This is a genomic window from Treponema zioleckii, from assembly GCF_014737315.1.
Lineage (GTDB): Bacteria > Spirochaetota > Spirochaetia > Treponematales > Treponemataceae > Treponema_D > Treponema_D zioleckii.
Genome location: NZ_JPUF01000012.1, coordinates 1 through 57,671, shown reverse-complemented (window position 1 = coordinate 57,671; position 57,671 = coordinate 1). Strand labels below are relative to the sequence as shown.

Genomic DNA, 57,671 nt, shown 5'->3' with positions numbered 1-57,671 from the left:
GGCACCTTCGCCCATGCTTCCGACCAAAGCCACGGCAGGAACTCCTGCACGCTTGCAACGATCGCCTACTCCCTGAACAACTTTTCCGAAGCATGACTGCCAGTCCGTGCGACCTTCGCCAGTCACAACCAAATCCACGCCTTTTAACCGCTCGTCAAAATTCGTCAAATCAAGCACGGTCTCGATTCCGCTTTTGAGTTTAGCGTTCAAGAATACGAGCAACGCAGCTCCAAGCCCACCTGCAGCTCCGCTACCCGCAATCTCGTCCGGATTTATGCCGAATTTTTTTATGATCACATCACGATAATTCTGCATTCCTTTTTCGAGACGGTTCTGAATTTCAGGAGTCGCACCTTTCTGCTTTCCGAATGTGTAAGTCGCACCATCTTTTCCGCAAAGCGGATTCGTCACATCGCACATAACTGTGAAAGTCGCATTTTTCACACGAGAATCAAGACCTGTAGTGTCGATTTCAACCAATTTTTCGAGGTCAGAACCACACCCCAAAAGTTCGTTTCCGTCTTTATCGAGAAAGCGAACACCCAAGGCGCGCATACAGCCCATTCCACCGTCATTTGTTGCAGAACCGCCAATAGCAATCGAAATGTTTGAAAATCCTTTGTCGAGAGCGTCGCGCAAAAGTTCGCCGGTGCCAAAAGTCGTCGTGTTGAGAGGATTTCTCTTTTCGGCAGGAACCATCGGCAATCCCGAAGCAACGGCCATTTCCATTATTGCAGATTTTTTGCCAGTTTCGTCCGTGCCAAGATCTCCGTAGTATGCCTCCACGCTTTCCATTAAAGGCCCGTGAACGCCCACCAAGATTTTCTTTCCGTTGCAGGCAGAAATTACAGCATCGGTCGTGCCTTCACCGCCGTCTGCAACAGGAATGCTGGTACATTCAACATTGCTTTCCCCAAAAATCTCGCGAGCAGCCTTTTCAAGCATCAACGCACTTTCTGCGCTTGTAATCGTACCTTTGAACGAATCAGAAGCAAATAACAGTTTCATGAGTTTTTCCAGCCTTAATTTAATTAGTGCAAAAAGATAGAAAGAATAAAGATTTCAAGCATAGCCGCAACACCAAGAACCAGAGTTCCCACAGTCTGAGTCTTGTATCCGCGGTCAGGCGACATTGCACCGAAATTCGTAACAACCCAGAAATAGCTGTCGTTCGCATGAGAAACCGTCATTGCACCCGCACCGATTGCCATACAAGCAAGAACCATGCGAATCGGTGAGCCAAGTCCCAAAACAGGAAGCAAAGGAGCCACGATTCCGGCAGTAGTCGTGAGCGCAACCGTAGAAGAGCCCTGAGCAGACTTCAAGATTGCTGCAAGCAAGAACGGGAAGAAGATTCCCATTGTGCTCAAAACTGTAGCGTGTTCCTTGATGTAGTTAACCATGTCCGAAGAAGCGATTACTTTACCGAGAACGCCACCGGCAGCAGTTACGAACAAAATCGGGCCGACAGTTTTCAAAGTTTCATTTGTAAGTTCATAGAATTTTTCGATTTTTCCGCTCGTCTTGAGCTGAACGATAGCACAAAGAGTACCAACAGCAAGTGCAACAATAGGAGTTCCCAAGAAAGTCAAAAGACTTGCGAATGTGCCGGTCATCTTTGCCATAGCGACAACAGAAGACGCAGCCATCAAAATAATCGGGACAATAATCGGAGCAAGCGCATTGAATCCGTTCGGAAGTTTACCGAAAGCTGCGACAAGTTCTTCATAAGATTTTGTAACCTCGCCCGCATCAGCCTCATCATCAGCCTTAACCTTCTTTCCGATGTAGTTTGCATACAAAACGCCTGCAATAATCGGAAATACAGAACAGACGATACCAAGCAAAATTACCATCAAAAGATTGTCACCGATTCCCAAAGTTGAGGCAGCAGCAATCGGGCCCGGCGTCGGCGGAATAAAACAGTGAGCAATGAACAAACCACTTGAAAGGCCAACCGTCATTGCAACGGAAGATGCACCTGTGCGATGAACGAGAGCCTTGCGAATTGGATTCAAAATAACGAAGCCAGAATCGCAGAAAACAGGAATAGAAACAACCCAGCCCATGAGTTCCATTGCGAGAACAGGACGTTTTTTTCCGACAAGTTTGATTACAATGTCTGCAAGTTTTAGCGCAGCACCTGTCGCCTCAAGAATCGAGCCAATCAACGCACCAAGAATAATTACGATACCGATACTCGAAAATGTTCCCGAAAAACCTGCACCAATAATTCCAGCGATACCCGAAACCTTTTTGCCGTCAATCATTCGGTCTGTAATCGGAATACCCGCAACCAAGCCCAGCAAGAGAGAAATCGACATGATTGCGATAAACGGATGCAGTTTCCATTTGGAAATGGCGACAATCATCAGAACAATCGCCAAAACAAAGACAAGAATCAATGGTAAACCTGTCATAGCAAAGCCCCCTTTGGCACGTCTTCGTGCCTTCTTTTTTATATGACTTAATGTTAAGGGTGAATTTGCAGACACACCATATTCAAAGAAATCAAAATTGAATGGAAAATTTGTTTCAATGATACAATTTTTAAATTATGGATTATCCCGTCTCAGAAGATAACAATAAAATGCCTCAAGAAAGAACCGATTCCCTGCACTTTCCAAAACGTTCAGTCCGAGCGTGTCACGGATTTTTTTTAGGCGGTAAATCAGCGTATTCTTGTGAACGTTAAGTTTTTGCGAGGCAGTCACAAGATTGTAATTTGAAGAAATCAGACTTTCCGCAACTTCGCACAGTTCCTGCAAGAATTTTGAATCCAGCTGTTTTTCAAACACGTTAAAAACTCGCTGAAGCTCGGACTGTGGCATAATGCTCGCAATGAACGCAGGCATACGGTCATAAAAATAAACAATTTTTTCCTGACGGCGCGCCTGCTCTTCTAGCCACTTGCAATGGCGGTAGCTGTAATAATACTGAGAAAACGCCGTCTGAAAACTTCCCACAAAAAAAGCACAGTCCAATTTTGCCGCAGAAATTCGTGCGAGAGGTTCCTTCAAATATGCCTCAATTTCAGTTCGCCACGAGTCAGAAAAACTTTCCGCCACAATCGTTTTGAACACGAGAAAATGTTTTGAATCAAGCACAAAGCTAATATCCTCGCTCGTATGAAGCCTGTTTGCTTTTATCACGCTCAAAACAGACGAAGCGTTCTGCCCCCGGATTTTGCACAAAATCGGAACACGGCACAAATTCTCTGAATATTGCAACTCGGTGGCAAGTGCCCTAAGTTCCCGAACGTCGGCGTGCTCCACCTGCGTCAAAAGACTAAAAAATCTGTCCTTGCGGCTAAAACGAAGCCTGATTTTTTCTTCCTGCCTCTCGAATTTCAGCATCGCCTCAACCGCCATTTTTGTAATAAGTGCAATCGGCTTAACTTCCTCAGGATTTCCGGTGATTCCAACCACGCCCTCACGCTTTCCATCAAGCATAATCACCTGATTTATGCCTGGAAGAACTCCGGGATAGTCGTCCGCATTCGTCGTAACAACAAGTTCCTCGTTTCCATTAACGATTCTGAACGCGACTTCGTGGAACGTTCCGATTCTTTTTGGATCACGGCTCGCGATTATAATGCCGTTCTCGTTCATTATATTTATGTTGTATTCCGTGTACTGAGTAACTTGGTCGATGAATTTACGGGCGAATTCTGCTTCTATCATTGATTCTGATTTTACCACAAATCAATCTTTCCAGTGAAAAAAAACTTTATCAGTATGTTTTTTCTGTCATTTCAGAATCTCCCAGTGACCGTCTTCTGGGGAGCCTTCTCGTTTTATGAATCCTTTTTCTACAAGTGTGGCTAACAGCTTTTCTACCGCTCGGCTTGTTATTCCGATTTTTTCTGAAAGCTTTTTGGCAGAAAGTTTTGGATTTTCTTTTAAAAGTTCAAGAATTATATCCGAACTTTTTTGATTATCTCCGAACTTTTTCTCCGAACTTTTTTCATTTTTACCGAAGTTTTTCACATACTCATCATAATCTGGGTATATCTGTTTTTGAGATCGTTGTTTTCGCCTAAAATTAAGTTGCGGAAAAGAGTTCCAGATAAATCTGATTTTCTTCACATATCCTCTATGGCTCAGATTTTTCTATAACACATTACCGCAATAAAAATCCCAAAACAGCTCCAACACAAGCCGACTTGCAGAAAATTCTGCTTAAAACAAAAAAAACAGCTGGACAACTCTCCGTCATCCAGCTGCGGGATAAAAATATGAAACTATAAGGAGAAGCCTACTCGGCGCGAGCCATAGCTTCTTCGAAGTCTTTTGTGCCAGTCCAAATCTCGTTCGTGTAAGGATTTTTCTTCTGCTGAACAGAACGTTTGATAATCATGGCAAGAACAACAACGTTGATTGCGAGCGCGAGCATTGCTACAACTCCCTGCGGAACCGGGTTCGCCTTGATTCCCGTCGTGGCGATGTCTGCAACCTGTGTCAAATCGAATGCGTTCAGATTCTGAACGTTGTTCGCATAAAGAGAAGGCAAAACTGCGCAATTCTTAATCTGGAAGAGAGGGAAAACCTGGGCGAACATGCACCAGAGTGCGAGCGTATTCGCGCGGTTCTGAATCCAGCCGCCCTTGTTCCAGAAAGCTGCCGCGAATGTTGGAGCAAGAAGAAGCGCAACACCGCAGTACCAAGAATGAGTCGGAAGGTTCGCGTAAGTGTACTGGAAGTTCCAAACGTCGTAAGCGAGGATGAACCAGATTGTCATGTCCGGCCAGAGCATATCCTGATGATGCTTGTCTTTTGAAGAATAGATTCCCCACCAGCCGGTCATACAAAGAATGTTCAAAATACCTGCGATTCCGTTTGCCCAGTTCCACCAACCGCCGTAAAGCCATACGTTCTCGCTTGATTTCCACCAGCGGTCGCCTGTGGCTGCAAGCGCCTGCGAACCTCGGATTGCGCTCTCAAAATCAGATGCAACTGCAATCAAAATGTTGATTCCGACGATAACAAAAGGCCAAGCCTTGAACCAGTGAGCCTTTCCGAGTTTTCCCCATTTGTATTTTAAAACCATGAAGCCGATACAGCCGATATCTGCCGCGTAGAGTTTTGCGTAGTGGAACCAACCGTTCATGTACAAATAAGTCTGATTCTTCAAAGCCCATTCTGCGCCGCCTGCGGCAGCAACAGCAACAACGATAAAGTAAGCCGTGAGCGCGAGCGGAAGAACTACCAAAAGTGCGATTCCGCCAGCCTTAGTCCTGCGAGCGATTTCGTTCGCAAGAATCAAACCAACAAATACGGCCGTCCAGCCCAAAAGCTGCCACAAAGCCGCGTCTCCATAAATTTGAAACAACATTTTTAAACCTCCAAAGCGTGCCTAAAGCTTGCGGTACCAAGTCCGTCAATGGCATTTCGCGTTATTGCCACGATTTCAAAAAACGCCGTAGCACAAACGAATACAAACCAACTGTCATCCCCAACTCGTTTCGGAATCTTTGTTTTGAGATTCTGAGACAAGTTCAGAATGACCAGACATTTACTATTTGTAATAGCACCATATCAGTATCAATCTTGCCCGACAATCCTCAGCACGCTTCAATTTGCTTTATGTTCATTTCGTTCCCAACCTGCAGAACGGTGTTGTCGCTCTTGCAGTGCGGGCACGTTTTTCCGAATTCGACAGTGCGGTACGTTTTTTTGCAATCATTGCAAATTGTTACCGCCTCAATCGGTTCGATTTTCAGTTCGGACTTCTGCATGATTTCTGTCTTTTTGACAGCCCATTTCCAGCAGTCCTGCAAATATTCAGGAACAACGCCGCTAACCTCACCGATTTCAAGTGTCACGCTCTGAATTTCAGAAAGTTTATTTTCCTCGGCAAGATTTTCAAGACGCTTAATTACATGAAAGACAATTCCTAATTCGTGCATTATTTTTCCAGCGAATTGCGGTTCGGATTCAAAAGAATCTTGATTTCCCGCTTCAAGATATTCGGCAGGATTGCCTTGAGCTTGTCCTCGCTCTTAATCATGCGGCTTGCGTTCGGGTGCTCGCGATGCAGGTGAATTGCGTCGAATGCACATTTTGTCGTACAAACGCCGCAGCCAATACACTTGTTTTCGTCAACAACGCTCTGTCCGCAGCTCAAGCAACGTGCAGTTTCCTTTTTAATCTGCTCTTCTGTAAAGCAGACTTTTGTTTCCTTGAACTTACTTCCAACTTCGCTCGCTGTCTTTTTGCCAGGAACCTGACGAGGCGTGTTGTCGTAGCCCTCAACCTTAATATTTGACTTGTCAAGTTCAATGAACTCACGCTTGTCGCGTCCGATTGTCATGCTTGAATGCGGCTGAACGAATCTGTGGATTGAAACAGCAGCCTTTTTGCCGGCCGCAATCGCATCAATCGCGAATTTCGGGCCGGTGTAAACGTCGCCGCCCGCAAAAATATCAGGCTCGGCAGTCTGATAGGTAAGTCCGTCCGCAACAACGCCGTTTCCGCGCCCAAGCTGAACTTTTGTGTCTTTGAGCATGTCGCCCCAAACAATCGCCTGACCAATCGAAAGGAACACATTTTCGCACTCAATGGTCATCGTGTCGTTTTCATCATATTTCGGGTTGAATCTGCCAGTTTCGTCTTTTACAGAAACGCATTTTTTGAACACGATTCCTTTTACTTTTCCGTTTTCGGTCAAAATCTCTTTCGGGCCCCATCCGCAGTTGATTTTGATTCCTTCTTCTTCGGCTTCCTCAATTTCTTCAAGAGTTGCAGGCATTTCTTTTCGCTGCTCCAGGCAGAATTGCTGAACGTCAGTTCCGCCGCATCGCCATGCAGTACGGCTCACGTCGATGGCAACGTTTCCGCCGCCCACAACCACGGTTCTTCCGTTCACTTTGTAATTCTGGTCATCTGCAACGGTTCGCAGGAAGTCTACCGCAGTCATAACGCCCTCAGCCTCCTCTCCGGAGATTCCGGCCTTGCGTCCGCCCTGGCATCCGATTGCAATGTAGAAAGCCTTGTAGCCCTGTTCCCGGAGCTGGGAAATCGTAACGTCCTTTCCCACTTCAATTCCAGTTTTGATTTCAACGCCCATTTCCTTCATCACGTCGATTTCTGCCTGGACGACATCCTTTTCGAGCTTGAAGCTTGGAATTCCGTAAACGAGCATACCTCCGGCAACCTTGTTTTTCTCGAAAACAGTCGGGCGATAACCTTTTTCCGCCAAGTAAAACGCGCACGAAAGTCCAGCCGGGCCTCCGCCGATAATCGCGATTTTCTGCGCAAACTCGCCCCTGTTCGAAGGAATAACTTTTTTTGGGATAAACCGTGTCGAAGAGTCCAAATCTTTCTGAGCGATGAATTTCTTTACTTCGTCAATGGCAATCGCTTCGTCAATCGTTCCACGGGTACATGCCGACTCGCACCGCTTGTTGCAGATTCGTCCGCAAACCGCCGGGAACGGATTTTCTTTCTTGATGAGGGCAAGGGCTTCCGTGTAGCGGCCTTCGCTCGCCATTTTCAAATAACCCTGAATTCCGATGTGGGCAGGGCAGGCAGTCTTGCACGGTGCAGTTCCGGTTGAATAGCAGTTCGTACGGTTCGTGTTTCTGTAATCAACATCCCAGTTTTTCTCGCTCCATTTGTGGTTGTCCGGCAGAATGTGCTTAGGATATTCAACCTTGCTTCCGTCTTTTTTGCAGAGTTTCTGACCAAGCTTAACAGCCCCGGCCGGGCAATACTCAACGCATCGGCCGCAGGCAACACATTTATCTGCCTCAACGCGGGCAACATAAGCCGAGCGGGAAAGATTCGGGGTGTTGAAAAGCTGACTCGTTCGGAGCGCGTAGCAGACGTTCACGTTGCAGTTACAGATGGCAAAAATCTTGTTCTCGCCGTCAATATTCGTAATCTGGTGAACAAATCCGTTGTCCTCGGCGTGCTTCAGGATTTCCATGACTTTTTCGCGGGTAACGTAATGACCGCGTTTAGTCTCCACGAGATAATCAGCCATATCGCCAACGCCAATACACCAATCTTCCGGGTCATCGGCACAGCCTTCATCAAAAGTGCGTCGGCTCAAACGGCACGAGCAAGGAGAAGCCGCGTATTTTCCGTCGTATTTGTCGAGCCAGTGAGAAATGTGCTCAACTGAAACGCTCTGATTCTCGGCTTCAATCGCCTTTTCCACAGGAATAACGTGCATTCCGATTCCGGCACCGCCCTCCGGAACCATCGGAGTAACTTTTGTAAGCGGCTCAAAACTCATTCGCTCAAAGAATTTTCCGAGCTTCGGGTGCGCTTCAAGCTGCTTCTGATTCATGTTTGTAAATTCCGCGCTTCCAGGAACGAACATCGGCAAAATGTACTGTTTTTCGCGTTTCGGGTTTTCCCAGTTGTATTCAATAAGACCGGCCATCGCCATGTCCATAAGGAGCTTTTCGAGATATTTTTCGTCCTTTCCGGTTCGCTTTGCAATCTGCGGGAGCGTAATTGGCTTTCGCACGTCCATTTTGAGCGCAACTTCTGCCATTTCGTCGGTTACGATTTCGTTCAATCCCCAGTATTCCGGGTCATTTTCGTTTATTTTTCGCCCAAGCCGGTCCGTAATCTTCTGACCAAGCTGCAAAATAAGTGGTCTGACTGTTTCTTTTTCTGCCATTTTTTTTGTACCTCTAAAAATTGTCATTTTGACTTCGCTAAATGACCGTTTTGTTTTACTGATTATGAATGCTCACTTCGCCCAAAAGCCAGTCCGTCCAGTCTTTAACGCCTTCGCCAGTCTTCGCGCTAATCGGGAAGATTTTTACGTTCTTGTTGAGCTTACCAACGTATTCGCGAAGTTTTTCCATATCAAAATCAAAATACGGCATAACGTCAATTTTGTTGATGATGAGAGCGTCAACCTTGCTGAACATGAGCGGATACTTTAACGGCTTGTCGTGTCCTTCCGGAACAGAAAGAATCATAACGTTCTTTGCAGCCCCCGTGTCAAACTCGGCAGGGCAAATAAGATTTCCAACATTTTCCAGAACGACCAAATCCAAATCGTCGTATTTAAGTTCGTTTAAGCCTTGCTCGGTCATTGCCGCATCCAAATGACACATTCCGCCAGTGTGCAGCTGAATCGACTTGACTCCAGCTCTAGCCATCGTTTCAGCATCCACACTTGAATCAATATCAGCTTCCATGATTCCGATTTTAATTCTGTCTTTTAGGGATTCGACTGTGCGCAGCAATGTAGTAGTCTTTCCGCTACCCGGTGACGACATAAGATTCATCAGGAACGTTTTCTTTGACTTGAGTTTGTCGCGCAAAACCTGAGCCTCTTTGTCGTTGTCGGCAAGAATGTTTTCCTTAACTTCGATAACGCGAATATCAGACATATTTTCCGCCTTTTTTATAAAGTCACCCTGAAAGGGCAATTTGCCAACAATTTCAAGGATTTTAAGATTTTCTTTCACATTGATAGTATCACTATCACATAAAAAATGATAGCAGAAATTCTAAAAAAAATGTTACAAGCCGAATGGCGGGCAGGGAAGGGTATGCTTTTTTACAAGTTGACAATTACCTTGAAAACACGCCGCTAAAAGTACTAGAATGCGTTCCATGAAAAAATCTTTTATTTTTAATCTTTTTATTATTTTTGTAGTGTGTCTCACACTGAAATTTGGTTTTACTAAAAAACGAACGTCTCGGCAAATCAAGGAAGCAAATCAATTTTTTGAATTGGACGTAAATTACGAAGACCTTCCAGAAAATGTTGAATCTGCCGCAAAAGACAATAATCCTATCGTTCAACACAATTTGGGCTGTTTGTATTACATAGAAGAGAACTACTCCAAAGCACGAAAGTATTTTACAAAGGCCGCCGAGCATGGACTTGAAGAATCGGCATACAATCTGGGATTAATTTATTGCAGGGGAGACGGCACAAAGCAGAATTATACAAAAGCCTTCAAGTGGTTTGAAAAAGCTCCGAATATTGGAGCCGCCCAACATTTTCTTGGCATGCTGTATGAAGACGGAATAGGCGTAAAGCAAGATTTGAAAAAAGCCGTAACTTGTTACGAAGAGGCCATACAGCTAGGCTGAAGGGAAGCGAAAAACAACCTGGGACTGTGTTATTTTAACGGATGGGGCGTAAAAAAAGATTACAAAACCGCCTTCGAAATATTTTCCGAAGCCGCCGAAGAAAATGACTCAGCCGCCATGCGAAAACTTGCCAGCATGTACGAACAAGGCCTCGGAACTGAAAAAGATAGGGCAAAGGCAAATGAACTTTACAAAAAAGCCGCCTCGATTGGCTACAGCCATTACTAAAAACAAAGCAGAAAACTCCGTCACTCAAAAGTGCAGACAGCATAAAGAGGGATATTCACCATCCATTCCTGTTTTTTGTAAGGAAGAAGAGAGAAGCGTACAGAAAGAGGCGGCTTATATTTGTCATAAAATGCTTTGAGACTTTGCGAGCGCACATTCGTTTCTGCTTTAACCTCAATCGGAACTACATCCGTCTCCTTTTGAATCAAAAAATCCTGCTCAAAAGTCGCGCTTTCGCTTCCATAGTAATATGGAACATACGGGGTCTGCGAACGAAGTTCCTGCTGAACAAACTGCTCGGTAATCGCCCCTTTGAATTCAACAAAAAGCGAATTTCCGTTTATGATTGTCTTCGCCGGAACTTCACTCATCGCGCACAAAAGCCCCACGTCAATCACGAAAAGTTTGTATGCGGAAAAATCCTTATAAGCAGAAAGCGGGATGTGAGGCTCATTAACGCGGCTCACTTTTTGGACAAGCCCGCTGTCACAAAGCCACTGAATCGCCACCTCAAATTCGCTGCTTCTTGCCCCATGCTTGATTTTACCGAAGAAGAATTTTTTATTTTCCTTTGCAAGCTGCATCGGAATGGAATCCCAAACCATGTTGATTCTCGGAAGTTCCCGTTCGCCTGCGTGCTTACCGAAATCCCCCCTGTACTGAGCGATGATTGTATTCTGAATAGAACGGGCTTTATTGTAATCAGAATCTTTCCTGAACGATTCAACAACTTCGGGCATTCCGCCAACAAAATAATAATTCTTCAAATGGAAAATATATTTTTGCGCAAAGTTGTCTATTAAATCAAAATCTTTCGTAAGAAGGGCATCGCTCAAAGGTTTTTCATCAACTGCATACAGATATTCCCTAAAACTCAGCGGATAAAGATTGAGCAAATCGACTTTTCCGACAGGATACGAAATACCTTGATGCAATGCCACGCCCAACAGAGAACCAGCCGCAATTATATGATATTCGCTCGCCTCTTCGCAGAAATATTTTAATGACTCGAATGCTTTCGGTGCGTTCTGAATCTCATCGAAAATAATCAGAGTGTCTTCGCTTGTAATGTTAAAACCGACCTGAATGCTAAGTGCCGGAAGAATCCGTTTCACATCATAATCCGCATCAAAAAGATTCTTCATAGCCGAATTATTATAAAACGAAATGTACGCCGTCTTTTTGTAAAAAAGCCTCCCGAATTCTTTCATCACCCAGGTCTTTCCGACCTGCCTAGCCCCCATAAGAACAAGCGGCTTACGAGATGGGCTTTCTTTCCATTCTTTTAATTTTTCGACTATGAATCTTTGCATATTTACAAGAATACATTTTTTCGGGCCTAAAAACAACGAATTCTTACATTTTTTCAGACCTAAAATGCAGGAAAATTTACATTTTTTAAGGGCTGGGAAATAAAAAAAAATGGCATCCTATATTTCAGGACACCATTTGCAAACAACCGCTATTATCGGCGTGGATTAATACCGAATTACATATGCCCGAATTTTCGAAGCATATTTTCAAATTCCTGCTTTGAAACTTCGTTTTTACCGTTACCGGAATCTTTATAATACTTTACTTTTCCATTTGGACTACTTCCATCATATACCGTAGATTTTCCGTATCTGACAGAACCGCAGTCATAATTGTTATAACTTTATATTTTCTTGAATTTTCTTCCATCCCATTTGTATTTTGTAGAAGTTACGGCAGAGCCCATAGAATTAGAACTTGACGAACTCGTAATGGTTCCATCTCCATGAATTTCTAGATTATAAAACTCTTCAGGGTTTTCAAACTTTTTTTCCTTTGGGTTATATATATAAAGATGATAACAGCTCCCCATAGAACCACTGCCCAATGGGCAATACCCTTTTATATCTAAATACCCATCATTGTTTGCGTCTACTAAAGTGAAACTAGAATCCCCATCAGGATCGAAAATCTGTTTAAACTCCCCGTTCCCAGCAGGAATAGAAAGCGAAATTCCATTGTTTTCGTCTGTAAAAGTTAAGTCGATATCATCCAAATCAATATCATCCGCAAAACCTAGTGACAACACAAAAGTCATGGCCAGCAACATCAATATTTTTTTCATTCAAACTCCTTTAAGCTCCGAGAGCCACAAAAAATAGATAATCCTAAAAAATCAAAACGAGCGAAGCGTAGTTTGATTTTTTTGGGCGGTCTTATCAACCGTCCAAATGGTATACCATTTGGATTTTTACGCAGCAAAAAAATAAAGCCCCCGAAAATCGGGAGCTTTTCGCAAATCTAAGATTTAAGTTTTAGGACTAGTAATCTTTTCTTTCTGCCTTGCGTCTCTTGTTCAACTGTTTGCGCTCAAGAGTTGTTTTCTTCTGGTGAAGAGTAGCAGATGGTTTTACGAAATATTCACGCTTTTTGAATTCGCGGATAATTCCTTCTTTTTCAACCATGCGTTTAAAACGTTTAATTGCTTTTTCGAGATTCTCTGAATCATCAACTACAATAGTTGCCATAGTGTTTTCATCTCCTTGCATTCGGTGATTCCGTAAAAGCCCTATAAGTTTACAGAATTTTCATTTCTTCTTCAATAGAATTTATCTCGAAGTCTGCAAATTTCTTGTCGCCTTAAAACGCGCAACGGCTTCGTTCATTAAAAGCGTTGTGAGAGAAGTAAAATCCAGGCCGAATTTTCCGCACATTTTAGGGAACATGCTTATTGAGGTAAATCCCGGCATCGTGTTGATTTCGTTCAGGTAGATGTAGCCGTCGTCTTTATCGATAAAAAAGTCAACTCGGCTCAATCCGCACAAATCCAACGCCGCAAAAGCTTTCTTTGCAAGCACGCGAACGCCTTCAAGTTTGTCTTCCGGCAAAGCCGCAGGAATCAAAAGATCCGCGCCGTCTGGGTCGTTGTATTTAGCGTCGTAATCGTAGAATTCGTGCTTTGGAGCAATTTCTCCCGGACCATAGGCGGTAAGCTTTTCAAAATCATTTTTGCCGTCGTAAGTCGTAGGATTTCCGGTTACGGAACACTCAATTTCGCGAGCGTTAATCGCCTTCTCAATCAAAATCTTGTCGTCCCATTTGAACGCCTCAATAATCGCACCGTTCAAGTGCCTCAAATCAGCGGCACGAGTCGCACCGTCGCTAGAACCAGCCGAACACGGTTTTACGAACATCGGGAATCCGAGTTTTTCCTGAGCCTCCTCAAGAATCTCGTCGTATCGATTTGAATCTGCCAAATCCGAACGGCGAACGCAAATTCCAGGAACTACAGGAATGCCCGCCTGAGCGAGAGCAGCCTTTGTCTTTTCTTTGTCCATCGTAATTGCGCTTGCAAGGGTAGAGCAGCCAACATAAGGAACATCGACCATCTCAAAAAGTCCCTGAATCGTTCCGTCCTCGCCATAAGTTCCGTGCAGAACCGGAAACACAACGTCAACGCCCAAAGTCTCGTTTCCAACCTTAAAAGTGCGCTCCGTGCCGCCTGCAGGAACCACGCAAACCTCTTTAGACGCATCTTCCTTAATCTCAAAGTGAGCCTTCTCATCATTTTTGATTCTCAAAAGCTCGCCAGAATCCTGAAGATACCATTTTCCGCTTTTTGTAATCGCAATCAAAACAATTTCGTTTGATGAATCAATGTTTCGGGCAACTGCCGCCGCAGAAACCAGCGAAATTTCATGCTCGCCAGATTTTCCGCCGTAAATCAATGCTACTTTCATATTTTTCCTTCTTATGCGGGAACCTCTAAAAACTTCAATTTTTAGAGATGCCCATATTTAAAATCGTCATTCCGAATTTTTAAATTCTTGCAAGTCCCGACCGACGAGCCTCATCCGCAACAGCTTTTGCAACGACTTTCGCAACGCGCTCGTCAAATGCCGAAGGAATAATCATGTCAGGCGAAAGTTCCTCAGCCGAAACGAGAGATGCAAGGCCTTTTGCAGCCGCAATCTTCATTTCCTCAGTGATTTTGCTCGCACGACAGTCCAAAGCGCCTCTAAAAAGTCCAGGGAACGCAAGGATGTTGTTTATCTGGTTCGGATAGTCAGACCGACCGGTGCCAATAATATACGCGCCAGCCGCCTTTGCCTTTTCGTAAGTGATTTCTGGCTCCGGGTTCGCCATTGCAAAAAGAATCGACTTTGGTGCCATTGATTTTACCATTTCCTCGCTAACGAGATTCGGTGCAGAAACGCCAACAAAAATGTCCGCACCCACCATGGCTTCCTTCAAAGTCATTCGCTTGTTGTCAGGATTCGTGATTTCGGTGAGTTCCTTTGTCAAAAAGTCGTATTTTTCATAATCATCTTTTATCACGATTCCGTTGATGTTGAATCCGTAGATTTTTCCGATTCCGAACTTGTGCAGCATACGAATTATCGAAGAACCAGCCGCGCCTGTTCCAGAAACTACCAGCGTACAGTCCTCAGGTCGCTTTCCTGCAACTTTGAGCGCATTAATAATTGCCGCGGTAACAACAATCGCCGTTCCGTGCTGGTCATCATGGAAAACAGGAATGTCCAACTCTTTGATGAGCGTGCGCTCAATTTCCACGCATCTTGGGGCAGAAATGTCTTCCAGATTGATTCCGCCAAAAGTCGGGGCAATCTGCTTGCAGAATTCTATGATTTTCTGAGGATCTTTCGTGTCAATGCATAGAGGAACCGCATCAAGACCTGCGAACCGTTTAAAAAGAACGCACTTTCCTTCCATTACAGGAAGTCCCGCCGCAGGGCCAATGTCTCCAAGCCCCAAAACAGCTGTTCCGTCCGAAACGACCGCAATCGTGTTTCCCTTCCAAGTGTATTTGTAAACATCGTCCGGGTTCTTGTGAATCTGACGGCAAGGTTCAGCAACGCCCGGCGTATAAGCGAGCGAGAGGTCGTCCCGTGTTTCAAGAGGCATTTTCAATTCCGTTGAAATTTTGCCTGTCCATTCAGCATGTTTTTCAAGTGCTTTTTCGTAAATCGTACCCATAATTCAAGAGTATAGCGTAAATCACAACTCGAATGGAATATAAACGGACCAAAATACAAATAGCGAAAATTTGTAAAATTCAGAGCAAAAAGGATTGAATATGTCAAAAAGTGTGCAATTTTTGTTTGTGGACAATACCGAACAAAGTTATATAATGTTGATATTGTTTTTTTCTATTAAGGAGTATTTTTAATGAGCGCACTATCAAATCTAAAAAACAGATCATTCTCACGTATGCTGTTTGCAATCGGTATGGCAGTTGCATTTATTGGATTTGTAATTCCAACTTTTTATGTAACTCCAAAAGCCGAAATAGAATCAACTGAGGACGAAGGAGAATTGGACTTCCTTAGCGGACTCGACCTCGCAGACGACACTGTTTCTGGTGACACACTTTCTTCAGACGCAAACCCTTTTGAAGGAGCAGACGAAGCTAATGCCGATGTAAATCCATTCGCAGCTGCTGACGAGTCAAATGCAGATGCAAATCCGTTCGCAGGTGCCGAAGAACCAAATGCTGATGTAAACCCATTTGCAGCTACAGAGGAATCAACTGCAGAAGCAGCAGGCGGCACAGATGAAGCTCCAGCCGATAGCGCAGCTCAGAAAAGCCAGCTCAAAAACATTTTTACAGCAGCAACTTTCTTCAATAATTATACAATAACATCTGAAGACGGTGATGAAATCAATACTGCTTACAACGCAACTTTCATCGTTCTCATGTGGTTGGCAACACTCGCAGGCCTTATCGTTTTCTTCGTTTGCAACACTTATGTTGTAGATATCATTGTATGGGCACTCGGAACATGTTTCGGAATCGCTTCCGCAATCACAATTCCAATGACGCTCCACGTAACACCAATCTTCGGCTACTTCTCAGTCGGCGGATATTTCGTTCTGATTGGTTGGCTCGTTGCCCTCGCAGGAATCGTACTCGAATCAAAAGAAGCTCACAACAAATAAATAGATTTTAACAAAAAGGCTGCTTTCTTAATTGGAAGCAGCCTTTTTTATTTTAAACTGTCAATTTTCTACATTCGTAAAGAACAATCGAAGCAGCCTGCGCGACATTCAGACTTTCAATTTCCTGTTCTTCGCCTCCAAAAGGAATAATAATAAGTTCATCACAATTCTCTTTTACCTCGCGGGAAATTCCATGTTCCTCGTTTCCGAGAATGATTAAAACAGGCTTTTTGTCGCTGAGTTTTTCGATGTCGCTCACAGGTGTTTTAGCATCAACAGCAGTTCCAAAACGTTTCATTTTGCCTTTCATAGAAGTGAGCAATTTTGTGATTGATTTTATTGAATAAACGTTCACATATTCCATTCCGCCCTGGGCAACGCGGTACGAGCTGGTCGTAATCGAACTCTGAGCCTCGTCCAGCGGAATAATGATATTTTTAAAGCCAAAAAAAGCCGCGCTTCGCACAATCGCCCCCAGATTGTTTGCGTTGCCAACTCTGTCGAGCAAAAGTGCCGACTGATGCGTATGGAGCCATTCATCGGTAATGTCAGTCGTAAGTGGCGGAATTTCAGGCTGTTCTATCATCGCCACAACCCCCTGATGATGCACGGTTCCACTGAGTTTCTCAAGTTCCTCAGATTCAACCATGTTATAAGGCACTTTTCGGCTCGCAAGCTCCTTGAACAATCCCGAAAAAGCTTTCTTCCGTTCGTCAGTATAATAAAATCTGCGGATTTTATTTGAACTTTTCTTTACCAATGCAGATACGGCCGCAATTCCGCACACAGCCAATTCATTTGTGAATTTGTTTTTCATAGCATGTTCCTTCATCAAAACAATGTAATATCAGGCATCTCAAGACACCTTTAAAATCGAACTTTAAAAATAGCAAAAAAAAGGCCTGACGTAAAGTCAGGCCCATATCAGTCAGTTAAAGCAGACTAGCGTACCAAGCGATTTGCTTTTGCAAATGCGATACCGTCTTTCTCCCACTGAGCACCACCCTGTGCATCGAATTCTTTAATGAATTTCTGCCAGTTAGCTTTGTCAAGTTTGCGTGTTCCAGTCATGAACTCTGTTACACCCTGGTTGTACAAACGCTCAACGTCAGTTGTTGGTTTTGGCATTTTGTCCTGTCCAGGAGCATAAGTCCAGTTGTATTTCTGCATCTCGCGAAGAGTTGTAAGAGCAGACATTGTTTTTCCAGATACTGCAGTCTTGTATGTTGGGTAGCGAGCAGCCAACTCAATGTTGCTGTTGTAGTATACCATGTTGCGGAGCTGTGTGAGTGGCTGGTTCTCTGATTTAGAGAATCCCTTTGATGGATCAGCAAGACCTTCTACAGTTGGAACACCCTGTGCGTTCAAAACGTAGTTAACGTTCTTCTGTCCCCATCCGAGGAGGTAGTATCCTTCCTCAGAAGACATCCATTCAAGGAGTTTAGCGATAGCTGCTTTCTTAGAAGCAGATTTTTTAGCTACACAGTAAATACGATAAGCCTGTGAGTATGTACCAGCTGAAGACAATCCTTTTGGTCCCTTCGGTGGTGCAATTACCTGCCAGCTTCCGTTAGGGAAGTTCTTGTCAAATGGAGCATAGTTAGACTCAGAAGCATAAGCTGCATTCTGTTCACGCATAATTCCGAAGCGTCCCTGTTTCCAAGCACCACGGAAGTCATCTTTCTTGTATGAGAGCCAGTTTGGATCGATTACTTTTGCATCAACAATGCTCTTCATATACTGCATTGCTTCAAAGTACTCTGGTTTGTGGATGTTAAGACCAGCAGTCTTAGCAGAAGAGAGGTTCCAAGTTCCAGCTACACCAAATGCACCGAAGATTGGGTCAAAGCGGCGTCCGAGACCTTCGTTTGGAGCAGATGTTTCAAGGTATCCACCGTATCCGTATGTATCAGCCTTTCCGTTTCCGTCTGGGTCATTGTTTGTGAAAGCTTTCATTACATCGAGGAACTCAGCTGTAGTTGTTGGAACCTGTTTTCCAACTTTCTTCAACCAGTCTGTTCGGATAAGAACACCCTCGTTTTTGATTACTGAACCTGGCTGAGCCAAACCGTATGAATGTTTTCCAACTGTTGTGAATGCGATAGCATCTTTTGAGTACAAAGTCTTTGTGCGGTTAGGCATCATTTTGTACATATCATCAACTTCAGCAAGCAACTTCTGTTTTACAAGGTTGTCAAATACAGCTGAAGAAACCATGAAGATATCAGGAAGTTTATTAGCTGCACCTGCGGCGTTGATTTTTGTGTTCTGGTCACCTTCAGCAGAAGGGAGAGCAGTAGCTTTCAAATTTACATCACATTTCTGTTTGATAATGTTGTAACCAACCCAGTTGTCTGGGAGTGGACCAGCTTCTGTTACGGCAGCACCGTACCAAAGCTCTACATCAGTAGCTGCTAAAGCTGGAGCAGCAACAGCGAGAGACAACGCTGCAACTCCAAGAGTTTTAAGCACTTTTTTCATTTTTTTTCCTCCTTAAAATGAAAAATAAGAATGAAAAGTTTCTAATTTATGCTGCCGCAAAAGCGACAGCAGTAAAGTTACTAAAACAACACAGTTCAATTGCCTTAGTAACGAACTTTTTTAATTTAATTTTTAGCCCTTTACAGAACCGAGCATTGTACCCTTTGTAAAGTACTTCTGGATGAACGGATAAGCAAACATCATAGGAATTGCAGACATAAATACAGAAGCAGCTTTGATTGCGGCTACAGATGCATCGCCGAACGCGTTAACATCTACGTTCTCACCCATGTTCGCACCCATAAGGATGTTACGAAGAAGGATTGGAAGAGGATTCAATTTATCGTTTGTTAAGTAGAGCAAAGCGTGCATGAAGTCGTTCCAGAAGTTTACGGCATAGTACAAACCGATTGTCATAATGATTGGCTTAGACAACGGAAGAATGATAGAAAGAAGAACGTACCACTCAGCAGCACCGTCAATTCGTGCAGACTCTTTCAATGATTCAGGAATACCCTCAAAGAATCCACGCATAATCAAACAGTTGTATGTACCAATTGCCCCAGGAATGAAGATAGCGGCAATGTGGTTTGTAAGGTGCAATCCTGTAACAACTAAGTATGTAGGGATTGTACCAATATTGAATACGTAAGGAATCAAAACGAAATAGTTAAGAATCTTTTTTCCTGGCAAATCAGGTACAGACATACAATATGCCATCGGAACCGTCAAAGACAAAGCTGTCAAAACACCGAATACCATAATTTTGATTGAGTTCCAGAAAGCAAGAATAAATCCGTTGTTTCCCAACAAAGCTCTATATGCAGAACCGTCCCATTTCCAAGGAGCAAGAACGAATTTTTCGAATGTGTTTCCCAAGTAACCGTTAGGAGTTACAGACTGAGTAATCGTACTAATCATTGGAATCGCAATAACAACACCAATGAAAATAAGGAATGCATTAACAACAACGTAGAAAGTTCTATCTCCAGCTGTTAATTTGACTGTCTTTGGTTTATCCATATTTTTCCCCTATTTATTACAAAAGCGATGTTTCTGCAATCTTCTTAACAACTGCGTTAGAAATCATTACCAAAAGCATACCGATGATACCTTTGAAAATACCTACAGCTGATGCCAAAGCGAACTTGAATTCAAGAAGACCCTGACGATAAACCCAAGTATCGATAATATCACCGACAGAATATACAGGAACTGAATACAACATGAACATCTGGTTGAAACCTGCATCAAGGATTGTACCGAGCTTAAGAAGAACTACAGTTACGATTACAGGTTTAATAGAAGGAAGCGTGATATACCATACACGCTGAACAGCAGAAGCACCTTCTACCATCGCAGCCTCGAACAACGAAGGGTCAATTCCCATCAAAGCAGCGATAAAGATGATTGCCGCCCAACCCATTTCCTTCCATGCATCAGAAATAATAACGATTGCAGGGAAAGTATCTTTGTTTGTAAGGAAGTCAATCGGCTCGCCACCGCAGAATTTAATCAAATCATTTACGATACCTTCGCCTGGTGAAAGGAGAACAAGCAAAATACCGTACATAATAACCCATGACAAGAAGTGTGGGAGATATGCGAGAGTCTGAACAACTCTTCTCAAAATGTTGTGTGTACACTCGTACAAACAAACAGAAAGAATGATAGAGAGCGGAACAGAAATACAAAGTTTAGCCAAACTGTAACCAATTGTATTTCTTAACAATTCAGCAAAATAGAATGATTTGAAAAAATCTACGAAGTTCGCAAATCCAATCCATTTGCTTCCCCAAACTCCAGCCAATGACTGGTAGTCTTTAAATGCGATCTGACCATTTACGATTGGACCATACTTCAAGATAGCATAGTACACAACAGGAATGATGAGCAGCGCATAAACAGAAAAATGACTTTTAATTTCTTTCCAAAGATCCTTTTTAGGAGCTTTCAGAACAGATGTTTCTTGTGCGTTCATATCTAACCTCAATTTACTTATCTTAGCGTTTTGTGCTAAAAAAATACTTGTATCTTATTGGATAAAACCGTACTTGCAAAAATTACTTACTGCGTATCTTTCCCGGCGGAACACCATAGATTTTCTTAAATACGCGGCAAAAATATGCCTGATCCTGAAAACCTGAGTTTTCGGCAATCTCATAAATAGTATCGTTTGTCTCCAGCAACATTTTTGTCGCAAGATAAATACGATATCGGTTCAGATACTCCCACAAACTCAATCCAATCTCTTTATGGAAGATTCTTGTAAGATAATCCTCGCTCACATGAACTGAATCAGCAAGCTTCCAGCGCACAATCTGCTGAGAGGCATGAGTATTCAGATAAAGAATAGCTCTTTTTACCAAAGTTCCCGTGTGCGGCGGAAGGATTTCCTCGCCAGAAAGAATCTCATGAATTCGCTTGTTGAACTGTTCCGATTCAGCGGCCCCACGATTACAAAGAATTATTCTCGGATGCGAGCACAGCATATCAACTTCTTCGGCAGACGTAATGATATCCGGCAGAACGATAATCGGCACAAGAACAGTTTTTTGATTTTGCCTGATTTTTTTGATTGTTTCCTCGTCAATTTTCTCAAAAACAATCAGCGACGGAGTAATCTCCGTCAAAATCTTCTCGAACTCCTGCATTGACGGAATGCTCACGCTGTTTGAATCCGTAGCCCACGTTCCGTAATGAGTGTGCTTGGCATTAACAAAGAGCACCGGCGCAACTTTTTGCGCACGGATTTTCTGTTCGAGCATCTCCATAAAATTATGCCCAATCATGTTATGGCTGTAGCACAAAAGCGGAGCCTTGAACAATTCGTCATTTCGGCGCATTCCGTAGACTTTTACCCATTCATCAATAGGCGCGTCGTCCGGCATCCAGAAAAGCACGCTCGTAGTCTTCGAGTTTTCCGGAAGAATCTCTGACGAGACAAGAGGCACATTGAACAGGCTGTCATATTTTTCTTTTCCGGACAGAGAATAAATCTGCTTGTCGTCAATCTTGTTTTTTAGCGGCGGCTGGCCCGCAAGATTCGGCCACGGAATCAAAATAGAAACATATTCGTCATTTCGGTTGATTTCGCCGTACTGCAAGAGAATAATTTTTTCCGCAAGAAGCATTTCCGGTTTCTGCCATTCATTCACCGGAATATTAAGATGAATATTGATTCCGTACAGGTCGGCTTTTATTGAAACGTTCTTTCCGCCAAAAGTGAAAATTATCTGCAGAGACTTTTTTATTCGCTCAGAGTCGCCATAAAGGAGCGGAAGTTCCTCCTCAAAATCCGAAGCGATGTTTGCAGGAAGTACCTGGCGGATGTCAAAAAGCTTTTTGTCCATCGGAAGGTCGTCAACCTGCGAGCGGGTAAGGTCAACCAACGTCTCGGTCTTGTTAATCTGAGACTCAATCTGAGAACGGAGGAACAAAAGCTGCTCCGCAAGAATATCCGAATCAAGGATTCCATTCTCAATATTGCTTTCCATTTGAGAGACTTTTGAAGAAAGGTCTTTTAAAGGGTCGCAAAGGTCACTTCCGACGTTTGCAAAGAATTCTGTTTTTTCAAATTCAGCGCGTTCCGCAAGTTTCTTTTCTTTTTCAATCTGCTCAAAAAGAAGAATACTCTGCAATGCGTTTCCGATTGAGTTTCGCAAATCTTCGTAAACGCTTCCCTCGCAGTCGGTATAATTCGCCACGACGTAACCAAGATTCTTGTTTTCGAGGAAGAGAGGCTGAACAACGTAAACGCCCTGCGCGTATTCGTTCATGCAAAAATCAGGAACGAGCATTCCGCGCGGGAAGAGGACTTCCTCGGTATACAAATCGTCAAGAGGATTAAATCCTCCTATATAACGTGATTTATTCTCATCTTCGGTAAGAACGACCGCAACTTTGTTTATGTCAACCTGCGAAAGACGGTTGTGAAGTGTCTTTATCAAATCAACGCGAGTATGAATAGAAAGAAGTTCTGTCTTCAGCGTACTGATGACGGAACCAATCCGCTTGTTTTCGTACTGCTTGTTAGAAGCCACGCGCCCCTGAATCTGCGGAATCAGAATGTTCAGAGTCCGGATTATGCGCTCAACATACTCAACAGGAAGACAGTTTGAAGAGCGGAAAACTTTTATTACATTAAAAAGATTTGAAAGCTCGCCGTCCTGCTCAAAATATTCGGTAAGGAATGCTTTTATGAGTTTGAAAAATTCAGCCTTGTCATTTTCAAAAAGAGCATCAACAATTCCCTCAAAGTTGGCAGTTTTTCGTATACGGCTGTTGAAGAGTTTTTCGATTTCAGAAAGAAACTGAGCCTTATTCTGAATTTTTACTTTTGAAATTAAAGGTGAATTCCATAACTTTATGTTATTGCAACCGCAACTCTCGCGGATTACAGGATAAGTCGCAAGAAAAGAATCAGCCTGCTCGCCTTTTTCATCAGCAGGAGATTCCATGCGTTTTTGAAGAAGCTCGTATGCTTCCAAGCCCATTTCGACCACAGGCATGTGAACCGTCGTGTACGAAGGGGAAGAAATTCGGCTCTCAACCGTGTCGTTGAATCCGCCGAGGAGAAGATGCTTCGGAATTTGATAGCCACGTTTTCGGAGCCACTTTTCACAGGCAAAAGCCATCATGTCGCTCGAAGCGATAAGTGCGTCAAAATCCTTTCCCGGAACAAGCCCCCGTTCCTCGCAAAGCTGAATAATTCCCTGCTCGCCGCAGTACCAGCTTACGCAGCCGCTTATGAGCTTTTGATTTTCTTCCGTATCAAGGCCTTCCTCGCGCATAACGTCCTGATATGCCCTAAAACGCTCTTCGGCCGAAGTATGATTTTCAGGACCGCGCACGAACGCAATTCGCCTTGCCCCATGAACTTTTACGAAGTGCCGCACAAGCTCCTTCATTCCTGAATAAGCATCAAATTTTACGTACGGATGAGTTCCGATTTTTTGTCCGAGCGTAACAAAAGGAAGTTCCGCAAACTGCTCATGAAAAGTCTCCAGCTCTGGCAGGGAAACGTCTCCGCCGCCAATGGAAGAAGCCCAACTGATTACGCCGTCAAGATTACTTTTGTTGGCAAGAGAATAAATATGATTTCGAAGATAATCCGAACCAGTCTGCTTATTCAATTTTCCGCCAGGAAAAATAAAAAGCGTCCCATTTTCTCTATAAACTTTATTCGCGAGACTGCGCCAAAGAGGAAGAGATGAACCTGTGTGAATTGTCGCTAAGACGAAACCTATTTTCTTTCGGGAATCAAACATAAAAAACCACCATATTTATATTATAGTGATGTCGTTTTTTTTACAAGTCCGTCATTTTTTGTACAAATTGAATCAACCTTAAACGCTCTTTTAAAACCATCATAAAGTGATTTCGTTTTTTTGTAAAAAACAGTCCATTTTAATATAGATAAACTTTGAATAAGAGTTTATAAATACTATATAGAAAATCAAATGAACTGTTGGAGGTTCAAAATCATGGCTTTAAAGTCAATAAAAGAAGTAATGAAAACAGTAAAGCGCCCAGAGAAAGTTCTTCAGTTCGGCGAAGGCGGATTCTTGCGCGCATTTGTAGACTGGCAGATTGATATTGCCAACGAAAAAGCAGGTTTTAACGGAAACATCGTTATCGTCCAACCTCTTGAAAAAGGTATGATTGACGCGATGAACGCCCAAGACAATTTGTACACAACCGTCCTTCGCGGTATGAAAGACGGAAAACCAACTGTTGAGACACGCTGCATCAACTCGGTAAGCCGCTCAATCAACCCATACACAAACTACGACGAATACATCGCGCTTGCTTCCAGCCCGGATTTGCGCTTCATCGTTTCTAACACTACAGAGGCAGGAATCCGATTCGACTCAGAAATCGACGGAGTTCCAGTAACACTCGACCAGAAGCCACAGAAAAACTTCCCTGCAAAAGTAACTGCGTTCTTGTACAAAAGATTCCAGGCTTTTAAGGGCGACCTTTCAAAAGGTATGATTCTTATTCCTTGTGAGCTTTCTGACCAGGCTGGCTTGAACCTCCGAATCAACATTCTCCGCTACGCAGAAATGTGGCAGCTCGGCCCAGACTTCATCAACTGGTTTGACGAAGCTTGTGACGTTTGTTCATGTCTCGTTGACCGAATCGTTCCAGGATACTTCCCGCTCCTCGCAAAAGAAGAGAACGGAAAATCACAAGCAGAGAATCTCTGCGAAAAACTCGGCTACGAGGACAAACTCCTCGACAGCGCAGAGCTTTTCCACTTCTGGGTTATCGAGTCTAAAAAGAGCCACGAAGATGAGCTTCCGCTCGTAAAAGCAGGATTGCAGGTAAAATGGGTTCAGAACATGGACTACTACCACACACGCAAAGTCCGCATTTTGAACGGTGCGCACACTTCTAGCGTTCTCGCAGCATTCTTGGCTGGCTCAAACTACGTTCAGGACATCGTTTGCACCGAGAAAGTTGGCTCAGGATTCAACGAACCTAACGCCGCAGCAAACAAATTCATGCACGACGTTATCTTCAACGAAATCGTTCCTTCAATCGACGGCGATCAGGAAGATTTGAAAAAATACGCACAGGACGTTTGGACTCGCTTCCAGAATCCGTTCAACCCACACCGTCTCATCGAAATCTCTTTGAACTCTGTGGCTAAATACTGGACACGCTGTTTGCCGTCTGTAACTCAGTCAATCAAAAAGAACGGCTCGGTTCCAAAATTGCTCGGATTCTCAATCGCAGCCCTCATCGCATTCTACAACGGAACAGAAATCAAGACTGACGAAAAAGGCGCAAAATATCTTGAGTCAAAAAGAGAAGAAGGCGTTTACCCGAACAAGGACACAATGCCAGTTCTCGAATTCTTCGCTAACCTCAACAAAGAAACAAAAGACGCAAAAGTTATTGCGAACCGCGTTTTGAGCAACGTTGAATTCTGGAAAGAAGATTTGACAAAATACGAAGGCCTCGAAGCTGCCGTTGCAGGTCACTTAGCTGACATTCAGTCTAAGGGAATGAAACAGGCACTTGCAGACATCGTAAAATAAAAAGAAACGCCACGAGTTGACTTTACGAATATAAGTTGACCCGTGCGTTTCCCGCAAGTTTTGCTAAAGCAAAACTTGCGCTCTGGTGGGTGCACTTGCAACTGTCTCAACCTCGCCGCGACAAGCACGGCGCCGAGGTTGAGAGGCAGTTTCGTTGCTCGCGCATCGCTCGCAACTTTGGGTCGGGCGGGGCAACTTGCAGTGGGCGTACCGCGCTTAAACCGTGAACACGTCGATTTTTTCGCCGATTGCACGGATTGAGTCGTGAACGTTAACAGAAGTCATTCTCAAAGATTCACCAGCGTCCTGAATTCGGTCAGTTCCGATTGAAACTTCTTCCATGTTGCTGCTGATGCTCTGCGTGCTTTCCTGCAAGCTCTTGATTTCAGAAAGAATAAGATAATTCCCTTCCGTCATCTCTTTTGACGCATTGCGAACTTCGCTCGTGCTGTCGTTCATGTGTTTGAGAGCCTCGCCAATCTGCTTTGAACCTTCGTCCTGCTCATCCATAGCCATTTTAATCTGATAAACAAGGGTATCAGTCTCTTTGATTTTGTTCGAAACAGATGCGAACGCCTCGCTGGATTCATCAGAAGCTTCAACCACATCCTTAATAGAATCCTTGATTTTTGAAAGCTGTTCGCCAATTGTTTTTGACTGAGCCGAAGAAGTTTCCGAAAGTTTTCTAATCTCATCCGCAACAACCGCAAATCCTTTTCCCGCTTCGCCAGCATGGGCGGCCTCAATCGCGGCGTTCATGGCAAGAAGATTTGTCTGAGCGGCAATGTTCAAAATCGCCTGATTTGCTTCCTGGAGCATCTGCGACTGATTCTCAATCAAAAGGATTCTGTCGTTAACATCTTTCTGCGTGCTGAATCCGTGCTCCGCATCAACCTGCAAATTCCTGAATGAATCTGCCATCTGCTCAACAGATTTTTTTACAGAGCTGATGTTTCCAATCATCTCTTCAACAGCGGCAGAAGCCTCCTCTACGCCCGAAGTCTGATTTTCAATCATATTTTCGAGAGTCGTAATGCTGCTTGAAATCTGCTGAACCGCGCCGACGGTCTGAGAAACGCTTGCCGTCTGGCTCAAAATCTGCTTTTTGATAGAACCGATGCTCGAAGCAATCTGCGTGATTGCGCTCGCTGTATTTTCCGTAGTTCCGTTCATCACGTCGCCAGAACTCTTAAGATTGTCACGCGCTTTTTTTACCTCGGAAATCGTCTTGTTAATCTCAGAAGAGAACATATTGAATTCCTTAACGAGCGCTCCAAGTTCATCCTGCGATTTCGACTGAATCTTCTCCGTCAAATTACCTTTTGCCATCTTGCCGAATGACTTTTGAAGGGCGTACATCGGTCTCAACATCTTTCCAATCAAAATCGTAGCCAAAATCAAAATTCCAATAGTGATAATCGTTATAAGCGGAACAAGAATCGAAAGAGCATTGAACATAATCATATTGATGAGAGAAATATCCTTTGCGACAAAAATCATTCCTTTAATTTCGTTGCTAAGTCCTACAATCGGACTGTAAAGCGCAAGATATTTTTTTCCGTGAATTATCGTTTCACCATAAAAGTCATTGCCGTGATACAAAACCTTTTCAACAATTGAACGGTCGTCAAGTTTTGTTCCAGCCAAAGAAGAACCGTTTGAATCAGCAAGAGTTGTGTCAGCACGGACATCTTGATTGAACAATGTGAATTCAGAACCGTAATGTTCTTTTAAAGAATTTGCAGTATTTCTAGAAACCAAATCGTAACCTGCAACAAGTGCCCCAGAAATCATATTCGTGTCGGGATTTCGGATAGGAGAAGCAACCAACAATGAAAGATTTCCTGTGCTCGAAGGAGTTTCAAAATTTACAACAACGCTCCCCTGCAAAGCATACGAAACAATCGGGGTGTTTCCAATATCTTTTCCGCCCTTATTCTTATTTCCAACAGCAATCGTATTTCCGTAAGTACCTACAACAGTAAGATAATCCAATGAATAATAAACGTTTTCTTCTTCAAGAATCTGCTGAACAGAATTATAATCCTGTTCAAGCATAGCAATTTTCATGTAAGTGCCATTTGAAATGCTCTGGGCAATGCCACGTAAAAAAGATTCTTTCTGTGAAATTTCTGTGTTCCAGCCAGAAACAGTATTTTTTAGTCCATCAACGGTTGAAATTTTAATATTATGAGCAAAAAGAAGCATTGCAACAACGAGAGTAGTAACAGTACAAACGAAAATTGATGCGGCGAGTGCAAGCCGAATTTTGCGACGCATAGGAAACTTTACATGCGTGTCCATAAAAACTCCTTTGAGCGAAAATCTACAAGCTCTTCCAAGATTTTCAGAATTAAAATCGAAACCCAATCCAAAATCGGGCCGTAAAATGCAAAAATCGTTAAAGCAGAATTTAGCGAACTATAGCAAAATACAATTGAATCTTTCTGAATAAAATGTCCAAAATCTCCATTTTTATACAATTTTTGTTATATTCGAAGATTGAGAACCATTTTTTTTGCTAAAGAGATGGGTAAAAAGCGTCGACAGGGGTTTTTAATTTTTGATAAAAAAAGGCACGCCTCAAATGAAGCGCGCCCCACATTTTTTTGCCATCAGGCTGAATGTCGAGTTTTTTGTTTTGCACAGACCAAAATTCTACTCTTTTTCAGCCTCGGAAGATGTTTTTACGTTAAGCTCGGTACCGTTTTGGCTTGAAAGATTGATATTTTTTGTCACTTTTGCCTCGTAGGTATTTGCCCGCATGATTTCGGAAAAATCAACTCCAGTCGCCTCGCTCATTGTGTCGAACACCTGCTTCATAATTACAGGAAAACTGCCCGAAACCTGCGAAACACCGCTTCCGCCTTCACCGCCGCTAGTTCCGTAAATATTAATCTTATCGATTTGGCCAAGCGGTTTTGCAATCTCAGCGGCCATCTGCGGCATGATTTTTATCATCATCTCGGCCATTGCGGCACCGTTGTATTTCTTGTACGCCTCAGCCTTTTTGTCCATTGCAAGAGCCTCGGCTTCACCTTTCGCACGGATTGCTTCAGCTTCGGCCTTACCCTTTGCGGCAATACCTTCCGCCTCCGCCTTGAGCTTTGCGGCAATTCCGGCAGCCTCAGCCTCGGCTTTGGCCTTTACGGCAGCCGACTCCTGCTCAGCGGAATATTTATGAGCATCCGCAAGCTTCATCTGCGCAGAAGCCTTCTGTTCCTGCTCATATTTGTCAGCCTCGGCGTTTCTCTGTCTTTTTATGAGGTCGGCTTCGGCGTTCTTTTCGGCCTTATACTTTTCTGCATCTGCAACTTTGTTCGTTGTGGCCTGAAGTTCCTGCTCGCGGATTGTAACTTCCTTGCTCTTCAAGTCCGCCTCGCGCTCGGCCTTGGCAATCTGGGCATTCACGGTGGCAGTCAGAATCGTCTTCTCCTGCTCCTGTTTCTGAATCTCATAAGCTGCATCGGCAACGGCCTTAGCAGTGTCTGACTCACGCTTTAAATTTGCCTTTTTAATCGCAAGTTCGTTCTGCTTTTCGGCAATCTCCGCATCGGCAGCAACACGCGCCTCGTTAGCAGCCTTGTCAGCCTCGGCCTGGGCAATCGCAATCTCTTTCTCGGCAGTCGCTTTTGCAATGGCGGCATTCTTTTTTATCATGGATGTATTGTCCATACCCATGTCGTTTATCAAACCATGCTCGTCAACAACGTTCTGAATATTGCAAGAAAGGATTTCGATGCCGAGAGCCTCCATGTCGCGCGCGGCATTTGCCATAACCTGGTCAGAGAACTTGTCGCGGTCCGTGTTGATTGTCTTTAAATCCAACGTACCGATGATTTCTCGCATATTTCCCTGCAAACTGTCCTGAAGCTCATCGGCAATCATTTCAGGAGATTTGTTCAGAAAGTTCTTCGCGGCCAGCTGGATTCCGTCATGGTCCGACTTTACACGGACTTTTGCAATTGCATCAACCTTTACGTTTATAAAATCCTGCGTAGGAATATAAGTGTCGGTCTTTATGTCAACGGAAATTTGTCCGAGATAGATTTCATCCACACGCTCAAGAAAAGGAATTCTAAGCCCCGCACGTCCAGCCAAAACCCGCGGAACTTTGCGCAAACCAGAAATAATTTTCGCAACATCCGGCGGTGCTTTTGTATAGCCGACAAAAAACAGAATCAAAATAAAAAGAATAAGAATACCGATTCCAACATACAGGTAATCAGTGTTCTGAAAGAAAAAATCCATAATGTCCTCCGAATTTTAAATCTCTATTTTTATAGGACAGAGAAAATCTCTCCATACAGAACAGTTTAGCACAAATAGAACCTATTATCCACACACACAATTACTGGCTATCCACTGACACAATTACGGTCGGTATACAGGGTATGGATAAGCGAGGAAAGAGGCTGCGGAATGTATTAGCACCAAAAAAATCCCCCACACCGCGCACCGCCGACTCCCAGCATTGAAAAGCATTCCGAAAATCCGCTAGACTGTCTTCATCGGGGAAATCCCGGCACAGGGTGGCTTGCCTCTCATTTTCATGAAATGGGAGGACTGCGTAGCATGTAGGGAGCGACGGCGTAGCCGGAAAAACTTGCGAGGCAAGTTTTTAGAGAGTCTCCGAGCAGCTATGCTGCGAAGGCGTGTTAAGTATGAAAAAGCAATGTTGATTGTTGCGATTTTGACTTTGATTGTTACAGCACTGAACCTCTTCAAATAAGCATTTGAAAAGGCAAAAAAATGAGCCTACCCGGTTCGGCAAAACTTTGAGTAGGCTTCTATAACCGAAAGAGGCGAGCCACGGTGCCGTGGATTTCCTCTTTCTTTAATCTACCACAAATCTTCCTTTTGTCAAAGTTTTATCAGAGTTCTCAGAATTCATTCGCACCCACAAAAAAATCCCCCGCAGCGCAAGAACGCGTCGCGGGGGAAAATGCCGTGTTTTTGACTCCGCACGGCGGGGAGAGGTTAGATTGGATTACTTTGTGTAGGTAATTGTAATGCTATACAGATAGTTGTTTGTACTAACAGCTGTCAATGTGATTGTGCAGTCACTAGTTGCAGTGAAACTGTAGCTTGTACCTGTCTGAGTATCAGAAGTTGTTGTTCCGTCGCTCAGCGTGTAGCTTGTATAACCGCTATAGCTTGACACATCAATTACAGCACCAGATTTTACTTTGAAACTAAGATAACCATTTTTAACCTGACTATTATTTCCACCATTATCTGAAATTGTAACATTAGAAATATCGAGCTTCGAAAGCGTTTTGTAGTTACCGCTAGAACCGAACGAAATCGTCGTTGTTTCTTCAAAAGTATCGGATACCGTTGCAGAAACAGTCACATCTGCACTTCCGCTCTTGGTAGAATCAAATACGCTGGTTGCCGTAATAGTTGCATTACCTGCAGAAACAGCAGTTACAACACCGTTCGAATCAACAGTTGCTACATTTTCGTCACTTGAAGACCAAGTAACACTCGTATCTGTTGTAATGTAAGCGGCTGATACAGTCGCTGTAAAGTTAGCTGTTGCTCCAACTGCAATTTCGGAAGCACCTGAAACACTGACAGCAGAAACACTTTCCGTTGCTCTCGTTCCATCACTTACCTGGACAGCAGTAATGTATGCAGATCCGCTCCAAGACAGAGTAAGCGTTGTTGCTTCTCCTGTGTAAAGGAAGCTGAGTGTCTGGTCGCTTGATGTGTACACACCGGAAACGATTGTATTATCAGAAGAATCTTTTACTGTAAGTGTCTTACCGTTTGTTCCGTTATAACAACCGGTAAGCGTAATGATACTTGCACCAGAAACAGCAACACTTACTGTAGAAGATGAAGAAGTACATGCGTAGTCATTACCGTTTGAAGTAAGTCCTGACCAGCTTACAAATCCGTCTGAAGATGTTCCGTCTTCAAGAGCTGTACTCTTTGCCACTGTGGAATCTGAAAGCGTGTAAGTTCCACTAGCCCCTGTCTGCTCTTCCACATCCCATGTCGCTGTGAACTCGCCGGTCTTCTGGACGGTGATTGAAGCAATATTGACATCGCTAGAAGTTCTTGCAATAACAACTTTCAAGTATTTTCCGTTTGCAGCAATGCCTTCGCCAGCCTGCTTCTGAAGTGTTCCCGATAAGCTGATTGCAGAGCCAAGAACGATTCCTGTCGTACCGCCGTCATAATCGTATGAGAATACAGTGTTATCAGAGTTTGCAGTGAAAGTATTTGAAGAACTTTCTCCAACATAGTATGAACAGCCAGTTGAACCAGAAACAAGGTTGATTACGACAGAAGATGCTCCCTCGACAGGAATGTAGAGGATAACATTTCTTGTCTGAATCTTGCTGTTGGTCTTAAGGCCCATTTTGCCGGTATTAGCAGTGTCTGTAATCAGAGGACTGTCCTTTGAGGAATCAATTACCAGTCCATCATAAATACCGTATGTACCTTTCTGAATGTCTGTTGCCATGCGCCATGCGCAAGTATCGCCCCAAGTTACTGCGCCTGCTGTTGTAGAAACAGTCGCAGTTCCGGCAGTCGCGCTTTCGTAAGCGTCTGATTTTGCAGTCAATGTTGCGTTTGTTACATCTCCGCCGACCCAAACCTGAACAGTCGCTGTTCCGTCGTTAGCTTCCAAAGTTGTGCTTGAGGCAAGTTTCTGAGTGGCTGTATCAAAGACTTTTACATTTGAGTCTGCGCTTGTAAGAGTGAAACTCTGGTTTGAAGCGTCAGCAGGTTCGAATGTGATAGTGGCAGTTGTAACGCCGTACTTTGCAACGCTTGTATCGGCAAGAGTCACATTCACTGCGGTTGCAGGAACATCAGCGGCAATGACTTTCACGCTCATTGTGTCGGTAGAGCCATTTGAAGCAGTCACTGTGATTGTGGCAGTTCCGTCAGCTCCAGCAACAGTTGTAACAAGACCATTTGAATCGACCGTTGCAATGCTCTCGTCAGAAGAAGCGTATGAGTATGTAAGTCCATCAACATCGCTTGAAGGAGTGAGCTGTACAGTGTTTCCACCAACAACATTCTTTTCGTAGACCGGGTCTACATAGATGTTTGTATTGGAAGTATCTTCCGTTGCATTGAATTCTGTTTCGTAAGCAGAAATATCCCATATTGTAGAAGCAGTTTTATACTGCGCGTCAGTTTCAGAATAACCGCGGTTCAAGATTGCATAGCGACCGTTGTATTCACGATTTGCTACGCGCTCGCTCAATGCACCAGTCAATGCAAGGCGGCTTGAAGTGTCTACAACCGTGCCGTTGAATGTGTTGTTGTAATCTTTGTAACCGATGGCGAGGTCGCCAGCGACATCCGTAACATAGCTTTTTGGAGCAGTCTGATAGAGAGTCGAGTTAAGAGTTCCGCTGCCTGTGATAGTGTTGTTGAGGATAGCAGCCTGAGTATCATCACCAGAGTTTCTTCCATACCAAGCAGTCACGCCTTCCGCAATCTCAATCTTGTTGTTGTAGATGACGATACCCTTGTTGGCTTCAGCGTCTGTCATAGAGCGAGAAGCGAAAATGTAGGCTTTTGTAGCCTCGTCGCCACGGCAGTAGATTGAACATTCCTCAAAGAGGGCTACATCCATGTATCCCCAGATAAAGTCAACATCGCCTGAGATGTAGTCCTTGTAGAACCACATGCGTCCGCCTTTCTGTCCGAGGTAGAGGGTGTCCTGATGGCTCAAGAAAGAAGAATTGTAAGCAATCAAGTTACCTGTTGAAGAGAACACGAGAGCTTCTGCCTGTGTCTGTGAACCGTCATTCGCAGAACGACTGTAAGAGTTCTGGATTGTAACGTTTTTGAGAATAAGATTACATTTTCCATCAAAGCGCGTAGCACCGCGTGTATATCCGCTTGTAACACCGTGGTTAGAAGCGAGTGTTGCCATCGCGTTTGAGTTACCAGAGTTTGAATAGCTAATCAAAACATCTGTACCGTACTGAGCAGTGCCAGTTCCTTCGATTGTGATTGAAGCAGAGCCCGTGTAGAAGAGCATTTCTTCGTAAGTACCTGCAGCAACTGTGATTGTATAGCTTCCAGTTGAGCTGTTTGTCATCAGGTATTCAAGAGCTTCCTGTACAGAAGTTCCTTCGTAGAGTTTTGTTGTCGTATCAGAATCTGCAACCAATGTTACAGCTCCAGCTGCTTCAGGTGCAGTAATTGTAATTAGTCCAGTATCTGAACTTTCCGGTGTCTGCGGATTTACCGTACCATTATCATCGTCGTCGCTACCGCTGGAGCAGGCTACGGTATTAAACAGCAAGAACCCCGTCGCAAAGAGCGAAAGGGCGGCAAGAAAAAGTTTCTTTTTACCTTTTTTCATAAAATACCCCTTTTTGTATTCGTTAAAATCCAAAATCCCCGTATTTTGAATTATTCCGATTTTATTAAGACTAATATAAACAGTCAAAAAGTGGTTTAACATATAAAAAAAGACATTTTTTGTTTAAAAAATAGGATTTTATAAAATTGATTTAACTTATTTTTAATACCGACCCCCTTATAATTCAAAATATTATATAAAAATACCATTTTTTATATTTTTAAGTCAGATTTTTCTGTCATTTTATAGACATTTTAGAGATTTTGCGCAAAATATCTGAATTTTTATAACGCCAAATTTATAAATTACTACACTATCCAAACTTTAAAATTCAGCCAGAGCAAGTAGCTCGCTACACAAAGCAGAAAATCTAGAGTACAATAATTTTTATGAAAGCAACGAGACGCGAAATCAAACCTGTTGAAGAGCTTGTATTTTCTGATGATTTTATGTTCGGTGCAGTGATGATGGATGCGGAAATTTGCAAGGGCGTTCTTGAACGTCTTTTGCGAATAAAAATCGATCACGTCGAATATCCTGAACTGCAGAAATCAATCACACCTTTTTATACCAAAAAGGGAGTGCGCCTTGACGTGTACGTTGCAGACAGCGACAGGGTTTTTGACGTAGAATGCCAGTCATACAAGATTTCAAATATCGGCAAACGTACCCGCTATTATCAGTCAATGCTCGATATTGACAGTCTTATGAAAGGCTCGGATTATTCTACGTTAAAAGAAAGTTACATCCTATTTATTTGCCTTGACGACCCATTTAATGCAGATTTACCGATTTACACCTTTGAGCGAACCTGCAAAGAAGACGAAAGAATTGATTTCAACGACCAGGCTCATCATATCGTCTTTAATGCGTCCGCTTACGAAAAGGAAGACGATGCAGAAATAAAAGAGTTTCTTTCGTTCGTAAAGAACAATAAAGCCGAATCAGATTTAACAAGGAGGATTGCAAATATGGTACAGACAAAGAAATTTGAACAATCATTTGTAAACGAGTACATGGCTTGGAATCTCCACGATATGGATGTGCGACGGCAGGGCAGGGCAGAAGGCAGAGTCGAAGGTAGGACCGAAGCAGCACGTAATGCACTTGCTCTAGGTCTTTCAGTAGCACAAGTGGCAAAAATTACAGGTCTTACCGAAGAAGAAATACAGAATCTATAGAGTCTGTTCCAACAAGTCCGTTGCATAGCTCCACCCATGCCAAAACGGAGTTAAAACCGACTCTCTAAAATATCAGTCGGCCACTTCCCTCGTGATGTTTTTTAGCCATTTACCTTTTAAAAAGTGAATGATTACGAATGGCATTTTTTCAAATTCGTCCAAGAAAAGAACGAAATACACCCAAAGTGGCGGAAGCTTTAACACAAAGGCGGCTATACAGCCCAGCGGAATCGACACACACCACATTGAAATCGAATCAATAAAAAATCCGAATTTTGAGTCTCCGCCGGCACGGAAAACTCCGCAGATTATAACAGTGTTTACCGTGGCACCAATAAGAGAATAAGAATTAATATACAAAAGAATATTGCGGAAATATTCGGCAGTTTCGGTCAGCTCGGAAACGAACGGCAAAATCGGACGCAGGCACAGCATAATTCCGCCGCAAATCACACCGGCGACAATCGTGCTCACAACAAGCCTGTTGGCATTTCTCTTCGCCTTTTCAAGATTTCCTTCGCCCATCTGCTTGCCCAAAAGAATCGCTCCGCCATAAGCCATTCCAAAGCAAACCACGCTCGCAAGGTTTCTTGCAACATTCACAACGGAATTCGCAGCAACGATATCCTCGCCCAAATGACCGAGAATCACGGAATACGTTGCAAACGCAGCTCCCCACACAAACTCATTTCCAAGAGCGGGAAGGGAATACTTAAAGAAATCACTTGCAAGAATTTTGCTATGCATGAACAGGCAAGACGGCGTAATCTTCACGTCTTTTATTCTTAGCCCCGCACAAATGCAAATCACAACCTCAACACCGCGCGCAATCACGGTGGCAAGGGCAATTCCTTTGATTCCGAGCTTTGGCAAACCGAACCAGCCAAAGATAAACGTGGCATTCAGAACCATGTTAAGAGCCAACGCGATTACAGTGGTCGTCATGGCAGTTTTTACGTGCTCAACGCTTTTCAGCATTCCCTGATAAACCTGAGAAATCGCCATAAAAAAATACGACAGGCTCACCGTCCTAAGATAAAGAGAACCATTTTCGATAAGAGAAATATCGTTCGTAAAAACATGCATTATCGGTTTTGAAAAAAACGCAGTCGCAATAAAAAAGATGAATCCCGCGCTGCAAGAAATCCGCAAAGCCGTTCCCGTAAGGATTTGAAGTGATTTTATGTCTTTTCGCCCCCAGTACTGCGACGTGAGCATCGTAAGCCCGGAAGCAAGCCCAATGTAAAAAAGATTAAGAATGAACTGAACCTGATTTGCAAGATAAACCGACGCGATTGCTGTCTGCCCAACGAATCCAAGCATGAACACATCGAGCGAGTTCACCAACGAAGACAGTAAGTTCTGCACCGCAATCGGCGCGACGATTATAAAAAGTGATTTGTAAAATTGTTTTCTTTCAACAGAAATAATAGAAGACATAATTCTATTATTTTACAGATTTACAGATTTATGTCTCGTTCAATAAAGGCACCCGACAGAGATTACACATTATGAACAAGCAGACTAAAAATCTGATGGGCGGTAGTGGAGGTGGGACACAAAAATGATTCTGACCGTTCGCGACCGAAGGGAGTCGGATACCGCTTACGGTCAGCCATCATTTTTGTGAAACACCGCAACGAACGCCCATCAGATTTTTACCCCTGTAAGTTTATAATGCGGAAGTCCCAGCAGGGTGTCTTTATATCACCCCTTATTACAGCATTACCTTTCGAAGCTCGTATTCAAGAATATCCGTGGCTCCCAGCGACTGCAACTTTGGCAAAAGTGTCGGAACCTCGCTCTTTTTTACGGCGATTTTTACGGCGTAGCCATCATCCCCGAAAAGCGGCGAAACCGTAGGGCTTTTCATAGACGGAATGCCTTTTATGAGCGCGTCGAATTTGTCTTTTGCGACGTTCATTTCGAGCATAACGCGACTTCGTGCGTTCAAGACAGACTCAAAGAGCATCTTAAGCTCCATGATTTTCTGCTTTTTCTCAGGATTCTTCATAGCCTCTTTTGAAGCGTAAAGCCGTGTTGAAGACGTCATAAGAGTGTCTACAATCTTGAGGTTGTTCGCGCGGAGACTAGAGCCAGTTGAAGTGTTGTCAATAAGAACCTGCGCAAGAGAATCCTCGCTGTCGCGAACGAAACCTTCGCTCGTTCCCCAGGTGCGGAAAATAGTCCCGTCAATTTTTTTCTCGCTAATCCACTTGCGGCTAAGATTCTGGTATTCAGTGGCAATCGTAACAGGATTCTTCAATAGGCCGTCATAATCAACTGTATTCGGAATTGCGGCAACGATTCTAACCGGGTCAAATCCCAAATCCATGATTTCTTCAACCTTATCCTCAACGCCGTTCTCGTAAACCCAGTCCTTACCAGAAAAACCGATGTCAGCTTTGTTTCCTGCAAGAAGCGCGCTCGTAATCTGAGGCTTTACAACCTGAAAAGCCAAGTCGTCCTGATTTGTCGTCGGAAAATAAGTTCTGTCAGGAAGATGGATGGAAATACCTACGTCACTTAAAAGTGAATAAACAGACTCATAAATTCTTCCTTTAGCCAATAAAATGCGTAACTTTTCCATTTTGGTACTCCTTTTTCATCTTCCACAAATTCCGTGGATTTTTATTCGCCGCAAAAACGGCACGAAGCCCTATTATAAATCAAACTTAAGCAAGTGACTATCACCCCGCTTCAATTGCAATAACAAATTCTCAGGATTATAATTAAAGTGAAATCTATCGAAGGGAGGCATTTATGCGGGTAATCACGAAAGAATATCAAGAAATGCTCGATGCATCTGAAGCGTGGAACATAATTAAAAACACACCGCGCCCGGACTTTACGCAACTCGACAAAGACTGCGCCGAATTTGAGGCATGGCTTACAAAGGAGCATGAAAAAGACAGAGAGATGCTCAAAAAATGGCACGAGGCGGAACAATGATTGAAGAGCTATCCATTGAAGACACAGTTTTGCTCTCGGTTGAGCAACTTTACGATTCAAGCGAGAATATAGATTTGATTGCAGAATTTGAGGCAAACGAAAAGGGAAAGGGCTTGGAATACTACTTAAAACAAGCAGCTGAACACGACGAAAATACAGGTCTAGCCAGAACTTATCTAGTAAAAGACACTGTTACACGTGAACTCGTCGGATATTTTTCGTTAAGAACGGGCTTGATTACAATTCAAGTGAAGAACGACAGTTTTGATTCTTATCCAGCAATTGAACTTTCAAATTTCGCCGTAAACGTACTTTACAAAAAAAAGCACCCTGAAGTCGAAGGTTTGGGAAAATATATTTTTCGTTCATTCGTCATGCCACTAGTTTACAAAATCGCAAAATATGTCGGCGTTTATTCGCTTTACATTTATGCTCTCCCCGAAGAAAAACTCATTTCGCATTACAAAACAATGGGATTTACCCGTCTGCCTCAAAGCCAGGAAAAATTCGTACAGCAACACGTAAAACCCAAATATGACGAAGGCTGCATCTTTATGTATCAAACAATATAAAAGTACGGGATTAGTAAAAAGTTGGTTTGGCTATTCATTGATAATCAAATTAGAATTTGATAATATTTTTAGTATTATTTTTTTAGGAGACTAATCATGGCAAAAGTAGTTACTTTTGGTGAAGTTATGCTTCGCATTCAGCCGGCAGATTACTACCGCTTCGTACAGGTAGATTCAATGACAACAACTTTCGGTGGTGGAGAAGCTAACGTTTCTGTTTCTCTCGCTAACTATGGAGAGGAATCTTACTTTGTAACAAAACTTCCAACACACGAAATCGGACAGGCAGCCGTAAACTCTCTCCGCAAATACGGAGTTCACACAGAGTACATCGTTCGTGGTGGTCCACGCGTTGGTATCTACTATAACGAGAAAGGAGCTTCTCAGCGTGGTTCAAAATGCGTTTACGACCGTGCAGGCTCTTCTATTCAGCTCGCAAAACCAGAAGAATTCAACTGGAAAGAAATCTTGAAGGACGCTAAATGGTTCCACATCACTGGAATCACACCAGCTTTGGGACCAAACATGGTTCAGGCTTGTATCGAAGCTTGCAAAACTGCACGCGAGATGGGCGTTACAACTTCTTGTGACCTTAACTACCGCGGAAAGCTCTGGACAAAAGACGAAGCTCGTGCAGCAATGTCAGAAATCTGTAAATACGTTGACGTTTGTATCTCTAACGAGGATGATGCTAACGACGTATTCGGAATCAAATCTGAAGGAACAGACACAACTAAGGGTGAACTCAACAACGACGGATACCTTTCAGTTGCTCGCCAGCTCAAAGAAAAATTCGGATTCAAGAAAGTTGCTATCACTTTGCGCACTTCAATCAACGCAAACCGCAACCTTTGGCAGGCTCTTCTCTACTGCGACGACAAAGACTATGCATTCTCAAAACAGTATGACATGGTTATCGTTGACCGCGTAGGTGGCGGAGACTCATTCGGTGGCGGTCTCATCCACTCACAGCTCAAAGGAATGAACACTCAGGATTCTATCAACTGGGCAGTTGCAGCATCTTGCTTGAAGCACTCAATCATCGGAGACTACAACATGGTTTCTGAGGACGAGGTTAACAAGCTCGCAGGTGGCGACGGTTCTGGACGAATCCAACGCTAATTTGTTTCGCAAGTTAGCTAACGAGAAACTGCAAAACAGTTTCTCGAACATACTTGGTGGTTGAACTCCAATCGAAACCACCGCAAAAAACTCCACTCAAGCGGGTGGAGTTTTTTTTATCCCTTGTTGCGTTTTACCCACGTTGCGGGCGGAAGACCGGTATTCTTTTTGAACACGGTAGAAAAGTAGTTCTGGCTCTTGAATCCGAGACGTTCGCTCACTTCGCCAAGAGAAAGCCCCTGAAGCAAAAGCAAGTTCTTCGCCTGCTCAATGCGGAGTTTTTCGTGCAATTCCTGAATCGTGTAGGAAGTTAGCAGTTTCGTGCGCCGCATCAAATAACTTTTGCTCACTCCCATGTCAGTAGCCATTTTGTCCAAATCGCTCATCTCGCCAATGTGTTCGAGAAGATAGTCGATAATCCGTTTTGCGGTTATTCCTTCGCGAAAAATTATCGCGTTGGTTCCGTCTGACTGCGCAATAGGCAAAATTCCCGCATACTGGGCCTCAAAAGCCCGGCTTCTTACATCGCTTTCTTTTTTTAGAAAAATCGGATACAGCGCGTTGCTCAAAAGCAGCCTTACAGTGTCGTAAATCGCAATATTCTGAGTGCCCATTTCCAAAAACGCGTAACCAAAATAATGATTCTCGTGAAAAAGCACTTCCAGCATCATTGAGTAGCGACGGTTACGCGGAAAGATTTTTTTAGGGAACAGCTCCGGGCTCTGAATGAATTTTGGAATCGCGACACGCATAATTTCGTCCGGCTCCGGAACAATCAACTCAACCGCGCTCTGAGCCAAATCCAGCGTCATCGTATTTTCCAGCGCAAGAATTACGCCAGGAATTTCCAAATCGAGGAGATGGAATTTTAACGCCTCAAAAATCTGTTTTTTGGAGGTTGCCGCGGCAAAACTAATCGCAATCTTCGAAATGCTGTTCACCATGTACGGGCGGTCGCCGTTCGTCAACAAGTCATAATCAATAAAAACAGAAATCAACGTCCGCATCTGGTGCAAAACCGTTTCCAACTTTTGCGTGAGTTCAACGTTTTCCTGAACAAGCGGCAAAAGCGTGGTGCGCAACTTTGTGATTCTTTGCTGAATCATATTGTTATCGATTTTCTTCTGTTTTCTTTCTTTCTGAATAAAATTCCTGAACCAGACGAGCATCTTTTTGGAATCATTCGCAATAAAAAAATCAGTAAAAAATGCATCAACCAGCGATTTTATGGATTCGTCACTTTCCTGCACAAAAATCGACTTTATCTTCAGGAAGATTTTTTTCCGAATATCAAGCTCGCTTTCCTGGGACTGCGACAAATCCACCAGTTCTTCATTATTCTGAATTTTATGAACTTCGGAAATTTGACTTATCGATTCTTCAAAACAACCGCAGGACTGCCGCACGATAATTTTCGTCGGAATCTCAAATTTGCGGAAATTCAAATCCGGTCGCATGATTCTGTCTATCAAAAGTTCTACGGCGGCATAACCGCGCTTAAAATATTCTAGGTCAATGCTCGTTACGGGCGAGAGGGCAGAAATTCCGTCGTACTGATTATTGAATCCCGTTACCGCAATGTCGGCAGGCACCGAAATTCCAAGCTTGTCAAGCTCGTCAATTACGGTTGCTGCAACAACATCGCTCGACGTAACGATTGCTTCCAGTTCTTTTTTTTCGTGAAGGTCAAAAGCCGTGCTGAGTTTTTTGACGATTTTTCCAATGTCAACGCTTTCCATTGAGTCAGAAAGATAAACGGCATCTTCAATCTCAGAGATATTGTATTTTGAAAGTGCTTTTCTGAAAGCGGCAAGTCGTCTCAAATGCGGCAAAGAAGACTTACTTCCAATAAAAGCGAATTTTTTGTAGCCATGCTCTTCGATTAGATGGCGCATCATTCGCAATATCGAAGAATCGTTGTCTATTCGTATGCTGGGAACACCGGGGATGTCCAAATATCCAATATCAACCATAGGAAGCGGCTGAAGCTTCGAAAAAAGCGAAACAACTTCGTCGTCCTTCAAAAATTCGCACAGAGATGAAGCCCACGTTACAAGGCCGTCCACAAGCGGACTTTTCATAAACTTAAAATTCTTCATGTAATGATTCATAAAGTTTATGTCATCAAAAAGAGAATATTTTATTGCACCTGCCATGTTAATAAAGTTGATGTCGTAATCAACGGCAGCTTCTATCATGCCGGCAATATATTTTTGCCCGATAAAAGAACGAAAATCTGCGATGCCGGCAAAGCCAATCGTTACACGGTTGCCAGTGCGTCGCCGTTCCCGAAGAAAAATCTTACGTTTTTCAATATTGTGATCCATTGTTTTCTATACTAAACAGATTTGGGCTGTTTGTCATTGTCATAGAAGCGCATTATCAACTTGCAGATTCAAAAATCGGCGGTGTCAGTTGTGCAAAAACTGTGATAAAATGGCGGTGTGGAGGCAAGCCAATGATGACCGCAATAAAAGCTTATTACGATGGAAAATCTTTCATTCCGCTTCAAAAGTATACGTTCAAACCACGCCAAAATGTTTTGATTGTCGTTGATGAAGATGAAGATAAACCTGTTTCGCCCGTGCAAAGGTTCTTGAACCTTTCTTGGCAAGGTGATGAAAGTGCAGATGAGATACTTTCTTTGATTGAAAAAAATCGTGTGAATTCAGAGCGATTTGAGGAAACTAATGAACTTTTTGATTGATACAAACATCATTATTTATCGCCTAAAAAATATGGGAAATGTTAATGAAAATTTTCTAAATCATCGAAATGACCGAATATCAGTTTCTGTAGTTTCTTATGGCGAAATGGTTTTTGGCGCAAAAAATTGGAAGACCGTCAGACGATATGGATTTGCTGATTGCTGCCACGGCAATATCAAACGATTTGATTCTTGTAACGCACAACACCAAGCATTTTGAACATATCCAAAACATCAAATTGCAAGACTGGTTTTGAAAACAAACACATTATCAACTTGCAGATTCAAAAATCGGCGGTTTGCGCGTGGCGGACTTTTCAAAAGTGGGAAATACCCTTATAAATAAAGGCGGAGACACACTAAAATGACACCGCTTGAAAAATATTACAATAAATTTAAAGAAGACCACAGACTTACCACGCGGCACGGAATCGTGGAATTCACGGTTTCTATGAAGCACATTCACGACTGCCTAAAAGAATATGGCCCGAACGCAAAGATTCTTGATGTGGGAGCCGGAACCGGAAGATATTCCGTTGCGCTCGCGCGGGAAGGTTTTGACGTTACGGCTGTGGAACTCGTAAAGCACAATCTTGAAATCCTAATGGCAAAGCACGAGAACGTAAAATGCTGGCCGGGCGATGCCAGAAATCTGGATTTTCTTCCAGACGAGACGTTTGACGTTACTCTGCTCTTTGGCCCGATGTACCACTTGCACAGCGACGAAGACCGGGTAAAAGCCCTGAGCGAAGCAAAACGCGTCACAAAAAAAGGCGGGGTTATTCTTGTTGCCTACGTGATGAATGAATATGCAGTGCTCTCATATTGTTTCCGTGAAGGAAAAATAGCAGAAGTGATGAAAAACGGAACGCTCACCGAGGATTTTCACACGATTACCAGCATGGAAAAAGACCTTTACAGCTACACTCGCCTCGAAGACATGAACCGCTTAAACGAAAAAGCCGGTCTTTCGCGCGTAAAAATTTTTGCCCCGGACGGAGCCGCAGATTACATGCGCAAAGAAATCAACGCATTGAGCGAGGAAGATTTTCAGCTTTTTATAAAATATCAGCTTGCGGTGTGCGAGCGTCCCGAACTTTTAGGAGCCAGCTCACATACCGTTGACGTTCTAAAAAAATCCCTCTAGGGAACCTCTAATTCAGCATTACGTTGTCGTTCGTCACTTTGATTTTTTTGAACAGCTCTACGATTGAATCCATCGTAAGGGCTGTTTTTTCTTCGCCAGAAATATCAGAAACGATTTCGCCTTTGTTCATCATAATGAGTCGGTTTCCGTAATCCAAAGCATGTTGCATGTTGTGCGTTACCATCATTACGGTAAGGTTGTATTCTTCGGCAAATCTTCGGGTCAAATCCATTACAATCGCGGCATTCGTAGGGTCAAGAGCGGCGGTGTGCTCATCCAGCAAAAGCAGGCTAGGCTTGCTCATAACGGCCATCAAAAGAGTAAGAGCCTGACGCTGACCGCCAGAAAACTGATCAACATTGTCGCCAAGTCGATTTTCCAGATTCATGTTAAGAACGCGCAACTGCTCCCTAAAAAACTGCCGCATTTTGTTGTTGAGCGAAATTTTTAGCCCCTTAAAGCCTTTCTTGTAGCAAATCATCATATTGTCTTCGAGACTCATTTTGCCAGCGGTTCCCAACAGCGGATTCTGAAAAATTCGTCCGATATATCTGGCCCGCTTGAATTCCGCATCGTTCGTAATATTTTTTTGAACGCCATTGTCGTCGGTGAGAAGAATCGTTCCCGACGTCGGTTTTAAAGTACCTGCAATCACGTTGTAGAGAGTGGACTTTCCGGCACCGTTCGAACCAATCACGGTTATAAAATCACCTTTTTTAATACTGAGATTTATATTCCTTAAAGCCTTGTTCTCATCCGGAGTGTTCGCGTTGAATGTAATCGATATATTTTCTAATTTAAGCATGATTGTGATTCCTGTTTAATTCTACTTGATAATTAGGGCATCTCTAAAAACTGATTTTTTTAGAAGTGCCCATTACAAAATAATTGTCATGCTGAAGTCGTTTCAGCATATAGTTTGCTGAGCGAAATCGACAACGTAAGCGGTCGATTTCGGAATGACAGCTAATTATTCAGCACGCCTCAAATGTGCTTTGAAGTAGCCCACAACGTCAACCTTGCTCACGACAAGGCACACAATTATCATCAAACCGGTAACGAGTTTTAAGTCATTGGCGTTCATGCCAATGTTGTAACCGTAACGACGGGCAATGAACATAAGCGCACGGTAAATTATTGAGCCTAAAATTACGCGGAAGGTTTGCCAGCCGATTTTGTTCGAATGAATCACGAATTCTCCGAGCATGAGAGAAGCAAGCCCCGAAACAACCACGCCACTTCCGCTGCCAACGTCGGAAAATCCTGAATACATTGCAAAAAGCGCGCCGCTCAAGGCTGCAAGCCCGTCGCCAAAGCAGATTCCCACGCCACGCACAATTCTAGGGTCAACGCCCTGAGAAATGACCATCTGAACGTTGCTTCCCAGAGCGCCCATCGTAAGACCAAAATCCGTGGAAAAAAACAAATTGAGAATCACGAGCAAAAACACAACGAAAATCACCAGAAAAGCGACGATTCCCCAGTCCGCAGAAACCTGCGGAAAATTCACCTTCATAAAATCCTTGACACCCGAAAAAATCGTATGAACCTTATAAAGCGAACTATTCGCTTGATTGGACATTATGCGCAAATTTACGGAATAAAGCATGGTCATCATCAAAATGCCGGCGAGCAAATCAGGAATGCGAAGCTTCGTGTAGATTACAGTGGTAAACAGCCCCGCAAGAATTCCAGCCGCAAAAGCGAGCACAAGAGCCACCGAAGGCGAAAGACCATGCGTAAGGCAGGCCGCCAGAACGCACGCACCCATCGGGAACGAACCGTCAACAGTCATATCGCAAAAGTTCAGGACGCGAAAAGTCATAAACACGCCCAAAACCATAATTCCAAAAATCAAACCTTCTATTAAAATTCCTTGAATCATTCAGTTATTATACAGAAAAGTCTCTGGTAATTCAAAAGGATTCTTGACACAATGTTTCTATTTATAGTAACGTATCTATGAAAAGAAACACTTTTAATCAGAGGTATACAAATGAAATTTACAAAATCAACAATAATTGCTGCCGCAACGCTTACGGCACTCGCATTCGCAGGCTGCACTAAAAAACCCGCAGAAAAAACTGCCGAAGTTACAGCAGAAACAACTGAAAAAACGACTGCCGAAAAAACTTACAAAATCGGAATCGCAAAAATCGTGCAGCACGTCGCTCTGGATTCTGTTGAAAAAGGAGTTATGGACGAACTCAACGAGAAAGGCATAAAAGCCACTTTTGACCTTCAGAACGCGAACGGGGATCCAAACACCGCCGCACAAATCGCAATCAAATACCGCGACGAGAACGTTGACGTTGCAGTAGGAATCGCAACTCCAGTCGCAATCGCCCTCGCAAACACCTTGGACGAAATTCCGGTCGTATTCGGCACGATAACCGACCCGCTCGGAGCAGGTCTTGTAAGCACGCTCGAACACGGCGAAAAGAACGTAACCGGAATGAGCGACGCAATTCCAACGGAACAGCACATTGCGCTTTTTAAGGAAATCGCGGGAATCAAAACTTTGGGCTACATTTATACCACAGGCGAAGCGAATTCTGTTTCTTCTCTCGAACTCGTAAAAAAAGGCTGCCAGGAAGCCGGTCTTGAACTTGTAACACAGGCAATCACCAATTCAAGCGAAGTAAAGCAGGCTTGTGACGCAATTGTCTCGCGCGTTGACGGACTTTATCTCACAACCGACAACACAGTTTTTAGCGCGCTTTCTTCTGTAAAACAAGTTTTTGGCGAAGCTAAAAAACCGATTTTTTCTGGCGACGTTACAGGCGCACAGGACGGTGGCTGCGTGATTGCAAGCGGATTCAACTACTACAAAGCCGGACGAGCCACAGGCGAGATTGTTTATAGAATTTTGAACGGCGAAAAACCAAGCGATATTCCTGTAAGATTTATGACCGAGCCAAGTGACAGCGATTTGTTGTTTGATTTGGACTCAGCAAAGAATTGCGGAATCACAATTCCAGAAGAATATCTTTCAAAAGCAAACATGATTTTTGAAAACGGAAAACTCACAACAAAATAAGTGCAAACGGGCACGAACTCTAAACCGGCGTTCCCGAAGTCGCTCACGCTGCGTGAGCGACAAATCTGCACTCACGAAACGCGGCACTCCTTGCCGCCGCGTTTCGTGAACACCTGTAAGCCAATCCACCAAAGCACCAGTTTTTCGCCAGAAAAACTGGTGGGAAACGCACAAATAAAATTCAAAATTATAAAACCAATATTTTAGCGTTTCCCAAACGCACAAGTAAAATTCAAAATCACAAAATCAATCTTGTAGCGTTTCCGTAAACGCACAAGTAAAATTCAAAATTACAAAAAACAATCTTGTAGCGTTTCCGTAAATGCACAAAACAAACTTTTTCTAAAAAAAATACTTGCAGCGTTTCCCTTTCTGTTGAAGTCAAAAGTCAATAACGATAAAATCAACTTTACCATGAATAAGTTGTTAAAAGACATTCTCAAAAGCATAGAACACAAAATCGTGCTTGCGGACGGCAAAACAGAAGCATCATCTACAAACGAAACAGAAATCACTTCTTTGGCATTCGATTCTCGTGACGTGCAAAACGGAACACTTTTCTTTGCACTTCCAGGCACGCACACTACAGGAAATATTTTTATTCCAGACGCAATAAAAAGCGGAGCTGCGGCAATAATTTTTCAGGACGAAATTCCAGAAGAAACCGCAAAAAAAATTCCTTCGGACACAAAAACCGTATTCATAAAGGTTGAAAGTTCCCGATTCGCAATGGCACCAGTTTCTGCCGAATTCTACGACAATCCTTCAAAAAAACTCGGAATAATCGGCGTAACCGGCACGGAAGGAAAATCTTCCACCGTAAGTTTTGCTTGGCAACTTTTGCGGCTCACGGGACACAAAGCAGGATTCATCTCGACTGTGCAATATTCCCTCGGCGACGAAGCCTTGGCAAATCCTCAGCACACCACAACCCCGGAAGCACCGATAATCCAAAAATATCTTTACGAAATGGTTCAGAACGGCTGTGAGTACGCCGTTATCGAGTCTTCGAGCCACGGACTCTCAAAAAAACTCAACCGCACGGGCTGCATAGACTACGACTGCGGAATTTTTATGAACGTAACTCTGGAGCATCTTGAATTCCACAAGACTTTCGAGCAGTACCGCGACGACAAGGCGAATCTTTTTAGAAAACTCGACGAATGTGACCACCAGAAAGTCATTCTCGGAAAGAACGTAAAAATTCCGTCATTCGGAATCGTAAACCTTGAAGACCCAAGTGCAACTTACTTCATAAAAGCAACAAAACAGCCTGTAATCGGCTTTACAACTGAAGGAAAAGCTGGCAAGTCGGCTGCCGAAGGCGCAAGCGCAAAACCGCTCCCACCGATTCCAGACTCAATTCCGGTTCTTTTGGGCAGAAACATTGCCAGCGCACGGTTCGGACTTACTTTTGACATGAGCGAGCCTAACGTAATCGACGAGCACGCAAAACCGCTTCCGAGAAAAGTATTCCACGTGCATTCAAGCCTTCCTGGCGCATTCAACACGTACAACCTAATGGCTGCAATCGCGGCAGTTTCTCGACTTACGGGCACGGAACTTGAAAAAGTTGCAGAACTTGCCTCAAAACTCACCCCTGTAAAAGGCCGCATGACAGTAATCGACAAAGGCCAGCCTTTCGAGCTCATCGTTGACTATGCGCACACGCCTTCAAGTTTTGAGACGATATTCCCGCCAATCCGCCGACGATGCACAGGCAAAATGATTGCACTTTTTGGCTCAGGAGGAGAGCGCGACACCGAAAAGCGACCGCTTCAGGGCGAAGTTGCCGCAAAATTCTGCGACGTGGTTATTCTTGCAGACGAAGACCCGCGCGGCGAAGACCCTGTTGAGCTTTTAAAGCAAATTGCCGTTGGAGCAGAAAAAGAAGGAATGAAGATGAACGAAAATCTCTTCATAACCCACGACAGACCAACTGCAATCAGACAGGCACTTAAAATGGCAAAAAAAGATGACATTGTTCTTTTGCTCGGAAAATCGCACGAGAACAGCATCATTTATAAGGATTTTGTAAAACCTTATGACGAAATAAAAGAAGCCGAAGCAGCCTTAAAAGAGCTTGGCTTTTAAAGGGGACGAAATGAAAATTCACATTTTGGAAATGCCACTTGATTTTGGAGCAAGCAGACACGGTTCTGACATGGGACCTTCTGCAATCCGCCTTGCGGGAATTAAAGACAGACTAGAAAGTCTTGGACACGAAACTGTCCGCTATTTTTCGCCAATCCAGATTAATCCTCAGGAATACGAGGCAATGGGAAATCCCAAGGCAAAATATTTGGCTCCAATCGTAAAGGCAAATACACAGCTCGCCGAAGAAGTTGAACGCGCAGCCTCTTGCGGAGACTTTCCGCTCGTAATCGGAGGCGACCACTCAATCGCCCTCGGAACGCTTGCAGGACTCGCTGCCGCTTACCGAAAAAAGGGATTAAAACTCGGAGTTCTTTACGTTGACGCTCACGGAGACTTTAATACAACAGAAACAACCCCAAGCGGAAACATTCACGGTGAATGTATGTCGGCAAGCTGTGGCTACGGAATTCCAGATTTGACGAATCTTTATTTTGAAGGCCGCAAAGTTGACCCAAAAAACGTTTGCTACGTTGGACTCCGCGATGTTGACGCAGGTGAACGCAAATTGATGAAAGAAGCCGGCGTTACCGCATACACGATGACTGACATTGACCGTCTCGGATTCAACGAAGTCGTTCGGCACGTACTCGGATTCTTCAAGCGAAACGTGGACGTAGTTCACATCAGCTTTGACATGGACTGCCTTGACCCAATGTACGCGCCAGGAACCGGATATCAGCTCCCGGCCGGAATGACGAACCGCGAAGCACTACTTCTCATGGAAGAAATGTGCGACCTCGGCATGGTTCGCTCAGCAGAAATCGTAGAAGTAAACCCAGTCCTGGACGTTCGAAACCAAACAGCAGCGTTGGCAGTTGATTTGGCAGCAAGACTTCTTGGAGAAAAACTGTACTAATCGTGTTCAAGAGAAATTTAGCTCTAATCATTTTGATTTTTATTTCTCTTGAAGTTCATGCAATTCATATTCAGTCTATATCACCAGTTGACGATATAGACTGGGTATTTGAAAGCACGCTGGGATTCCAGAATATCTCGCAAATGCTCATCGCACACGAATCCGGCTCAAACACGCAGAGCAACCAAGCCCTAACGTTCACCGGACTTATGTTCCAATCATTTTTTAAGAAAAAACTCATGAGCAAAGCGAATCTTAACCTTGGATTCGTCAAAATGCCAAGATTTTTATGGACTGACAACCCCGATTTTGAGCACGACTCGCTTCTGAATGAAAGTCTAAAATGCGTTGAATTCGATGCCCAATTTTATCTTCCGATTGTCAGCACTTATTCCATCTCGATTTTTCCGTTTCTCGGCTATTCCTTCGTAAATTACTCATACAATCCGAGCTACCTTGAAACCTACGTCGATAACTTTTCGTACTACAGTCTCTCGGCAGGAATTCAGTATTTTAGGCGTGTGAACCGAATTTTTACGCACACTTATTATTTTTCGTACTCGCCAATGCTCTTAATGCAAGGACTTACTATTGAAAATGCGATTCACTATTTTAATTACGGTGCACAAGTGGAAGTAAACACTCACCCGATTGGAATAATGCTTTTTATCACTTACCGAAAAGCAATAAAGCAAAGCGAGATTTTCGAAATCTTTGACGCGACAAAATATTCCTTTAACACAACGGAATATGGTTTTGCCGCGAGAATCAATCTTAGATAACGCAGAGACCTTTTCCCCTAAAAGCCGACTCCGGCGCATTTGCAGGCAATTCAAAATACTCGCCCATGTAGAACCAGCCAATTTTCTTTCCGCCGTTCAATAAAAATTTCTCACCGCCAAGCCAAATTTTTTTCTCCGGCGAAAAAGGCTTCTTGAATTCAGAATCGCGTTTTGATTCATATTTCGCAATGAGTTTCGCAATAAAATCATGCCCAACATTCGGCTTTGGAACTGGAAAATCGAACCATTTTTGAGCAGGCTTTTCCAAATCCTCACCGTGCATCCATTGATTCAGCGAATAATCGAGGAATCTTCCGTACTTCTCGGATTTTTTCTCACCCTCAAAATGAAGCCCGTTCTTCGCAAAAAGCGGGATATTTTTTTCGGCAAGCGGTTTTAAATCGCTCACAAGCCCTTCCTGCCAATCTTTGTAAACTCTCGAATGCCGCGTGAGCACGAATTTATGCCAGAACGACGAATCCAAAAGCCCGTTCGCGTAGAACTGGCGCAAAGTTTCCATCGAGTTGATTAAATCCTGCGGAGTTTCCCACCAATAGCCATAAATCATGTACGCGTGCACAAGGATTCCAGCCTCCTTGAACGCACAGCACGCGCCCACAATCGACTCCAAATCCGTGCCCTTGTGAATCGCGCTAAGCCCGTTCCCCGTTGCAGACTCAAGCCCTGCAGAAACGCCGATTAGCCCGCCCGCCGCAAGAAAATCCGCAACGTCGCGGGTAAAAACTTTTTCGAACCGCACGTTTCCCCACCAAGTCAGCGGAGAGCCGTGGGCAATATTCTCGCGTGCAAAGTCAATCATCAAAGCCGGTGGCATAGCCTCGTCCACAAAGTGGATTCCGTAGACATTTTTTTCTTCACACTGCCTGAGAATCTCATCATAAAGCCGTTTTACGTTAGTCGGACAATAACCGCAAACATAATCCAGCGTTACGTCGCAAAACGAGCATTTGTGCCAATAGCAACCGTGAGCCATGTAGATTTTTATCCAGCTGCCATCAGACCAAAGCCGGTGCATCGGATTTTTGTCGTCGATGAGCCGTGGATAGCGACCAAAATCAATGTCAGAAAAATCCGGAATGATTGAAGCGGTCTGTTTTTTTTCGTAGAGAAGCACTTCCGACTCCGCTTCGCAAGGCTCAACCGTTCCGAGCGAAGAAAATTTTCTAAGTTTGTAAACAGGCTCCCGAACATCAAAATCACCGGAAGCCTTGAATTGATTCAAAAGATTTTTGTAACTCGCGTAGCCGCGGTCATAACACAAAGCGTCACAATATTTCGAAAGATTTTTTTCTTTTGTTTCACGAAGTTCCGTGTTTATAAACCCGCCGCCAAAACAAACATACGCGTCGCCAAAAAAATTGTTTTTTATAAACCGGCCCGCATAAAGTGCCGCCGCAAAAGTTCCCGCAAACGGAACCGAAATCAGCACGAGCGTTTTTGATTTTTGGCCCTCGTCTTTTTTTGAAAGATAATTTTTTAAGGCGCGTTTTAAAACCGAATCAAAAAATTCTTCCAAAATCGGAGAATCAGCACCCTTTTCCACTTGCTCAAAAGTTGATTCGCTCACGGTAAGTGCCTCGGCATATCGAACGAGCGAAAAATTCTTGTCAAAAACCGCGGTAATAAAATCCGCCAAATCCGCAAGGGCAAAACTTGCAAGGGCGCGGGCATCGTCTGTGGTCAAATCGTGGTCAAGACTCTCTAAAAAGTTTTCCATTCGGCTGCCGCGCGGAACGTGCGCCCCAAACACGAACCGGTGAGCGTTCTCAAAACCGCTTTTGTCGCCCCGCAAAATCGAAGTGATTGTTTCTATCCACGAAATCCAGTTTTTCTTTTCGCCAACATAGCGCCGAAGATTGAATGCGGTCGCCTCATCGCCCCGCTTTTGAGCCTCGTCAGCCATTTTTAGAGCTTTTTTTTCGCAAAGGTCAAAAAGGCGCAAAAGCCCGCTTGGGCTAAAAATCTCATAAAAAAGCTCAATGCTCAAATCCAGCCATTTTACGCTCTCAACAACATCAGAAAATTCCGTCTGCTTAAAAAATGCGGAAAGATAAGCCCCGCTCGGATAAGCCGTATTCAATTGAACAATCGGCGGCTGAAGAATCAAAACGTCCATGCGAGCATTCTACCACAGATAGAAAAATAAATTCAGCACGAGAATTTTTTGTTGCAAAAAATCACTTTCAAAAGTAAATTTCTTAAAAATAAATTGAAATACAAGAAGGTTCGCATGAAGAAACTCTCATTTATTTTTATTCTCATTTTGATTTTGGCTACAAATCTTTCATCTTGCTTTCTTTGGGAAGAAGAGACAGGAACGCTAATTCTCCGCAATGAGTCTTCAATAGCAAGCGACATTATTGAAGATGTCTACATTTGGCAAAAAGGCGAAGACAGCGATTACAAGATTTTGAGGAAAGGCGACGACATTGATACAAAAGATTACCCCTCACGATATTACTGGCACGAACTTCCAGAAGGCAGCTATTCGGTAAAAATAACTGTCAGGCGAGAAGGGGAAGAAGACGCTCTTGAATTCAACACAGGAGCAGGTAATTTCCGCAAAGTTGAAGTTGACGGTTTTATAAAAGCAACATTTGACGGTGCGGGACTTCACTTTATTGACTAACCTCGCTCGGCTCAGTTTGCACAACCTGCAAATATCTGTATATTGTAGGCGGAGGTAATTATGCTTAAAGTTTTTGGTTCAAAAATGTGCCCAGATTGCATTGAGATGCAAAAGGCCTTTGACGAAGAAAAAATAGCTTACGAATATCACGACATAACAGCAAATTTGCAGGATTTAAAAGCTTTTTTGCGCCTTCGAGATTCTACCCCGATTTTTGAAGAAGCTCGCAAAAACGGAATGATTGGAATTCCTGTTGTTCAGGCCCCGGACGGTTCGTGGACTTTTGAATGGCAAAAATTCACGTCCGACCCCACAAAAAAATCTTCTTGCACTGATGGAGTCTGCGGAATTTCCAAGAGCAACTAAAACAAGTCATTAAAATGGTGGTTGAGCCTGTCGAAACCACCATTTTACAAAGATTCCAAAACAAGTTCGAAGCACGACTTAAAACATCGCTTTTTCGAAGTTCCCATTATAGATTTCCGAACGGGGGTATTACACCTCAAACTGATTTATCTGCTCACCGATTTCTACGATTGTGTTTTTTAAGTTCCCAGAAATCGACTTTAAATATGAACCAGTCTCGTTGATTTTTTCTGCGCCAACAGCCATTTCATCCATGCTTCCGAGCATTATCTGCGTAGAATCCTGCAAATTTTTTACCTCAAGCAAAATCATCTTGTTGCCCGAAGCCATCTCCTGAGAAGCGTTCCGAACTTCTGCAGTGCTGTCGTTCATCGCATGGAGCGCGTCTGTAATCTGCTTAGAACCTTCGTTTTGCTCTTCCATTGCGGACTTTATTTGATGAACAAGCTGGTTCGTGTCCTCAATCTGCGAAGAAACCGAACCAAGAATGTAACTTGATTCCGTAGAAGCATTTACAACATCATCGATTGACGCGCGAATCTCTTTGAGCTGATTGTTAATCGTCTTTGACTGCAAAGAAGACGTTTCGGAAAGTTTTCGGATTTCGTCCGCAACCACGCTGAATCCACGGCCAGCCGCCCCGGCATGAGCCGCTTCAATCGCCGCATTCATGGCAAGCATATTCGTCTGGCTCGCAATCGCGGCAATAGTCTTGTTCGCATCCTCAAGCATCTGCGACTGCGCCTCGATTTTCTGAATTTTCTCGTTCACGCGATTCTGCTTTTCAAATCCGTTCTGGGCATTCTCGTGCAAAGTCGTAAAAGAGTCCGCCATCTTGTCCATGGACTGACTCACGGAAGAAATATTCCCAATCATTTCCTCAACAGCCGCCGAAGCCTGCGTAACTCCCGAAGCCTGACTCTGAATCATATTTTCGAGGGAAGAAATATTCGAAGCAATCTCGTTCACAGCCCCGGCAGTCTGACTTACGCTTTGGCTTTGAGCCGAAATCTGCTTGTGCATACTCTGGATGTTCGCAATGATTTGTGTAATCGCACTCGCCGTGTCCTGAGTGCTGTCGTCCAAATCACGCCCCGCACTTCCCAAAACCACATTCGAGTCTTTTATTCTTGCAATGATTGTCTGAAGTTTTTCCGCGAACATATTGAACCCTTCAACGACCGAGCCAATTTCGTCCCGCGTGTAAACAGAAATTCGACGGGTAAGGTCGGCGTTTCCAGTCGCAATCTCGTGAATCGAATTGTCAACCTTTTTGAGCGGCTTCAAACTCACAGAAAGCATAAACACGCACACAACAACCGCAATCGCAATACTCACAACCAAAGTCACGATTATTACGAGCGAAAGCGTCGTAAGACCGCCAAAATAATCTCCGTAAGGAGCCGAGCAAAAAACAGCCCAATCACAATTCTCTCCAACAGGCTGAAAAGCGCACGTCATTCGCCTTCCACTTTTAGGATCCGCATACAAGTGCCTGCCGCGCTTTCCCGAACGAACATTGCCGATGATTTCTGCCAGCTCTCCGCTTTCAGAACTGCTACTTAAATCAAAGCTTTCTTTTTCGCCTGCAAACTGTCCTATAATCGTTCCAGTTTTCATATTCAGCACGACAGGATGTGAATTTTTTCCCACCTGCATTACCGACACAATTTGAGAAAGCCTGTCTCCAAAAACAATCGCCGCAATAACGCCCTGGGGAACGTGATGCCTGTTGAACACAGGAACCGCGTAATACATGAGCATCTCCCCGGCAGAAGAATCATAAACCGGGTCAGAAACAACCTGATGCCCTGCCATCGCCTCCTTGAAAAACTCTTCATTCGCAAAATTATTTTTCTTGCCGTCGAGAGTCACAGTGTTTCCGTTAGCATCGTAATAATTCACATTCTTGAATTTTGTAAGATTCCGCTTTGCAATCGACATTACGGCCTCATTCTTCTCGTAAAAACTAACAGAAGAATCCCGTATAAAAGGCTGCGTCGCAAGCGAAGTGAGCATGTTAAAGTTATTGTCATTCACGGCATAAATCTCAGATGCAGTTTTTGCCGCCACATTCGAAAGATTTTCGTACACAGTTTTTGAAACGACCCGGCGAGAAATATATTGCGAGGCAAAACCGATTACGACATTCGAAAGAATTACGATTCCCAACAGGACTACAAGTAATTTTACTCTTAAACTCCTAACCTTCATAATTCACCCCTTACTCACTCTCTTTTTCAGCACGATACAGTTCGTTCACTTCCGCAAGAACCTGTGTTCCGCCACTTTTGTTCCATTGGTCAAAGGCATCCTGCAAGCCAGCTTCGTTTATCTCTCCGCAAATGTACTTTGTTCTAGCTTCCGAAATGATTTTGTCAAGATTTCCGCCTTCTTTGGCATAGGTTGCAGAATTTGCAAGGTATGACACTGCAGGATTAAAAACTGCGTGCTTTTCATTCTCTTTTATCACTTGGATTTCTTTTTGCTTGCGCTCATTCTGCACGATATTCGGCTTTGCGTTATTCAAAACGTGAGGAATAAAACACTGTGTCTGATTCAGCGCGCTGTAATCGCTGGAAGCAACTTTGTCGGCAAAAGGCACGATATTTCCGTCATTCATCTTGTAATGAACGCCCTCAAGACCGTATGCCGCAAGAATTATCATCTCGTCGTCGCACATTTTGTCCAGATAATGAAGGCAAGATTCAACTTGCTCCCTGGAAGCCGATTTTGTAATCGCAAGGAATCCGTTGTAGCCCGTCGTTGCAAGAGTCGCATTGTTTATAGTTCCCGTAAGACGCATTCCCGCAGATTTTGAAGAATCAACCACCGACGGAACGTTATGCGAAACCAAGTTGTCCCAAATTCGCCTGCCGCCGTCCATAACATCAATAAAAACGCCCGCGTGCCCGTCGGTAATCTGAGCCTGCCAGGTTTTTGATTCGCGCACCTGCCAATCAGAGGGCATCAACTTTTCCTCGTAAAGAACACGCATCCAATCCAGAGCGTCTTTGTACGCCGCAGTCTGATGAATCGGAACGATTTTTCCGTTCTCCTCAGCCCAGCCATTCCCGCAGCCAAACCAAGTCTGAATCACGTCAAAAGGCCCCGTGTAATTGCACATCGCCAAGCCCCAAGTGTCGTCAACCCCGTTTCCGTCCGGGTCGCCATACGTAAACGCGTACATCATATTGTAAACATCTTCGGGTGTTTTAGGCTCTCCAAGCCCCAATTTTTCAGCCCAATCCGCCCGGTAAGAAAGACCGTTACGCCCAATATCGCGGGCTTTGTACACTCCAATCAACTTGCCGTTCACTTCAAGGCTCTTGCAAACATTTTTGTTCGCCTGCGAAAGGTTCGGGTATTTAGCTTTGTCCCAGATAAATTCGTTCAAATCCCAGAACAATCCCTTGTTGGCAGCACTAACGACTTCCTGATTCATCTTGCTCACGTGCATTATCATTGGCGCAGAATCCGGATGCTCAAAAACTTCTTTAATTTTGGCATCGTACTCGTCCGTAGGAATGTATTTAAAATCAACTTCCACGCCAGTCCACTTTTTCATTGCGGCAAGAACATTTCCGGCCCCGGCACCAGCCAACGGCGTTCCGCTCGTATCAACCAGCATGAACGAAATTTTTCCGTCACCAGACCTTGCCTCCGAAGATTTAGAAAAAACTCCGCAAGAAAAAAAGCCCACCCCCAAAAACAAGAAAGCAAACCAACAAAAAATCCCCTTTAAGGCTGCCATTTCAATCACCCCTATTAAAAAGCGATAAAGTCATAAATCAAGATAAAATTGAATTATACTGACATTTCGTTTTAAAAAAATAAAATTCTTTCTGAAAAACTAAAGATATTAATGATTTAAGTTTCTTTTAAATTTTAAAAGTGATTTTGGAGATTTTCCGCGGAGAATAAGGTTCCGCGTAAAAAAAAGCCTATCACAAGCGAAGTTCATTTCTCTTGTAACAGGCTTTTTGCAACTTTTTTTTATTGTTTTTTTAATTTTGAATTAATTAAAATTTTT

The 57,671-nt window shown here is 43.7% G+C and carries 46 protein-coding genes and 1 pseudogene (1 of these 47 running past the window's edge); 18 read left to right on the top strand and 29 right to left on the bottom strand.

The features are described 5' to 3' along the window. The 8 genes from JI65_RS04860 to hypB form a co-directional block, all read right to left on the bottom strand. Positions 1-1,008 carry the 5' portion of a glycerate kinase family protein gene (locus JI65_RS04860; protein ID WP_191014258.1) on the bottom strand. 156 nt of this gene lie to the left of the window's left edge, so only the first 1,008 of its 1,164 coding nucleotides appear in the window; the start codon lies at positions 1,006-1,008; its stop codon lies off the left edge, out of view. A gap of 23 nt (positions 1,009-1,031) precedes the next feature. After that, positions 1,032-2,420, bottom strand: coding sequence for a GntP family permease (locus tag JI65_RS04855; protein ID WP_191014257.1), 1,389 nt, complete (start codon positions 2,418-2,420; stop codon positions 1,032-1,034). Between the two features lie 135 nt (positions 2,421-2,555). Beyond that, positions 2,556-3,701 (bottom strand): CdaR family transcriptional regulator, encoded by a 1,146-nt coding sequence (locus tag JI65_RS04850; RefSeq protein ID WP_197971901.1) that lies wholly within the window; start codon positions 3,699-3,701, stop codon positions 2,556-2,558. A 48-nt stretch (positions 3,702-3,749) separates the two neighbouring features. Further along, positions 3,750-4,088: a MarR family winged helix-turn-helix transcriptional regulator gene (locus JI65_RS04845; RefSeq protein ID WP_191014256.1), complete on the bottom strand. Its 339-nt coding sequence runs from the start codon at positions 4,086-4,088 to the stop codon at positions 3,750-3,752. Between the two features lie 169 nt (positions 4,089-4,257). After that, positions 4,258-5,334 carry a DUF5692 family protein gene (locus JI65_RS04840; protein WP_191014255.1) on the bottom strand — a complete coding sequence of 359 codons (1,077 nt, stop codon included), beginning with the start codon at positions 5,332-5,334 and terminating at the stop codon, positions 4,258-4,260. A 229-nt stretch (positions 5,335-5,563) separates the two neighbouring features. Continuing rightward, complete coding sequence (locus JI65_RS04835) at positions 5,564-5,908, bottom strand: hydrogenase maturation nickel metallochaperone HypA (RefSeq protein ID WP_191014254.1); 345 nt, start codon at positions 5,906-5,908, stop codon at positions 5,564-5,566. Then, on the bottom strand, positions 5,908-8,634 hold the full coding sequence (locus tag JI65_RS04830; protein ID WP_191014253.1) for an FAD-dependent oxidoreductase: 2,727 nt from the start codon (positions 8,632-8,634) through the stop codon (positions 5,908-5,910). The genes JI65_RS04835 and JI65_RS04830 overlap by 1 nt, the downstream gene beginning before the upstream one ends. A 55-nt stretch (positions 8,635-8,689) precedes the next feature. Further along, positions 8,690-9,358 carry a hydrogenase nickel incorporation protein HypB gene (gene hypB, locus JI65_RS04825; RefSeq protein WP_191014252.1) on the bottom strand — a complete coding sequence of 223 codons (669 nt, stop codon included), beginning with the start codon at positions 9,356-9,358 and terminating at the stop codon, positions 8,690-8,692. Between the two features lie 226 nt (positions 9,359-9,584). Between hypB and JI65_RS04820 the strand changes: the two genes are divergently transcribed. From JI65_RS04820 to JI65_RS04810, 3 genes and pseudogenes are all read left to right on the top strand, one after another. Next, complete coding sequence (locus tag JI65_RS04820) at positions 9,585-10,070, top strand: tetratricopeptide repeat protein (protein WP_191014251.1); 486 nt, start codon at positions 9,585-9,587, stop codon at positions 10,068-10,070. 15 nt (positions 10,071-10,085) lie between these two features. Then, positions 10,086-10,166 (top strand): annotated as a pseudogene (locus tag JI65_RS17745) (SEL1-like repeat protein); the annotation flags it as partial. A 21-nt stretch (positions 10,167-10,187) separates the two neighbouring features. Continuing rightward, on the top strand, positions 10,188-10,298 hold the full coding sequence (locus JI65_RS04810) for an SEL1-like repeat protein (protein ID WP_277950584.1): 111 nt from the start codon (positions 10,188-10,190) through the stop codon (positions 10,296-10,298). Positions 10,299-10,318: 20 nt separating this feature from the next. On the opposite strand, the gene JI65_RS04805 is transcribed toward JI65_RS04810, so the two are convergent. The 5 genes from JI65_RS04805 to JI65_RS04785 all read right to left on the bottom strand — a co-directional run bounded on the left by JI65_RS04805 (position 10,319) and on the right by JI65_RS04785 (position 15,269). Then, positions 10,319-11,611, bottom strand: coding sequence for an ATP-binding protein (locus tag JI65_RS04805; protein WP_191014249.1), 1,293 nt, complete (start codon positions 11,609-11,611; stop codon positions 10,319-10,321). Positions 11,612-11,955: 344 nt separating this feature from the next. Beyond that, positions 11,956-12,396 carry an XAC2610-related protein gene (locus tag JI65_RS04800; RefSeq protein ID WP_191014248.1) on the bottom strand — a complete coding sequence of 147 codons (441 nt, stop codon included), beginning with the start codon at positions 12,394-12,396 and terminating at the stop codon, positions 11,956-11,958. 196 nt (positions 12,397-12,592) lie between these two features. Further along, on the bottom strand, positions 12,593-12,799 hold the full coding sequence (rpsU, locus tag JI65_RS04795) for a 30S ribosomal protein S21 (RefSeq protein WP_191014247.1): 207 nt from the start codon (positions 12,797-12,799) through the stop codon (positions 12,593-12,595). A gap of 81 nt (positions 12,800-12,880) precedes the next feature. After that, positions 12,881-14,011 (bottom strand): D-alanine--D-alanine ligase family protein, encoded by a 1,131-nt coding sequence (locus tag JI65_RS04790; protein WP_191014246.1) that lies wholly within the window; start codon positions 14,009-14,011, stop codon positions 12,881-12,883. Positions 14,012-14,090: 79 nt separating this feature from the next. Then, on the bottom strand, positions 14,091-15,269 hold the full coding sequence (locus JI65_RS04785) for an NAD(P)-dependent malic enzyme (protein ID WP_191014245.1): 1,179 nt from the start codon (positions 15,267-15,269) through the stop codon (positions 14,091-14,093). A gap of 192 nt (positions 15,270-15,461) precedes the next feature. On the opposite strand from JI65_RS04785, the gene JI65_RS04780 reads away from it, so the two are divergent. After that, a complete protein-coding gene (locus JI65_RS04780) occupies positions 15,462-16,232 on the top strand; it encodes a hypothetical protein (RefSeq protein WP_191014244.1) in 771 nt (256 codons plus the stop codon). A 52-nt stretch (positions 16,233-16,284) separates the two neighbouring features. On the opposite strand, the gene JI65_RS04775 is transcribed toward JI65_RS04780, so the two are convergent. The 5 genes from JI65_RS04775 to JI65_RS04755 all read right to left on the bottom strand — a co-directional run bounded on the left by JI65_RS04775 (position 16,285) and on the right by JI65_RS04755 (position 23,983). Further along, entirely contained in the window at positions 16,285-17,049 is a 765-nt protein-coding gene (locus JI65_RS04775; RefSeq protein WP_191014243.1) for a TrmH family RNA methyltransferase, read from the bottom strand. Between the two features lie 125 nt (positions 17,050-17,174). Further along, positions 17,175-18,713 (bottom strand): extracellular solute-binding protein, encoded by a 1,539-nt coding sequence (locus tag JI65_RS04770; RefSeq protein WP_191014242.1) that lies wholly within the window; start codon positions 18,711-18,713, stop codon positions 17,175-17,177. A 132-nt stretch (positions 18,714-18,845) separates the two neighbouring features. Next, positions 18,846-19,736, bottom strand: coding sequence for a carbohydrate ABC transporter permease (locus tag JI65_RS04765; RefSeq protein WP_191014241.1), 891 nt, complete (start codon positions 19,734-19,736; stop codon positions 18,846-18,848). Positions 19,737-19,752: 16 nt separating this feature from the next. After that, on the bottom strand, positions 19,753-20,694 hold the full coding sequence (locus JI65_RS04760; protein ID WP_191014240.1) for an ABC transporter permease: 942 nt from the start codon (positions 20,692-20,694) through the stop codon (positions 19,753-19,755). Positions 20,695-20,776: 82 nt separating this feature from the next. After that, positions 20,777-23,983, bottom strand: coding sequence for a substrate-binding domain-containing protein (locus JI65_RS04755; protein ID WP_191014239.1), 3,207 nt, complete (start codon positions 23,981-23,983; stop codon positions 20,777-20,779). Between the two features lie 216 nt (positions 23,984-24,199). On the opposite strand from JI65_RS04755, the gene JI65_RS04750 reads away from it, so the two are divergent. Further along, positions 24,200-25,762: a tagaturonate reductase gene (locus JI65_RS04750; RefSeq protein ID WP_191014238.1), complete on the top strand. Its 1,563-nt coding sequence runs from the start codon at positions 24,200-24,202 to the stop codon at positions 25,760-25,762. Between the two features lie 216 nt (positions 25,763-25,978). Here JI65_RS04750 and JI65_RS04745 read toward each other — a convergent pair whose 3' ends face one another. The 3 genes from JI65_RS04745 to JI65_RS04735 all read right to left on the bottom strand — a co-directional run bounded on the left by JI65_RS04745 (position 25,979) and on the right by JI65_RS04735 (position 34,106). After that, positions 25,979-28,066 carry a methyl-accepting chemotaxis protein gene (locus JI65_RS04745; RefSeq protein WP_191014237.1) on the bottom strand — a complete coding sequence of 696 codons (2,088 nt, stop codon included), beginning with the start codon at positions 28,064-28,066 and terminating at the stop codon, positions 25,979-25,981. A gap of 354 nt (positions 28,067-28,420) precedes the next feature. After that, complete coding sequence (locus JI65_RS04740; protein WP_191014236.1) at positions 28,421-30,013, bottom strand: flotillin family protein; 1,593 nt, start codon at positions 30,011-30,013, stop codon at positions 28,421-28,423. Between the two features lie 739 nt (positions 30,014-30,752). Continuing rightward, the gene (locus tag JI65_RS04735) at positions 30,753-34,106 is read right to left on the bottom strand and encodes an Ig-like domain-containing protein (protein ID WP_191014235.1); all 3,354 of its coding nucleotides are present in this window, start codon (positions 34,104-34,106) and stop codon (positions 30,753-30,755) included. A gap of 389 nt (positions 34,107-34,495) precedes the next feature. On the opposite strand from JI65_RS04735, the gene JI65_RS04730 reads away from it, so the two are divergent. Beyond that, a complete protein-coding gene (locus JI65_RS04730; RefSeq protein WP_191014234.1) occupies positions 34,496-35,287 on the top strand; it encodes an Rpn family recombination-promoting nuclease/putative transposase in 792 nt (263 codons plus the stop codon). Positions 35,288-35,359: 72 nt separating this feature from the next. Here the strand turns inward: JI65_RS04730 and JI65_RS04725 are convergent, their stop codons facing one another. Beyond that, positions 35,360-36,727, bottom strand: a complete 1,368-nt coding sequence (locus JI65_RS04725) for an MATE family efflux transporter (RefSeq protein WP_191014233.1) — start codon at positions 36,725-36,727, stop codon at positions 35,360-35,362. 277 nt (positions 36,728-37,004) lie between these two features. Further along, positions 37,005-37,877, bottom strand: coding sequence for an ATP phosphoribosyltransferase (gene hisG / locus JI65_RS04720; protein WP_191014232.1), 873 nt, complete (start codon positions 37,875-37,877; stop codon positions 37,005-37,007). Between the two features lie 173 nt (positions 37,878-38,050). On the opposite strand from hisG, the gene JI65_RS04715 reads away from it, so the two are divergent. The 3 genes from JI65_RS04715 to JI65_RS04705 all read left to right on the top strand — a co-directional run bounded on the left by JI65_RS04715 (position 38,051) and on the right by JI65_RS04705 (position 39,933). Continuing rightward, a complete protein-coding gene (locus JI65_RS04715; RefSeq protein WP_191014231.1) occupies positions 38,051-38,239 on the top strand; it encodes a hypothetical protein in 189 nt (62 codons plus the stop codon). Beyond that, a complete protein-coding gene (locus tag JI65_RS04710) occupies positions 38,236-38,811 on the top strand; it encodes a hypothetical protein (RefSeq protein WP_197971900.1) in 576 nt (191 codons plus the stop codon). Before JI65_RS04715 ends, JI65_RS04710 begins: the two co-directional genes overlap by 4 nt. A 96-nt stretch (positions 38,812-38,907) precedes the next feature. Next, positions 38,908-39,933, top strand: a complete 1,026-nt coding sequence (locus JI65_RS04705) for a sugar kinase (RefSeq protein ID WP_191014230.1) — start codon at positions 38,908-38,910, stop codon at positions 39,931-39,933. 116 nt (positions 39,934-40,049) lie between these two features. On the opposite strand, the gene JI65_RS04700 is transcribed toward JI65_RS04705, so the two are convergent. Beyond that, complete coding sequence (locus JI65_RS04700) at positions 40,050-42,260, bottom strand: substrate-binding domain-containing protein (protein ID WP_191014229.1); 2,211 nt, start codon at positions 42,258-42,260, stop codon at positions 40,050-40,052. A gap of 131 nt (positions 42,261-42,391) precedes the next feature. Between JI65_RS04700 and JI65_RS04695 the strand changes: the two genes are divergently transcribed. From JI65_RS04695 to JI65_RS04685, 3 genes are all read left to right on the top strand, one after another. Next, positions 42,392-42,640, top strand: a complete 249-nt coding sequence (locus JI65_RS04695) for an antitoxin AF2212-like protein (protein ID WP_191014228.1) — start codon at positions 42,392-42,394, stop codon at positions 42,638-42,640. A gap of 98 nt (positions 42,641-42,738) precedes the next feature. Beyond that, the gene (locus tag JI65_RS17315) at positions 42,739-42,897 is read left to right on the top strand and encodes a PIN domain-containing protein (protein WP_242457160.1); all 159 of its coding nucleotides are present in this window, start codon (positions 42,739-42,741) and stop codon (positions 42,895-42,897) included. Positions 42,898-43,004: 107 nt separating this feature from the next. Further along, the gene (locus JI65_RS04685) at positions 43,005-43,787 is read left to right on the top strand and encodes a class I SAM-dependent methyltransferase (protein ID WP_191014227.1); all 783 of its coding nucleotides are present in this window, start codon (positions 43,005-43,007) and stop codon (positions 43,785-43,787) included. 7 nt (positions 43,788-43,794) lie between these two features. On the opposite strand, the gene JI65_RS04680 is transcribed toward JI65_RS04685, so the two are convergent. Together JI65_RS04680 and JI65_RS04675 are read right to left on the bottom strand one after the other, a co-directional pair. Beyond that, the gene (locus JI65_RS04680) at positions 43,795-44,592 is read right to left on the bottom strand and encodes an ABC transporter ATP-binding protein (protein ID WP_191014226.1); all 798 of its coding nucleotides are present in this window, start codon (positions 44,590-44,592) and stop codon (positions 43,795-43,797) included. Positions 44,593-44,757: 165 nt separating this feature from the next. Continuing rightward, positions 44,758-45,672 carry an ABC transporter permease gene (locus JI65_RS04675; protein WP_191014225.1) on the bottom strand — a complete coding sequence of 305 codons (915 nt, stop codon included), beginning with the start codon at positions 45,670-45,672 and terminating at the stop codon, positions 44,758-44,760. Positions 45,673-45,783: 111 nt separating this feature from the next. Between JI65_RS04675 and JI65_RS04670 the strand changes: the two genes are divergently transcribed. From JI65_RS04670 to JI65_RS04655, 4 genes are all read left to right on the top strand, one after another. Further along, positions 45,784-46,827 carry an ABC transporter substrate-binding protein gene (locus JI65_RS04670; protein ID WP_191014224.1) on the top strand — a complete coding sequence of 348 codons (1,044 nt, stop codon included), beginning with the start codon at positions 45,784-45,786 and terminating at the stop codon, positions 46,825-46,827. A gap of 414 nt (positions 46,828-47,241) precedes the next feature. Further along, positions 47,242-48,921, top strand: coding sequence for a Mur ligase family protein (locus JI65_RS04665; RefSeq protein WP_191014223.1), 1,680 nt, complete (start codon positions 47,242-47,244; stop codon positions 48,919-48,921). 10 nt (positions 48,922-48,931) lie between these two features. Beyond that, positions 48,932-49,840 (top strand): arginase, encoded by a 909-nt coding sequence (gene rocF, locus JI65_RS04660; protein ID WP_191014222.1) that lies wholly within the window; start codon positions 48,932-48,934, stop codon positions 49,838-49,840. Between the two features lie 32 nt (positions 49,841-49,872). Then, positions 49,873-50,622: a hypothetical protein gene (locus JI65_RS04655; RefSeq protein WP_191014221.1), complete on the top strand. Its 750-nt coding sequence runs from the start codon at positions 49,873-49,875 to the stop codon at positions 50,620-50,622. Here the strand turns inward: JI65_RS04655 and JI65_RS04650 are convergent. Next, entirely contained in the window at positions 50,615-52,759 is a 2,145-nt protein-coding gene (locus JI65_RS04650) for a B12-binding domain-containing radical SAM protein (protein ID WP_191014220.1), read from the bottom strand. The two genes, JI65_RS04655 and JI65_RS04650, sit on opposite strands and share 8 nt — an antisense overlap. A gap of 114 nt (positions 52,760-52,873) precedes the next feature. Here JI65_RS04650 and JI65_RS04645 point away from each other — a divergent pair, with 114 nt between their 5' ends. Together JI65_RS04645 and JI65_RS04640 are read left to right on the top strand one after the other, a co-directional pair. Then, positions 52,874-53,272: a hypothetical protein gene (locus JI65_RS04645; RefSeq protein WP_191014219.1), complete on the top strand. Its 399-nt coding sequence runs from the start codon at positions 52,874-52,876 to the stop codon at positions 53,270-53,272. Between the two features lie 60 nt (positions 53,273-53,332). After that, positions 53,333-53,638, top strand: a complete 306-nt coding sequence (locus JI65_RS04640) for a glutaredoxin domain-containing protein (RefSeq protein ID WP_197971899.1) — start codon at positions 53,333-53,335, stop codon at positions 53,636-53,638. 129 nt (positions 53,639-53,767) lie between these two features. Here the strand turns inward: JI65_RS04640 and JI65_RS04635 are convergent, their stop codons facing one another. Continuing rightward, positions 53,768-55,852: a methyl-accepting chemotaxis protein gene (locus JI65_RS04635; RefSeq protein ID WP_191014218.1), complete on the bottom strand. Its 2,085-nt coding sequence runs from the start codon at positions 55,850-55,852 to the stop codon at positions 53,768-53,770. A gap of 10 nt (positions 55,853-55,862) precedes the next feature. Continuing rightward, positions 55,863-57,392: a type 2 periplasmic-binding domain-containing protein gene (locus tag JI65_RS04630; protein WP_191014217.1), complete on the bottom strand. Its 1,530-nt coding sequence runs from the start codon at positions 57,390-57,392 to the stop codon at positions 55,863-55,865. Positions 57,393-57,671: the final 279 nt, after the last annotated feature.

Bases quoted from the DNA above. Each gene is read 5' to 3' on its own strand.
- JI65_RS04855 (WP_191014257.1), bottom strand. From the start codon at position 2,420: ATGACAGGTTTACCATTGATTCTTGTCTTTGTTTTGGCGATTGTTCTG.
- JI65_RS04840 (WP_191014255.1), bottom strand. From the start codon at position 5,334: ATGTTGTTTCAAATTTATGGAGACGCGGCTTTGTGGCAGCTTTTGGGC.
- JI65_RS04835 (WP_191014254.1), bottom strand. From the start codon at position 5,908: ATGCACGAATTAGGAATTGTCTTTCATGTAATTAAGCGTCTTGAAAAT.
- JI65_RS04830 (WP_191014253.1), bottom strand. From the start codon at position 8,634: ATGGCAGAAAAAGAAACAGTCAGACCACTTATTTTGCAGCTTGGTCAG.
- hypB (WP_191014252.1), bottom strand. From the start codon at position 9,358: ATGTCTGATATTCGCGTTATCGAAGTTAAGGAAAACATTCTTGCCGAC.
- JI65_RS04820 (WP_191014251.1), top strand. From the start codon at position 9,585: ATGAAAAAATCTTTTATTTTTAATCTTTTTATTATTTTTGTAGTGTGT.
- JI65_RS04810 (WP_277950584.1), top strand. From the start codon at position 10,188: ATGCGAAAACTTGCCAGCATGTACGAACAAGGCCTCGGAACTGAAAAA.
- JI65_RS04805 (WP_191014249.1), bottom strand. From the start codon at position 11,611: ATGCAAAGATTCATAGTCGAAAAATTAAAAGAATGGAAAGAAAGCCCA.
- JI65_RS04800 (WP_191014248.1), bottom strand. From the start codon at position 12,396: ATGAAAAAAATATTGATGTTGCTGGCCATGACTTTTGTGTTGTCACTA.
- rpsU (WP_191014247.1), bottom strand. From the start codon at position 12,799: ATGGCAACTATTGTAGTTGATGATTCAGAGAATCTCGAAAAAGCAATT.
- JI65_RS04790 (WP_191014246.1), bottom strand. From the start codon at position 14,011: ATGAAAGTAGCATTGATTTACGGCGGAAAATCTGGCGAGCATGAAATT.
- JI65_RS04785 (WP_191014245.1), bottom strand. From the start codon at position 15,269: ATGGGTACGATTTACGAAAAAGCACTTGAAAAACATGCTGAATGGACA.
- JI65_RS04780 (WP_191014244.1), top strand. From the start codon at position 15,462: ATGAGCGCACTATCAAATCTAAAAAACAGATCATTCTCACGTATGCTG.
- JI65_RS04775 (WP_191014243.1), bottom strand. From the start codon at position 17,049: ATGAAAAACAAATTCACAAATGAATTGGCTGTGTGCGGAATTGCGGCC.
- JI65_RS04770 (WP_191014242.1), bottom strand. From the start codon at position 18,713: ATGAAAAAAGTGCTTAAAACTCTTGGAGTTGCAGCGTTGTCTCTCGCT.
- JI65_RS04765 (WP_191014241.1), bottom strand. From the start codon at position 19,736: ATGGATAAACCAAAGACAGTCAAATTAACAGCTGGAGATAGAACTTTC.
- JI65_RS04760 (WP_191014240.1), bottom strand. From the start codon at position 20,694: ATGAACGCACAAGAAACATCTGTTCTGAAAGCTCCTAAAAAGGATCTT.
- JI65_RS04755 (WP_191014239.1), bottom strand. From the start codon at position 23,983: ATGTTTGATTCCCGAAAGAAAATAGGTTTCGTCTTAGCGACAATTCAC.
- JI65_RS04750 (WP_191014238.1), top strand. From the start codon at position 24,200: ATGGCTTTAAAGTCAATAAAAGAAGTAATGAAAACAGTAAAGCGCCCA.
- JI65_RS04745 (WP_191014237.1), bottom strand. From the start codon at position 28,066: ATGGACACGCATGTAAAGTTTCCTATGCGTCGCAAAATTCGGCTTGCA.
- JI65_RS04740 (WP_191014236.1), bottom strand. From the start codon at position 30,013: ATGGATTTTTTCTTTCAGAACACTGATTACCTGTATGTTGGAATCGGT.
- JI65_RS04735 (WP_191014235.1), bottom strand. From the start codon at position 34,106: ATGAAAAAAGGTAAAAAGAAACTTTTTCTTGCCGCCCTTTCGCTCTTT.
- JI65_RS04730 (WP_191014234.1), top strand. From the start codon at position 34,496: ATGAAAGCAACGAGACGCGAAATCAAACCTGTTGAAGAGCTTGTATTT.
- JI65_RS04725 (WP_191014233.1), bottom strand. From the start codon at position 36,727: ATGTCTTCTATTATTTCTGTTGAAAGAAAACAATTTTACAAATCACTT.
- hisG (WP_191014232.1), bottom strand. From the start codon at position 37,877: ATGGAAAAGTTACGCATTTTATTGGCTAAAGGAAGAATTTATGAGTCT.
- JI65_RS04715 (WP_191014231.1), top strand. From the start codon at position 38,051: ATGCGGGTAATCACGAAAGAATATCAAGAAATGCTCGATGCATCTGAA.
- JI65_RS04710 (WP_197971900.1), top strand. From the start codon at position 38,236: ATGATTGAAGAGCTATCCATTGAAGACACAGTTTTGCTCTCGGTTGAG.
- JI65_RS04705 (WP_191014230.1), top strand. From the start codon at position 38,908: ATGGCAAAAGTAGTTACTTTTGGTGAAGTTATGCTTCGCATTCAGCCG.
- JI65_RS04700 (WP_191014229.1), bottom strand. From the start codon at position 42,260: ATGGATCACAATATTGAAAAACGTAAGATTTTTCTTCGGGAACGGCGA.
- JI65_RS04695 (WP_191014228.1), top strand. From the start codon at position 42,392: ATGATGACCGCAATAAAAGCTTATTACGATGGAAAATCTTTCATTCCG.
- JI65_RS17315 (WP_242457160.1), top strand. From the start codon at position 42,739: ATGGCGAAATGGTTTTTGGCGCAAAAAATTGGAAGACCGTCAGACGAT.
- JI65_RS04685 (WP_191014227.1), top strand. From the start codon at position 43,005: ATGACACCGCTTGAAAAATATTACAATAAATTTAAAGAAGACCACAGA.
- JI65_RS04680 (WP_191014226.1), bottom strand. From the start codon at position 44,592: ATGCTTAAATTAGAAAATATATCGATTACATTCAACGCGAACACTCCG.
- JI65_RS04675 (WP_191014225.1), bottom strand. From the start codon at position 45,672: ATGATTCAAGGAATTTTAATAGAAGGTTTGATTTTTGGAATTATGGTT.
- JI65_RS04670 (WP_191014224.1), top strand. From the start codon at position 45,784: ATGAAATTTACAAAATCAACAATAATTGCTGCCGCAACGCTTACGGCA.
- JI65_RS04665 (WP_191014223.1), top strand. From the start codon at position 47,242: ATGAATAAGTTGTTAAAAGACATTCTCAAAAGCATAGAACACAAAATC.
- rocF (WP_191014222.1), top strand. From the start codon at position 48,932: ATGAAAATTCACATTTTGGAAATGCCACTTGATTTTGGAGCAAGCAGA.
- JI65_RS04650 (WP_191014220.1), bottom strand. From the start codon at position 52,759: ATGGACGTTTTGATTCTTCAGCCGCCGATTGTTCAATTGAATACGGCT.
- JI65_RS04645 (WP_191014219.1), top strand. From the start codon at position 52,874: ATGAAGAAACTCTCATTTATTTTTATTCTCATTTTGATTTTGGCTACA.
- JI65_RS04640 (WP_197971899.1), top strand. From the start codon at position 53,333: ATGCTTAAAGTTTTTGGTTCAAAAATGTGCCCAGATTGCATTGAGATG.
- JI65_RS04635 (WP_191014218.1), bottom strand. From the start codon at position 55,852: ATGAAGGTTAGGAGTTTAAGAGTAAAATTACTTGTAGTCCTGTTGGGA.
- JI65_RS04630 (WP_191014217.1), bottom strand. From the start codon at position 57,392: ATGGCAGCCTTAAAGGGGATTTTTTGTTGGTTTGCTTTCTTGTTTTTG.